General features: G+C 45.4%; 40 protein-coding genes, 1 tRNA gene and 1 pseudogene. 33 read left to right on the top strand and 9 right to left on the bottom strand.

Features of this window, described 5'->3' with window-relative positions; genetic code table 11:
* Nucleotides 1-57: 57 nt before the first annotated feature.
* Nucleotides 58-1,647, bottom strand: coding sequence for a M2 family metallopeptidase (locus HMPREF0083_RS16420; RefSeq protein WP_021622707.1), 1,590 nt, complete (start codon nt 1,645-1,647; stop codon nt 58-60).
* A 361-nt stretch (nt 1,648-2,008) separates the two neighbouring features.
* On the opposite strand from HMPREF0083_RS16420, the gene HMPREF0083_RS16415 reads away from it, so the two are divergent.
* Both HMPREF0083_RS16415 and HMPREF0083_RS16410 read left to right on the top strand, forming a co-directional pair.
* Nucleotides 2,009-2,692, top strand: a complete 684-nt coding sequence (locus tag HMPREF0083_RS16415) for a TerC family protein (RefSeq protein ID WP_040303170.1) — start codon at nt 2,009-2,011, stop codon at nt 2,690-2,692.
* A 153-nt stretch (nt 2,693-2,845) separates the two neighbouring features.
* Entirely contained in the window at nt 2,846-3,634 is a 789-nt protein-coding gene (locus HMPREF0083_RS16410) for a hypothetical protein (RefSeq protein WP_021622704.1), read from the top strand.
* A 105-nt stretch (nt 3,635-3,739) separates the two neighbouring features.
* On the opposite strand, the gene HMPREF0083_RS16405 is transcribed toward HMPREF0083_RS16410, so the two are convergent.
* Both HMPREF0083_RS16405 and HMPREF0083_RS16400 read right to left on the bottom strand, forming a co-directional pair.
* Nucleotides 3,740-4,255, bottom strand: coding sequence for a hypothetical protein (locus tag HMPREF0083_RS16405; RefSeq protein WP_021622703.1), 516 nt, complete (start codon nt 4,253-4,255; stop codon nt 3,740-3,742).
* A 118-nt stretch (nt 4,256-4,373) separates the two neighbouring features.
* Nucleotides 4,374-5,063: a class I SAM-dependent methyltransferase gene (locus HMPREF0083_RS16400; protein ID WP_040303167.1), complete on the bottom strand. Its 690-nt coding sequence runs from the start codon at nt 5,061-5,063 to the stop codon at nt 4,374-4,376.
* A 225-nt stretch (nt 5,064-5,288) separates the two neighbouring features.
* Here HMPREF0083_RS16400 and HMPREF0083_RS16395 point away from each other — a divergent pair, with 225 nt between their 5' ends.
* The 18 genes from HMPREF0083_RS16395 (at nt 5,289) to HMPREF0083_RS16310 (ending at nt 22,496) form a co-directional block, all read left to right on the top strand.
* Entirely contained in the window at nt 5,289-6,095 is an 807-nt protein-coding gene (locus HMPREF0083_RS16395) for an inositol monophosphatase family protein (RefSeq protein WP_021622701.1), read from the top strand.
* Nucleotides 6,096-6,297: 202 nt separating this feature from the next.
* On the top strand, nt 6,298-6,777 hold the full coding sequence (gene queD / locus HMPREF0083_RS16390) for a 6-carboxytetrahydropterin synthase QueD (RefSeq protein ID WP_021622700.1): 480 nt from the start codon (nt 6,298-6,300) through the stop codon (nt 6,775-6,777).
* On the top strand, nt 6,770-7,492 hold the full coding sequence (locus tag HMPREF0083_RS16385) for a 7-carboxy-7-deazaguanine synthase QueE (protein ID WP_021622699.1): 723 nt from the start codon (nt 6,770-6,772) through the stop codon (nt 7,490-7,492). Before queD ends, HMPREF0083_RS16385 begins: the two co-directional genes overlap by 8 nt.
* A 14-nt stretch (nt 7,493-7,506) precedes the next feature.
* A complete protein-coding gene (gene queC / locus HMPREF0083_RS16380) occupies nt 7,507-8,196 on the top strand; it encodes a 7-cyano-7-deazaguanine synthase QueC (RefSeq protein WP_021622698.1) in 690 nt (229 codons plus the stop codon).
* A 4-nt stretch (nt 8,197-8,200) separates the two neighbouring features.
* Nucleotides 8,201-8,632, top strand: coding sequence for a preQ(1) synthase (queF, locus tag HMPREF0083_RS16375; protein WP_021622697.1), 432 nt, complete (start codon nt 8,201-8,203; stop codon nt 8,630-8,632).
* Nucleotides 8,633-8,643: 11 nt separating this feature from the next.
* The gene (locus HMPREF0083_RS16370) at nt 8,644-8,850 is read left to right on the top strand and encodes a YqgQ family protein (RefSeq protein ID WP_021622696.1); all 207 of its coding nucleotides are present in this window, start codon (nt 8,644-8,646) and stop codon (nt 8,848-8,850) included.
* 160 nt (nt 8,851-9,010) lie between these two features.
* Nucleotides 9,011-11,500 carry a transglycosylase domain-containing protein gene (locus tag HMPREF0083_RS16365; RefSeq protein WP_021622695.1) on the top strand — a complete coding sequence of 830 codons (2,490 nt, stop codon included), beginning with the start codon at nt 9,011-9,013 and terminating at the stop codon, nt 11,498-11,500.
* A 74-nt stretch (nt 11,501-11,574) separates the two neighbouring features.
* Nucleotides 11,575-11,919 carry a hypothetical protein gene (locus HMPREF0083_RS16360; RefSeq protein WP_021622694.1) on the top strand — a complete coding sequence of 115 codons (345 nt, stop codon included), beginning with the start codon at nt 11,575-11,577 and terminating at the stop codon, nt 11,917-11,919.
* A gap of 87 nt (nt 11,920-12,006) precedes the next feature.
* Complete coding sequence (locus HMPREF0083_RS16355) at nt 12,007-13,413, top strand: RsmB/NOP family class I SAM-dependent RNA methyltransferase (protein WP_021622693.1); 1,407 nt, start codon at nt 12,007-12,009, stop codon at nt 13,411-13,413.
* A gap of 88 nt (nt 13,414-13,501) precedes the next feature.
* Nucleotides 13,502-14,230, top strand: coding sequence for a pseudouridine synthase (locus HMPREF0083_RS16350; RefSeq protein WP_021622692.1), 729 nt, complete (start codon nt 13,502-13,504; stop codon nt 14,228-14,230).
* Nucleotides 14,231-14,370: 140 nt separating this feature from the next.
* Nucleotides 14,371-15,846, top strand: a complete 1,476-nt coding sequence (locus HMPREF0083_RS16345; RefSeq protein ID WP_040303192.1) for an alkaline phosphatase family protein — start codon at nt 14,371-14,373, stop codon at nt 15,844-15,846.
* Nucleotides 15,847-15,980: 134 nt separating this feature from the next.
* On the top strand, nt 15,981-16,874 hold the full coding sequence (locus tag HMPREF0083_RS16340) for an NAD(P)-dependent oxidoreductase (protein WP_021622690.1): 894 nt from the start codon (nt 15,981-15,983) through the stop codon (nt 16,872-16,874).
* 185 nt (nt 16,875-17,059) lie between these two features.
* Nucleotides 17,060-17,287, top strand: coding sequence for a FeoA family protein (locus HMPREF0083_RS16335; RefSeq protein ID WP_021622689.1), 228 nt, complete (start codon nt 17,060-17,062; stop codon nt 17,285-17,287).
* On the top strand, nt 17,284-19,293 hold the full coding sequence (gene feoB, locus HMPREF0083_RS16330) for a ferrous iron transport protein B (protein ID WP_021622688.1): 2,010 nt from the start codon (nt 17,284-17,286) through the stop codon (nt 19,291-19,293). The genes HMPREF0083_RS16335 and feoB overlap by 4 nt, the downstream gene beginning before the upstream one ends.
* A gap of 62 nt (nt 19,294-19,355) precedes the next feature.
* Nucleotides 19,356-19,514 carry a FeoB-associated Cys-rich membrane protein gene (locus HMPREF0083_RS16325; protein WP_021622687.1) on the top strand — a complete coding sequence of 53 codons (159 nt, stop codon included), beginning with the start codon at nt 19,356-19,358 and terminating at the stop codon, nt 19,512-19,514.
* 392 nt (nt 19,515-19,906) lie between these two features.
* Nucleotides 19,907-20,719 (top strand): cell wall-active antibiotics response protein LiaF, encoded by an 813-nt coding sequence (liaF, locus tag HMPREF0083_RS16320; protein ID WP_040303184.1) that lies wholly within the window; start codon nt 19,907-19,909, stop codon nt 20,717-20,719.
* Between the two features lie 12 nt (nt 20,720-20,731).
* The gene (locus tag HMPREF0083_RS16315; RefSeq protein WP_021622685.1) at nt 20,732-21,826 is read left to right on the top strand and encodes a HAMP domain-containing sensor histidine kinase; all 1,095 of its coding nucleotides are present in this window, start codon (nt 20,732-20,734) and stop codon (nt 21,824-21,826) included.
* A 22-nt stretch (nt 21,827-21,848) separates the two neighbouring features.
* Nucleotides 21,849-22,496, top strand: a complete 648-nt coding sequence (locus HMPREF0083_RS16310; RefSeq protein WP_040303157.1) for a response regulator — start codon at nt 21,849-21,851, stop codon at nt 22,494-22,496.
* Between the two features lie 122 nt (nt 22,497-22,618).
* Here the strand turns inward: HMPREF0083_RS16310 and HMPREF0083_RS16305 are convergent, their stop codons facing one another.
* The gene (locus HMPREF0083_RS16305; protein WP_021622683.1) at nt 22,619-23,728 is read right to left on the bottom strand and encodes a L,D-transpeptidase; all 1,110 of its coding nucleotides are present in this window, start codon (nt 23,726-23,728) and stop codon (nt 22,619-22,621) included.
* Nucleotides 23,729-23,811: 83 nt separating this feature from the next.
* Nucleotides 23,812-25,488, bottom strand: coding sequence for a dihydroxy-acid dehydratase (gene ilvD / locus HMPREF0083_RS16300; protein WP_040303156.1), 1,677 nt, complete (start codon nt 25,486-25,488; stop codon nt 23,812-23,814).
* Between the two features lie 205 nt (nt 25,489-25,693).
* Between ilvD and HMPREF0083_RS16295 the strand changes: the two genes are divergently transcribed.
* On the top strand, nt 25,694-27,601 hold the full coding sequence (locus HMPREF0083_RS16295; protein WP_021622681.1) for an OPT family oligopeptide transporter: 1,908 nt from the start codon (nt 25,694-25,696) through the stop codon (nt 27,599-27,601).
* Nucleotides 27,602-27,789: 188 nt separating this feature from the next.
* The gene (locus HMPREF0083_RS16290) at nt 27,790-28,089 is read left to right on the top strand and encodes a late competence development ComFB family protein (RefSeq protein WP_021622680.1); all 300 of its coding nucleotides are present in this window, start codon (nt 27,790-27,792) and stop codon (nt 28,087-28,089) included.
* A gap of 80 nt (nt 28,090-28,169) precedes the next feature.
* Here HMPREF0083_RS16290 and HMPREF0083_RS16285 read toward each other — a convergent pair whose 3' ends face one another.
* Together HMPREF0083_RS16285 and HMPREF0083_RS16280 are read right to left on the bottom strand one after the other, a co-directional pair.
* Nucleotides 28,170-29,234 carry a sulfite oxidase gene (locus HMPREF0083_RS16285; protein ID WP_040303153.1) on the bottom strand — a complete coding sequence of 355 codons (1,065 nt, stop codon included), beginning with the start codon at nt 29,232-29,234 and terminating at the stop codon, nt 28,170-28,172.
* A 201-nt stretch (nt 29,235-29,435) separates the two neighbouring features.
* A complete protein-coding gene (locus tag HMPREF0083_RS16280) occupies nt 29,436-29,822 on the bottom strand; it encodes a hypothetical protein (RefSeq protein ID WP_021622678.1) in 387 nt (128 codons plus the stop codon).
* Between the two features lie 221 nt (nt 29,823-30,043).
* Here HMPREF0083_RS16280 and HMPREF0083_RS16275 point away from each other — a divergent pair.
* Nucleotides 30,044-30,135: transfer RNA gene (locus tag HMPREF0083_RS16275), tRNA-Ser, on the top strand.
* 207 nt (nt 30,136-30,342) lie between these two features.
* Here the strand turns inward: HMPREF0083_RS16275 and HMPREF0083_RS16270 are convergent.
* Nucleotides 30,343-30,738 carry a hypothetical protein gene (locus HMPREF0083_RS16270; protein WP_148315993.1) on the bottom strand — a complete coding sequence of 132 codons (396 nt, stop codon included), beginning with the start codon at nt 30,736-30,738 and terminating at the stop codon, nt 30,343-30,345.
* Nucleotides 30,739-31,014: 276 nt separating this feature from the next.
* Between HMPREF0083_RS16270 and HMPREF0083_RS28795 the strand changes: the two genes are divergently transcribed.
* The 3 genes and pseudogenes from HMPREF0083_RS28795 (at nt 31,015) to HMPREF0083_RS16260 (ending at nt 34,442) form a co-directional block, all read left to right on the top strand.
* Entirely contained in the window at nt 31,015-31,152 is a 138-nt protein-coding gene (locus HMPREF0083_RS28795) for a hypothetical protein (protein ID WP_167331576.1), read from the top strand.
* A gap of 1,081 nt (nt 31,153-32,233) precedes the next feature.
* Nucleotides 32,234-33,691 (top strand): annotated as a pseudogene (locus HMPREF0083_RS30170) (DNA translocase FtsK); the annotation flags it as partial.
* A 67-nt stretch (nt 33,692-33,758) separates the two neighbouring features.
* Nucleotides 33,759-34,442, top strand: a complete 684-nt coding sequence (locus HMPREF0083_RS16260; RefSeq protein ID WP_021622674.1) for a hypothetical protein — start codon at nt 33,759-33,761, stop codon at nt 34,440-34,442.
* Nucleotides 34,443-34,665: 223 nt separating this feature from the next.
* On the opposite strand, the gene HMPREF0083_RS16255 is transcribed toward HMPREF0083_RS16260, so the two are convergent.
* The gene (locus HMPREF0083_RS16255) at nt 34,666-35,685 is read right to left on the bottom strand and encodes a ThiF family adenylyltransferase (RefSeq protein ID WP_040303150.1); all 1,020 of its coding nucleotides are present in this window, start codon (nt 35,683-35,685) and stop codon (nt 34,666-34,668) included.
* A gap of 152 nt (nt 35,686-35,837) precedes the next feature.
* On the opposite strand from HMPREF0083_RS16255, the gene moaA reads away from it, so the two are divergent.
* From moaA to HMPREF0083_RS16220, 7 genes are all read left to right on the top strand, one after another.
* On the top strand, nt 35,838-36,839 hold the full coding sequence (gene moaA, locus HMPREF0083_RS16250) for a GTP 3',8-cyclase MoaA (RefSeq protein ID WP_040303148.1): 1,002 nt from the start codon (nt 35,838-35,840) through the stop codon (nt 36,837-36,839).
* A gap of 4 nt (nt 36,840-36,843) precedes the next feature.
* Entirely contained in the window at nt 36,844-37,344 is a 501-nt protein-coding gene (gene moaC / locus HMPREF0083_RS16245; protein ID WP_021622671.1) for a cyclic pyranopterin monophosphate synthase MoaC, read from the top strand.
* Nucleotides 37,345-37,504: 160 nt separating this feature from the next.
* Nucleotides 37,505-37,963: a pyridoxamine 5'-phosphate oxidase family protein gene (locus HMPREF0083_RS16240; RefSeq protein WP_040303172.1), complete on the top strand. Its 459-nt coding sequence runs from the start codon at nt 37,505-37,507 to the stop codon at nt 37,961-37,963.
* Between the two features lie 120 nt (nt 37,964-38,083).
* Nucleotides 38,084-38,959, top strand: coding sequence for an SDR family oxidoreductase (locus HMPREF0083_RS16235; RefSeq protein WP_051354689.1), 876 nt, complete (start codon nt 38,084-38,086; stop codon nt 38,957-38,959).
* A 158-nt stretch (nt 38,960-39,117) separates the two neighbouring features.
* The gene (locus HMPREF0083_RS16230; protein WP_245191352.1) at nt 39,118-39,471 is read left to right on the top strand and encodes a D-alanyl-D-alanine carboxypeptidase; all 354 of its coding nucleotides are present in this window, start codon (nt 39,118-39,120) and stop codon (nt 39,469-39,471) included.
* A 43-nt stretch (nt 39,472-39,514) separates the two neighbouring features.
* Nucleotides 39,515-39,820 carry a hypothetical protein gene (locus tag HMPREF0083_RS16225; protein ID WP_148315992.1) on the top strand — a complete coding sequence of 102 codons (306 nt, stop codon included), beginning with the start codon at nt 39,515-39,517 and terminating at the stop codon, nt 39,818-39,820.
* A gap of 129 nt (nt 39,821-39,949) precedes the next feature.
* Nucleotides 39,950-42,223 carry a YcdB/YcdC domain-containing protein gene (locus HMPREF0083_RS16220; protein WP_040303143.1) on the top strand — a complete coding sequence of 758 codons (2,274 nt, stop codon included), beginning with the start codon at nt 39,950-39,952 and terminating at the stop codon, nt 42,221-42,223.
* Nucleotides 42,224-42,516: the final 293 nt, after the last annotated feature.

Raw genomic sequence — 42,516 nt, 5'->3', positions numbered from 1 at the left:
CGACGCGTGCACCTTCTTTCTTCCATCTTATGGACAATCAACAGGCGTGATGTTGTATTACTTTATGAATTGTTGGATGAAATAATGTGGATTTAGTCCTTCGCCATTGGCGTTTTTTAGTAATTCATACCATGGTATTTGAGCACCCGGATGAAAAATACGGCGGATAAGATAGGCACCAGTGCTTTTCTTCTTCAAATAGGAATCGTTCCGCAACTCGTCTAATATCATAAAATGCAGCTGGGATGCCATTAGCTCGCCGAGAATGTAATTTTGATAATATACGGGTGCGGTACCGATATGGATTTTGGCGGCCCAGTCTGGTTCATTTCGTCCGTCCGGCTTTTTAATCAATTGAAAGCGTTCGACGAGTGACCACCATAGGGCATTCAAATCCTGATCAGGATTATGATACATCTCATGTTCAAAGTGCACCATAACAAGCCCCCAGCGCACGAAGATGAGCATGCTTAAGCTTAAGTATGCCTTTAGCTCCTGCCCTAGCCTTTCGGCTTCCTGTTGTGGAACGTCTGCATACAGTACAAGCCATTCCGGATTTTTGGTCAGACGTCCCATAAACATTGCAATGGCTTCTGTTGTAAGTGTATGGGCAGGGGTGCGCAGTAGGTACGGCAGCGTTCTGTCGATATATTTGTCATAGACCCCATGCCCAAGCTCATGCAGCAGCGTACTCATCCACCACTCATTGTTACGAATGTTGGCCAGTACACGGATATCTCCGCTGTGATCAATATCGATACAGTAGGCATGTTGATTTTTGTTCGGACGTTCGAAGAGATCACTGCGCTGTAGGATATCCTCAACGTCCAGTCCAATATCAGCAAAGAAGCGTTTTGTAATCTCGACAATATTCTTTTCTTTGAAATACGGGTCAAGCTGCACGTTTTCCAGTGGTGGAGCTTCCTGGAAAAAAGGATCCGCATAATGCCAGGGCATAATTTCGTCTACAGAGATGTTGAATGTGCGGGTTAACTGCTCATCGAGTTTTTGTTTCGCCTGACGGAACGGTTCGGTTGTTTCTTCTTCCAGCTTAGCAAGAATCGAGAACAAATCCTTTTCATCCAGTTCCTGAAGATGGAGAGACATCGCGTAATAATTCTTAAATCCAGCTTCTCGGGCAGCACGATTACGCAATTTAACAAGTTCAATAACGCGCTCTGCTACCTGAAATCCGATCTGTTTACTAGCTTCCCATGCCTTGCGTCGGATCGCCGAATCGGTTTCATTCTGTAAAATATCCTGAATCTCGTTGTCTGATATGGGACGCCCGTTGAAGGAGACCCGAAAACGGGTGAATTCACCCTCAATTTCGCTTTCTTTCCGCACGATATCAGAGAGGAGGGCTGCATCCGGTTGGTTAGGGATATACTCATGTTCAAGTAAAACAAGTTGCCGGTATAATAGTAAGTCCTGTTGAGATGTTTCGTGAGCCAGCCATTCTTTTAATGCTTCATAGTCTTCTTTACTAGAAAATAGACGAATCAGGTCCTGCCGGTATCCAATATATTGTTTTTCGTACTTTTCCTCCCCTGTGGTGGTTGCCTGCCAGTAGGCTTTTGAGGAAGCTGTAGCAAGGCTTTCCACTTGCCTGAGACGTGGGTTGAGGAATGAATTGATGGATGGCATAATCGAACCCTCTCTTTCGTGGAATGGTCATCTTCCTTTTATCGTATGACAAAAAAAATGTCTATTCAATCATTTTTAAAGCCGCGTGTTAGAGAGGTCAATTTATTTTATGGATTGACACATGGGTCTGATGGGTGTATTTTATAAATAACAAAATAGCCCATAGGGGAGTAGCTTTGAAAACGATAGTGTCGTCATTACGGGAACCTTGGCGGGGACCCCGGCTCTATCGGCAGCATATAATGTTGTAAGCAAGACCTGTGCCGTTTTTCGACCAGGTCTTTTTTGTGTTTTTTATAGGAATTTTTTTCCTTTTTCCGCTGTCTTCGTACGATTTAAATTTACAGAGGAGGAATGGTCAATGGAATTTTTGTCTGCGGAATTTTTTTCGATGCTTTTTTCCATTATTATTATTGATCTGGTCCTTGCTGGCGACAATGCGATTGTTATCGGGCTCGCATCTCGCAATCTGCCAAAGGAACAGCAGAAGAAAGCGATTATTTTGGGGACGGTAGGCGCGATTGCGATTCGTGCAGTGGCTACAATTTTTGTCGTTTGGCTGCTGAAAATTCCTGGGCTTCATCTTATCGGTGGCATCATTCTCGTTTGGATTGCGTATAAGCTGCTCATCGGTGAAGAAGAGGAAGGAAACATAAAGAGTAGCTCTTCATTGTTTGGCGCGATTCGCACTATTGTTATCGCAGATGTGATGATGGGGCTTGATAACGTACTGGCAGTAGCCGGTGCAGCACAGGGACATACTGGTATGGTAGTGCTCGGATTGTTCATCAGTATTCCACTCGTAGTCTGGGGCAGCCAGGTTATTATCAAGCTAATGGATCGTTTTCCTTTCCTTATTTATATCGGTGCAGGGGTACTTGCTTATACGTCGGCGAAGATGATGCTCTCAGAGAGCTTTATCCTTCCATTCTTTAACGAAAACCCGGTTGTAAAATGGATTGTTATTGCAGCAATAGTTGCAGGTGTTTTGATTAGTGGTAAAATAAGAAAAGACAGACAAGCGACAACGACGGCCTCTGCGTAATGTAGAGGCTTTCCTTTTGTTTGGACAAAGGTTTGAAAAATCGTACTTTCCGACCTTTACATGTCATCCTTAATTGTATTATGTAAGAAGAGACCGCCAAATCGTAAGAAAGATAGAGAAAGATGGTGATACAGCTTGGAGCCCCTTTCCCGCGTGGATAAATACCGTCAACGTAAAGAAAAGCGAAAAGGCGGACGCTCCCTTGTGTGGGCGGCGTTTGCGTTTTTGTACATAGTTATCATTTACATTCTTCTTTATTTTATTAAAGTTCCAGTCGATTATACGAAACGAATCGGCCTGGAGGCGGGGCTTTTTTTCTTAAGCGTCATTTTTCTCGATGCATATTTACAAGCGTTCACGACCATTTCCATCCGACCTGTTCAAAAGGTCGAAGCGCACATGACGCGTCCCAATCCCATTATCATCGCTTTCTGGGTCATTTCGCTATGCTATCATTTAAGCATAGGACTTTTAAGTTCGATGTATCTCCCAGATTGGATGTACTATATGGGCTTTGTGTTTACGCTGGCGTTGTTTATTGCAACTGTTATCCATTTCCTTGCATATTTCGCGTATAGCAAACGGGAGAGACAATGGGTTATGGAAGAACGGTATGCAAGTGATCAGCGCAGGGCATACGAGATAATACGCGATAGTCAGTCGCAATACTATTGGATTCGCGACGTGATGAAGAATAATGAAGAGGTACGGCAGATGATGCTCTGGAACAATTTTGACCGTAATTTAGAAGAGCGAATGTATGAGCTACAGCCATATTTTCAGCGCACGATTTTCACCAATAAAGATTTGGATAAAATTGCGGGCATTAGCGCCTGGTTGGATAATATGCGCCGCATTATCGAGGAGCATCCGAATTACAGTCCAGTCCAGGCATGTTCCGAAGAATTGCCGCTCAGAAGCAAAAGAAGACAGGATGAGTGAAAACAAACAGATCTTCGTAGCGATACGTTGACCAAACTGACGGAAAAGATGCAATTAGTAAAACACCGCTAAATAAAGAAGGCGCAAAATTTTGCGCCTTCTTTGCTATTTGTCGATTTCAAAGTATTCAATTTCGCCCTGGTTGTTCACTCGGACGGTAATGGTAACGGGATAGAGCTTGTCAGGAACAGAAGTAAAGACACTGCCTTCCAGGCGGTACATCGTTTTCCCGCCGTCCAGCTGGCTTTTTTCTTTCAATACAAGCGACGCCAGGGATGGCAAGTCTGTTGATTTCGGTTGCTGTTCTTTCTTCATTACGCTTGCAAGAAGTGCCGGTTTGTTGTTGCCGTTCTCTTCGATAAGAGAGGCGACATTCTTCGAGAGAATATTAACAGCAAGCTGTGCAATGGCTTGGTCAGCCGGAGCGGATTTAGGGCGGGAGGCTTCTTTCTCCCATTCGCTAATGGAATTTTGCTTGGTTTTCATTTGTTGTTTGACCCAGTTTTTTGCTTCGACGGTTTGTGCGGACGAAGCATTCTTGTCTATGGATGAACAGCCTGTCCCCACTGCCAGTAAGCTTCCCACGATGAAGAGGGAAGCTCCGATACGTTGCCACCTCATTGTGTGCATGTTCCTTTCTTAACGTGGATTTTTTATATCTGTTATAAAATTAGACGGTTAATAAGACGTTAAGTTGCTCCCATGCAAAAGAAATTCTCCTGAGGCCTCCGTACATTAGCTACGTTTCAAACGGGCGAGCATAAAACATCCACAGAAAGCTGAGTGCTTGACATAATTCCGGTGAAAGCGCCTTTGTCATTTCCGGTGTGACGCCACGCTTATAAACGCCTTCCTGATGAATGATTTCGTAGCCGTTTTCTTGAAGCAGGCGTCCGCATTCCCAGGGCATAATCGTATGAAGCACGACATCTTCCCCATACAGGCGTTTGTATCCGTGTTCACGAGGTGCGGCAGTCGGGCCGAGAATACCAAGCGCGAGCATGCCTCCGGGCCGCAAATGCTGCCGTAGGGTAAGTAACGTCTCGCGTGGATCGTTGGTCCATTCCACGACATTTATCGCCAGAATCGCCTGGAAGAAGCGTTCTTCAAACGGCAGCTTACGTAAGTCTGCCTTTACGAATGAGAGTGCGAGTTCTGGTTTTTTTCGTTCTTTTGCTTTGTTTATCATTTCTGCCGAGATATCAAGTCCTATTACTTCAAAACCTTGTTTTGCCAGCTTTGCGCTGCCATATCCGTCACCGCAGCCGGCGTCGAGTATCGGGCCGGATTCTGGGCGAATATATTGGGATAATATAGGTACAATTGTTTTGCGGCTGCCTGTCTCCCACATTTCCTCGCTGTTGGCCTGCCAATGGGCGGATATCTTGTTCCAGTGCGTTTCACATGCGGCGTGCCAGTTAAATGCCATGATACGTCCCCCTTTGCTTTGTTTATCACGTCTTAATGGACAGTGATTTTCCGCTGCGTGAAGCTTCACTTTATATCTGAAAAGTATCATAATTCAAACAGGAAAGCGAGAAAAACATCAGAAACACACTGCTTATATAGCTGAGAAAAATTTGCTTTATACCCGTTGAATAAATGGGGTAAAGTTATAAGAGGAAAGATGAAACGAAAGTGAGAGGCGAGAACCTTGCAGAATACGGAAATAAAAGAATGGGGATTGCTGGCAAAGCATTGTGCGCGAAGCGCGGAAAAGCTTATTGAAGACATGCTGTCCCGTCCATTGGAAGTCACATACAAATCTTCTGCGTCCGATCTGGTTACTTCCGTTGACCGGGCGGTAGAGCAAATGGTAATAGATGAAATTATAAAAAAGTACCCTGAACATGGAGTGCTTGGCGAAGAGGGTCTGGTAGCCTGTAAACCGTTTGATTTTGACACGGTCTGGATGGTGGACCCGATCGATGGAACGACAAATTTTGTTCATCAGCAACAGAATTACTGTATATCTATTGCTGCATATCATAAAGGTGTATGCCAGGTAGGTGCCGTCTATGATCCTACCCGTAAGGAATTATTCTATGCGGAACGCGGGGGCGGCGTGTTTCTTAATGATAGCCCTTTGCAAGTGGAACGAAATAAAGAGATGAAAGAAGCGCTATGGTCGACGAGTCTGTTCTGGAATCGGCGGGCGATGAAGAGCGGTCTTTCGGAGAAAGCGCAGCGTCTTGCCCATCGTTCGCGCGGGGTTCGTGTCTATGGCGTGGCTGCACTGGAGCTGGCCTATGTAGCAGCAGGAAGGTTGGACGCCTACATTAGCCTTGGGCTAAACCCGTGGGATTATGGTGCAGGTCTGCTGCTTGTTCAGGAGGCAGGCTGCCGGATTACAACGTTGGATGGCAACGAAGTTCCGTTTGGAGAACGCAGCAGTATTTTGGCGGCAAATCCGAATCTGTATGACTTTTTGCTTGAATTTTTAACAGAACATCCAGTATAATGAACGGGTGTAATTGAATACATCGTTGTTGTGTGGCGAAACCAACGTTAAAAATACCACCGGAGTATTGTCTATCCTATCCCCTGGTGAAGGGGATTTTTTATTGTAACAAAGACAAAAAAATGGGACCGCCATGTTAGGGGTCCCATTTTTATTTTCCGGAGGTGGGCCATAAGTTTAGAACAAGCAGGAGGGAATATACATGTCCGGATTCGAAATTCCGCGCAGTGTGCAGCTGCTATACGAAGACATTCAGCCGGAGCAGCTTCGTTACCACCAGCGCAGGGTGGCGCTTACGAAGGAATTTACGTTTGACTCTGCACATCATCTTCATCTATACGAAGGGAAATGTAAAAGTCTGCACGGTCATACGTATAAGCTGATAATTACGATGAGCGGATTTGTCGATGATATTGGTATTTGCGTGGACTTTGGCGATATCAAAAAAGTGTATGAACATACGATTAAGGCCCGGCTTGACCATAAATATCTGAATGAAGTACTCCCTCCCATGAATACGACGGCAGAGAACATGATTGTGTGGATATGGGAACAAATTGATGAGGAAATCGAGTACCGTGGCTGGAAAAAGCACGGTACACGCATTGAGGAATTAGTACTGTACGAGACGCCGACCAGCTACGCCACATTGAAACGGGAATGGATGGAAGACAATGATTGATATTGAGAAGCTTCGCAGAGACTTGAAGCTACCGATGGTCGAACTGTTCGAGACAGTAGAAGGCGAAGGTAGAATGGCGGGATATCCAACTACGTTCGTGCGTGTATTCAACTGCAATCTACGCTGTACATGGTGTGATACGCCCTATAGTTATGCGCCTGAGAAAGCCGCTTTCATCACAAGCATTGCAGAGATCGTAGAACGGACTGTATCGTATGGACACGGTGTTATTTGTCTGACAGGTGGGGAGCCGCTTATGCATGGAGTTAAGTCACAGTCACTCATCTATCACCTGTCGCAGCTGCCGACTGTATGGGATATTCATATTGAGACGAATGGAGCCATTGATCTGATGCCATTTAGCTCGCTGCGCGAACAGGATAGAAGCATGGGCAGCAAGGTTCGCTTTGTTATGGATTATAAGTTGCCGACGAGCGGTGAGACAGCGAAGATGCATCTTGAAAACTTTTTTATTCTTGGGCCGCAGGACGAAGTCAAATTTGTTGTCGGCGACGAAGCCGATTTTTTTCATGCACTGAATATTCTCGGGCAGCATCCGACCCAAGCTACTGCACTGTTTAGCCCGGTATGGGAGACGATGCCGCCTGCCGATCTGGCGGCACTTATTCTTCGTTATCGGCCACAGGAAGGAAGAGCCCGGTTGAATATGCAGATTCATAAAGTAATCTGGGACCCGGAAACACGAGGTGTGTAGGGAGGGGGAGCAATATGGAAAAAAAAGCGGTCGTCGTATTAAGCGGCGGTTTGGACAGTACAACATGTATGGGCATTGCCAAAGATGCGGGATATGAGCTATATCCACTCACGTTTTATTATGGGCAGCGGCATAATAGGGAAGTTGAACAAGCCAAGAAGATAGCAGATTTTTACGGTGTACCGGCCCATCGCCTTGTTAATCTGGATTTTCTGGGGCAAATTGGGGGGAGCGCGCTAACCGATACAAATATTGAGGTTCCGGTCGTACAGGCAAATGCGGCGGATGAGGAAGAAATACCAGCCACGTACGTTCCGGCACGCAACATGATTTTTCTTTCGCTTGCCGTAGCCTATGCGGAAGTAGTAGGGGCGGAGGTAATCTATATTGGAGTAAGTGCCGTCGATTACAGCGGTTACCCGGATTGTCGCCCGGAGTTTATCCGTTCGATGAATGAGACGGTACATTTGGCCACGAAGGCTGGTGCCAAGGGAACGGGTATTCGTATCGAAGCGCCGCTCGCGCATCTATCGAAAAAAGAAACGATTGAATGGGGGCTTGCGCTAGGCGTTCCGTATGAACTCAGCACGTCCTGCTATCAAGGTGGTGCCGAGGCTTGCGGCGAATGTGACAGTTGTCGCCTACGCTTGAAAGGATTTGCAGAAGCAGGAGTTAAGGACCCAATTTCTTATCAGAAAGGATGAATAAATGATGAGTCAAATACAGCACGATTATGATAAATACAATAAAATTCGCTTTGATACTCAGGACCGCTCTGCTATTATGGAGGAGATTCTGGAAACCATTCCATATGAATATGTGGGCAAGAAAACGGAAGTGACGATTCCGACGAATGAATTCACTTCTGTATGTCCATGGTCCGGCCTTCCAGATTTTGCGGATATTAAAATCATTTTTATTCCGAACGAAAAGCTTATCGAGATGAAATCGCTCAAATTTTACCTGACATCTTACAGGAATGTTGGCATTTACCAGGAGCATGTAACAAACAAAATTCTGGAAGATCTCGTAAAAGTAGCGGAGCCGCTGTATATGCGAGTGGAAGCGCTATGGAATGCTCGTGGTGGACTTGGGACGGAAGTTGTTGTAGAATACCGAAAGGAAGGATATGAAGGGTAGCGATCCGCTCAATGGATGGAATCAATAACATTCTGGATGTAAAGGCATTGCTTCGCCGGTTCGGCATTGTCATCTACATGGGAGACAGGCTAACCGACTATGAGATGTGGGAAGAAGAATTGCGCGAATTATACCAGGAGAGCATGATTGATATGGAAGAATTTCGTGCTGCGATGATGATCCTGCAAAAGGCGAAACGTAATGATGTAGACGTATAGAGAGAAAAAGAGCCTGCACCATGGCTCTTTTTTCGTTTCGGGGATCAGGAAGAAAATATCCGTTTTTTTGCAACTTTTTGCGGTTTTGTTCTGTATAAATATGTGTATTATTATGTATTGTTGTTATCCTTCTGTACATTATTAGGGGGTTAAACGAAACATGGAAAAACGACGTTCAAGAAAGCCAGCGAAAAAGCGAAAGTCATTCTGGAAAGGGCCTTGGGGCATCATCATTTTTATGACTGCGCTTTTCCTCGTCTTAAGTATCGGTGGATGTTCGGCGCTGTATGTGGCCGGAAGTCAGATGATTGACGAGAGCAAGCTGGAATTGAAGGAAACATCCAAAGTATACGCTTCGGACGGTAAAACAGAAATCGCCCGATTAGGAACGGAGGATAGGCAGCTTGTAACATTTGATAAAATACCGAAGCATGTTGTAGATGCATTTATCGCTACCGAAGACAATCGCTTTTATGAACATAACGGTATCGACCCAATCGGGATCGGACGTGCGATTGTCAAAGATATTATCAGCGGAAGCAAAGCGGAAGGGGCAAGTACAATTACCCAGCAGCTAGCCCGGAATATCTTCCTCTCCCATGACAAAACATTCATGCGGAAAACGAAAGAAATCATGATTGCAATGAATCTGGAGCGCCAATATTCTAAACCACAAATCATGGAAATGTATTTAAACGCCTTCTATGCAGGAAAAGGAAGGGTCGGTATTCAAGCCGCATCGAAATATTATTTCGGAAAATCGGTTGAGCAGCTCTCCCTAGAAGAGGGGGCAACATTGGCCGCGCTGCCAAAGGCGCCAAATACGTATAATCCGATCGACCATCCAGATAATGCTTTGAAGCGCCGTAACCTTGTTCTCTCGCTAATGGAGAAGAACGGCTTTATTACAGAACAGCAGAAAGAGCAAGCCCAGAAGAAACCGGTGAAAGTACAGGATAATCCGCCTAATAGCTCCAGGATTAGTGAAGAGTATCGAGCATATATTGACTATATGACCGACGAGGCGGAGAGTCAGCTAGGCATTACGGAAGATCAATTGTATTATGGTGGCTACAAAATCATTACGTACATGGACAGCAAGGCACAGAAGGCGATGTTTGAGGAATATAAGAAAGACAGTAATTTCCCGGGTGGTACCGATCCGAAGGTTCAGTCAGCCATGGTTATTATGGAGACGAAGACCGGGGGTATCACTGCTATGATGGGCGGACGCGACTATGTAAGAAAAGGATTGAACCGGGCAGAAATGAAAGTGCAGCCAGGCTCGACCCTTAAGCCGCTTATTGACTATGCGCCGGCGCTTGAAAAAGGCTGGACACCATATACGATAGTAAAAGATGAGAAAAAGACATACCGCAAATATCAAAACTGGACACCGAGAAACTACGGAAATGAAGGGTATGCCGGTAGCATTACGATGAACAAGGCGGTCGTAGATTCTCGAAACGCGGCGGCGGTGTGGACATTGAATGAGGTTGGATTGTCTACCGGAGTGAGCTATCTGAAGAAATTCGGCATTACACCGGAGCCGGAAGAAGAGAATTACTTGTCACTTGCGCTTGGCGGCATGCAGAAAGGGGCAACGCCGATTCAAATGGCTCAGGCGTATTCCACCTTTGCCAACAATGGTAAGATGAATAAGGCACACGTTATCAAAGAGATTCAATTCCGCGATGGCGGCTCTATATCAGAGCAGAAGAATGAAACACAAGTAGTAAGCCCGCAAACTGCCTACTATATGACAGAAATGTTGCAAAATGCGGTAAGGGAAGGAACCGGAAGAAAGGCGCGGTTCGGTCATCCGCTGGCGGGAAAAACCGGAACCCAGCAATATGACAGCAAAAAGGTGTCAAGAGGCACCCGCTACGCATGGTTTGTAGGCTATACGCCGGATTATGTCGGCTCGATTTATATGGGGTACGATGTGACGAACGACAAATATCATCTGCGGACGACGGGAGGCGCAGAGCCTGCCGCCCTGTTCAGTAAAGTCATGGCGAAGGCGATGGAAGATAAAGAGCGTAAGGATTTCGAACGTCCTGAAGGCGTGAAGCCTGCGGAACCGCCAGTATCACTTCCGTCAATTGGAGATTTGAGTGCCACCGTTGATGAAACCGGTCAGAATGTAAACATCAGCTGGGGCGGTACAAGAGATAACCGGGTGAAATATCGTCTGTATCGTTTCCTTGGTTCGCCATCTGAAAAAGAAATGATTGCCGAAACCGGATCGTCAGGCTATACGGATACGTTTGATGCGAGCAAAATGTACACATATGTGGTCGTACCGTACAACGCAGAGACAGGTGAAGAAGGAAACATGTCCAATATGGCGACTATAACGGTGCCGGAGCCACAGCAAGATCAATCGACTGATCCGAATCAGCAGACCGATCCGAATAACCCGAATACAACCGATCCGAATAATCCGGATCAGCAGACCGATCCGAACAACCCGAATACAACCGATCCGAATCAGCAAAATCCCGGCCAGGTGAATCCTGGTGACTCGAATCAACAGGGAACCGGCACAGGAATAGTTCCGCCCGGCCAAAATAATGAAAGAACGGGCAGAGGGAACGGGAAAGGCAACGGACGTAACGCGGCTTCAGGTGAGGGGAACAATCCGTAACTGTAAAGAAATGTCCGCAAATGGATAAGGATTTGTTATAATGGAGAACAAGGAGAAGATAAGGAGGGGTTGTTATGAATACAAGTCGGGATATTGCCCGTTTTTTTGAAGAGCAACTTTCCAATGCCAAGACACATTTCGAACGTGCGCTGGATTGTAAGCATACAGAGTTCGACGATCTGTATCCGTATATGAATGAACATCCCCAGTTTTTTTGGTACAAACGATATGTGGCCTGGCAGGAACTCCTGACAGTCGTTCGCCTCGCTAGAGATCTTGAGGTGGAATGGAAACACTTGTTCACTGAGCAACAGGCGAATTACATTGAATGTAAAGTGCTGGAAGCCCGGGTGCTTGACCATTGGTACGAAGGCGGCCTGCAAGAATTACAGGAAGAAGAGATTGGCGCTGACGAATAGAAATAACAGGTAGATACGCGAATAAATAGATGGAGGGAGCGTGGCTCCCTCCTTTTTCTGTGAAAAATTAAAGGAGGAAGAGGATGGATGAACATCCCTGAAGCTTTTGCAGCGAGAATGAAGAGCTTGCTCAGTGAAGAAGAGCATAGGGCATTTATTGCCTCGTATATGGAACCCCGTAGACAGGGATTGCGGGTGAATCGGTTGAAGCTTTCTCCGGACACTCTTCTTGCGCGGGTAGATTGGCCGCTATCTCCAGTCCCTTGGACAGAAGACGGCTTCTACTATCCAGAGAATTTGCGACCAGCCAAACATCCGTATTACCATGCCGGTTTGTATTATATCCAGGAACCGAGTGCGATGTCTCCGGCCTCTGTACTGGATGTTCATCCAGGGGAGAGAGTCCTTGATTTATGTGCAGCTCCTGGCGGCAAGACCACACAATTAGCTGCATCCCTGCAAGGAGAAGGTATCCTTGTAACGAATGATAATAATCCAAACCGGGTGAAGGCACTGGTGAAAAACGTCGAACTATATGGAATCCGTAATGCGGTTGTGACCAATGAAACTCCCGATAAATTAGCTGTAGTCTTCCCCGAATATTTTGATAAAATATTGGTCGATGCACCGTGTTCCGGTGAAGGAATGTTCCGTAAAGAACCGGATATGATGAAAAACTGGAGCGAGACGGCCATTGAGGCGTGCTGTGGAATGCAGCGTTCGATTCTTATGGATGCTGCCCGGATGCTACGTCCAGGTGGTCGCCTGCTTTATTCTACATGTACGTTTGCGCCTGAAGAGAATGAACAGATGATTGCGGAGTTTTTGGATAGGCATCCGGACTTCTCCGTCGTTCCGGTGTATATGCATGAAGGTTGGGAGAAGGGACGGCCTGAATGGACGAGAAGTGCCGTTTCTTATGCGCAGATAAGTGGAACTGCGCGTCTTTGGCCGCACCGTATAAAAGGCGAGGGGCATTATGTGGCTCTACTACAGAAAGCCGGTGAAATGACGGACCCTGCTCCAGCTTATTCAATGACAAAAGGAAAGAAGTCACTGGAAAAGGAATTGCCCGATTTCTATACTTTCGTGAAAGAAACGCTTCCCAATTGGAAAGGATTTGAAGATAGCCTTTTTACGCTAACGATGCATGACGACCGCGTATTTTTATCTCCAATGGGGCTTCCGGATTTGAAGCATCTACGGCTTGCCCGCCAGGGATGGCTGTTGGGTACGATAAAGAAAAAAAGATTCGAGCCTTCCCAGGCATTTGCTATGGGACTTCAGGCAACGGATGCGGCACACACGGTTTATTTCACGGCGAATGATCCTGACGTTATCCGGTATGTAAAGGGAGAAACGCTGATGATCCAGGCTGAAAAGGGTTGGAATCTGGTCTGTGTAGATGGGTATCCGCTTGGCTGGGCCAAAGGGACAGGCACATCGCTGAAAAATATGTATCCCGCCGGATGGCGCTGGATAGACGGTGCATAAAATGAAAATTCACCCAGTGGAGGATTATTGCCTGTTAAGGCGGGATACATGCAAAAGGACGACAGAGAAACAAAGGATGTGAAATACGATGAGGCTGGACAAGCTGCTTTCTAATATGGGATATGGTTCCCGTAAAGAGATTAAGAAGCTGTGCAAAAGTGGAGCGGTAAAAGTGGACGGCAAACCGATCAAAGACAGCAGTGCACACGTTGAACCAAATACGCAGGAAGTGGAGATTTTCGGAGAAATTGTTCGTTATCGAGAATTTGTATATGTAATGATGAATAAGCCGCAGGGCGTTATCTCGGCTACAGAGGATATGATGGAAGAGACTGTGGTCGATTTGCTAGACCCGGAATTTTTTGCGTTCGAAGTATTTCCGGTTGGCCGCCTTGACAAGGATACAGAAGGGTTATTGTTGCTTACAAATGACGGTAAGCTGGCACATGAGCTTCTTTCGCCTAGAAAGCACGTGCCAAAACGGTATTTTGCCCGGATTGAAGGCCGGGTGACAGAAGAAGATGGAAGAGCGTTTCGCAAAGGCGTAACGCTCGACGACGGGTATAAAACGCTGCCAGCTGAGTTAACGATTCTTGTTCAGGGAAGCATTTCCGAGATTGAGCTGGTTATTTATGAAGGAAAGTATCATCAAGTAAAACGCATGTTTGAAGCGGTAGGGAAAAAGGTTACGTATTTAAAGCGAATTGCCATGGGAAAATTAGAACTGGATGAAAATTTGGAGCCAGGGGAATATAGGGAACTGGCAGAAGAAGAACTGGATTTGTTACGCATGTCCGAGAAGATGACGGAAAAGTAAATAGATGATATAGGAAATAAACGCCCGGAAAGCTTATATGCTATCCAGGCGTTTATTTAAAATATGATACATCAGGGAGGGAAATGTAAATAGAAAGCATAGGGAATGAACATAATGAGAGGGAAGGCGGTGAAATGGAAATGGGTAAAAAACTTATTTTTATTTTAGTCGATTCGTTCATGCCGCATGTTCTGCAGGAAGCCAGGAATCGAGGCAGTGTTCCGGCACTTTCGTTCTTAGTGGAGCAAGGTGCGTATTGGGATCGCTGTGTGACTGTATTTCCTACCATGTCCGCAAGCGTGGATGCTTCTCTTAGCACGGGTGCTTATCCCGAAATGCATGGCATTCCCGGCCTTATCTGGTATTCGCGAAAGGAGAGGCGGGTGGTAAATTATATTAACGGTAGCAAATCAGTTTGGCGTATGGGGATGCAGAGGTGTGCGCACGATATATTGATCGGGTTAAATGAAACGCATATGCACAGAACTGTGTTTACTTTGTTCGAGGAGCTAGCACATCATGGTAAAACCTCTGCTTCCTTAAATTTTGCCGCACATCGTGGACCCCGCAAGTATCGCCTTCGCAAGCCCGGTTTGTCTAAAATTTTTCTTGCAGGCCTTCCGTCGGCACAGGTCAGTGGTCCTGATATTTGTACGGTTGGCCGATTTATTGAATCAGGCTTCATGCGTTCGCTAGGATGGAATTTTCATCATACAATGTTTCAGAGATACGGTTTGAACGATCGGTTTGCAATAGATGCTGTCTGTCGGCTTATCCGCAAGAGAAAACTTCCTGATTTGACGATGATTTATATGCCGGATATGGATTATGCCTATCATCGTAAGCCAGACAACGGACCACAAATTCTTGCCCGTGTAGATCGCCACATTGGCCGGCTGCTCAATAGTTTCGGAAGCCCTGAAAAAGCGATTGCGCAATGCAAATTTATTATCGTAGGAGATCATGGACAGACCAGAATCGGTGTTGAAACCGAGGCTACCATTAATGTAGCACAGCACTTCCAGGGGATGAAGATTGCACAAGCCGAATGCGTGCAGCCGCAAGAGGATGATATTGTCGTTTGTAACAATGAGCGTATGTGCTACTTTTATCCTTTGCAGGAAGGTGTCCAGAAAGAGGTTATAAAGCGACTATCTATGGATACACGTATAGATATTCTGGCCTGGAAGGAACGCAGGGGTGTTCGGATTGGATACGGAAAAAAGACGCTCTTTTTTGCCCCTGGCAAGGATATGAGGGATGAGTACGGCAGGGAGTGGAAGGTAGAAGGAGACTTAGCCATTGCAGATGCTGTACCAAGGGAGAATCCGGAAGATAGCGTCCCTATTCTTTTTTTTCGCAGCTATCCAGATATCTTTTCCCGTTTGTACGGTGCGTTATATGCTCAGGAAGGAGAAGTAGTTGTAGCGACTGCCAGACCGGGATACGAATTTTTTACACCAAACGATCCTATCCATAGAGGAGGGGCGTGTCACGGCTCATTGCACGAAACCGATTCGACGGTCTCGCTTATTATTACAGACGAAACGGCAGAACGGTTTGAACGTCCGCGCATTATTGACTTGAAATCATATATACTGCATAAATTTTGTTGAAATCGGCCGTGTCTTGCGAAGGGACAGGGCTATTCGTATTGATACTGCCTCCCTGATACATTTACGTTATAATAGGAACAGTATGCATTCATAAAGAAAACGATAGTTTTGTCGTATTAAAGGAGAGTAGAATAATGAGTAAACGGATCGGCTTTATCGGCCTGGGAAATATGGGAGTGCCGATGGCTTTGAATCTGCATAAAGCTGGATTTTATGTAACTGTATATAATCGTACGTATGAAAAAGCTCTTCCCCTGCAAGAGCATGGATTGGAAGTAGCAGAGTCGCTGGTTGATGCTGTGTGCGAAAAAGACGTTGTGATTACGATGCTGGCCGATAACAAAGCGGTCGAGGAGATTATCGCAGGCGATAACGGTATTCTCGATTACATAGAAGCGCCGACGTTGCTGGTAGATATGAGCACAGTTTCACCTGATATCTCATGCATGCTGGCAGATATGGCAAAAGAGATGGGAATTACTATGCTGGATGCTCCTGTATCCGGTAGCGTAAATGCGGCGGAAACTGCAAACCTTGTTATTTTAGCAGGTGGTCCAAAAGATGCGTTTGACACATTACAGGATGTATTCCAGGCAATGGGAAAGGAAAGCCTTTATTTTGGAGAGAATGGCAGTGGAGAAAAAGCAAAGCTTGTTATTAATCTATTGCTTGGGATGACCATGCAAGGAATTAGTGAGTCGCTTGTTCTGGCGGAGAAATTTGGTTTGGAACGCAGTACAGTGCTCGATATGATGCAACAGACAGCAGTTGCGACCCCATTCCTTGGGTTTAAAAGAGAACTTTTGGCGAAAGAGGAGTATCCGGCGGCTTTTGCGCTTAAACACATGCTAAAAGATTTCGGACTTGTGCTTGAACAGGCACACAAAAATGGTAGCGTGCTTCCGGCTACGTCCGCAGCATATCAATCATATGCTGCGGCGGCAAATCACGGCTTTAAAGATATGGACATGGCGGCTGTGTTCGCGGAGCTGCTTCATGCATCCGGCATAAAAAATAAAGGAAAATAAATGGAAATTATAGAAGGGAGCAGCGGTCTTGCGCGTTCCCTTTTTTCTATTTGGTAATTATTTTTTGCGAATAATAGTTTACGTACGCTTATTTACTGCATATAATCAAAATAAAAATGATAATTACTATCAACGAAAACGGCAAAAGAAAAAGATAGAGAGATGCTTGGATCGGGGGAAAGGATATGTGTTTAACCGATATCAAACCGGGAGAGAAAGTGAAAATTACCGGTACGACAAATATGGCGGAAAATGTACGCCGCCGCCTGCTTGACCTGGGGATTATGGAAGGAACCGTAGTTTGTATAAAACGCATTCTGCCATTCGGTGGACCGATGACGCTTGAGGCAGGCGGACAATGGATTGGCATCCGCCGCCGGGAAGCAAGTGCTATCCGGGTGGAGGCTGTATGATGAATATAGCATTAGCCGGGAATCCGAATACCGGAAAAACTTCTTTGTTTAACATTCTTACAGGTTCTTACGAATACGTAGGAAACTGGACAGGTGTTACGGTTGAAAAAAAAGTAGGCGTACTAAAAAGCAAACGGGGACAATTAATTGATTTGCCCGGAATTTATTCACTTAATCCACTTTCACAAGATGAAGGTGTGGCAACACAGTTTCTGCTTTCTGAAGAATTCTCCTCCATTTTAAATATTGTTGATGCCTCACAATTAGAGCGTAATCTGTATTTGACTGTACAGCTTCTCGAATATGGCAAACCGATTATTATGGGATTGAACATGACGGATGTAGCCAGGGGACGGGGCTATATCGTTGATGAACAGCAGCTGGCCTCGTTGCTTGGAATTCCCGTGTTGCCGATTGTTGCCAGGAGCGGGAAGGGCTGCGATGAATTGGAAGCATTTCTTGCCAAAGGATCGGATGTAAAATCAGAGCCACTACATATTGATTATGGAGCGACACTGGAAAAAGCGATCCATGAACTGGGCTCTCTTCTGCCAGAGTCTTTCGAGTTGCCGAAACGCTGGATGGCCCTGCAATTTTTTGAAGGAAATACGGTTGTATGTAAACGTTTGGAAAAGCATGTTGATTATGAGCGATTGACGGCGCTTGCTCAGGAAACGGAGAGAGCTGTATGCCAGGAAGCAGGAGCTTCTTCGTTACCGCATCACATTCGGCATGTGCGCAGTCGATTCATCTTAGGCATTTGTGAACAGGTAATTACGCGTACTAAACATATAGATTACACATTATCGGAACGTATTGATCGGATTACGACCCATAGCTGGTTTGGAATACCAATATTTTTGCTTCTGATGTTTTTTACGTTTAAGCTAACGTTTGATTGGCTGGGAACACCACTGTCCGATTGGCTGGATGGATTTATTACAGGACCTGTGAGAGATACTTTGTCGAATGCGCTGTATGCTGTTGGCGCTTCTGCGTTTATTAGGGCGGCTGTGCTTGATGGTATTGTAACCGGAGTTGGTGGCGTGCTTGTATTCATTCCACAGATCTTTATCTTGTTTTTTCTGATTTCATTTATTGAAGACTCCGGTTATATGGCCCGTGTGGCTATGGTAATGGATCGGTTGATGCAGGCAATTGGCTTGAATGGAAAAGCCTTCATTCCGATGATTATCGGTTTTGGTTGTAATGTGCCGGGCGTTATGGCAGCACGGACAATCGAACAGCCAAAAGAGAGGCTCCTGACGATTCTGCTAACGCCACTTATGTCCTGCTCAGCCCGTCTTCCGGTGTACAGCTTGTTTGTAGGTATTTTCTTTGTGAAAAACGAGGCGCTTGTCGTCTTATCGATGTATGTACTTGGCGTCGTAGTGGCACTTCTGTTGGCCAAGCTGTTTTCCGGTACGATTCTGAAACAAGAAGGGTCCATGTTCTTGATAGAACTGCCTCCCTATCGTTTTCCGCAGGGACGTACACTGCTCCGCAGTACGTGGGAGAAAGGAAAGGGCTTTGTTCGTAAAGCGGGAACGCTTATTTTTGGCGGCTCCGTTGTCATTTGGTTTTTGAGTTATGCGGGACCCGGTGGGCTTGGCGTAGATATGCAAGAGAGCTTCCTAGCAATGATTGGCGGTGTACTGGCTCCGTTGCTCATCCCGCTTGGTTTCGGAACGTGGGAAGCAGGAGCTGCACTGTTGACAGGTTTTTTGGCGAAAGAGGTCGTGGTGGCGTCCATGAACATTATTTATGCCGCACCGGATACAACGACGCTGCAAGGACTGCTTGCCGGACATTTTACGGCGCTTCAGGCATACAGCTTTATGGCGTTTATCCTGCTTTATGTACCGTGTATTGCCACGGTGGGAGTTATTCGTAAAGAATCCGGTTCCCCACGCTGGATGTGGTTTTCTATCGGCTATGCTCTTGCAATTGCCTATTTGATTTCAGTGATTATCTATCAGGGGGGTAAACTGCTCGGATTTCAATAAAGTAAAACTTCTATCAGCGGGGGGACTGCTGCCCGTTGGACCGGAATAAAGGGGATGTTTATATGTTGGCTAATATTATTATCGGTGCTGGAATTTTTGGATATGCCGGCTGGTCGCTATTCCGCTTCGTGAAAAAAAGTAAGCAGGGGCAATGTGCTGGGTGTGCATCGCGTAAGAGCTGTCAAACGGCTTGCGATGACAGGAGTATGGAAGTAAAATAAGGAGAGAAACGGATAAAAGTTTAAGCGTTTCGATTAGGAAACGCTTAAACTTTTTTGTTGTGAAGAGGAATGTCTCCGCCTCAAGACGGAGATAAAACCAATCTATAGCCAGTTTTACTTGAAAGGGAAGCGGGCTAAGATAAGAAAAGAAGAATCAGACCGTGCATGTCGGCCATAGTCCGGAGTTTCGGCTATGGCTATTTTTATCTTTCATATTTTATCCCGGTTTGACGGGCAGTAAAATCCTACTTCATGTGTGCTGTGTGGGAGAGAATTGTCCTTAAGACCCCGATAAGCGTAACCGACCATCAGCAAGGAATGAAGAAAACCTTCACTGATGGGGGTTTTGCTTTATGAAAGTGGTGTATGTATTATGCTTGGGAGGTGGGGAAATGGCGGGAGGATCGCGACTGTTCTCATATTTGTTTGGAATTGCGATTATTTTTGCCGGCGTCGGCATTTTATTTGACATGCTGGGGTTTAGAGATTTTAACCCCGCGGGCCTCTTTCCGTTTCTTTTTCTATATCTTGGACTTAAATCGTTGCAGCGAGGCAGGCGGATTGGCGGCGGATTTTTGATGTTTATCGGCGTAACCAGTTTTCTGGCATATTGGCTGGGCATCGATCCGGGACGTGTCATCGGTTTTACGCTTTCTCTTCTGTTCATTTATTTTGGTTACCGTTTAATTAAAAGAAAAAATAAAGAAATTGAGGTTGAAGTACCGTCAAAGCCAGTAAGGGAAAAACCTCCTTCTTCTTCCACCAAGCCGGAGCATCGCTCGGAGGATGCGAAAGAATACGACGAAGCGTTCAGGAGAATGTATTCACTCCATTCCCCGCAGCATAAGCACTCGCTTATCGGAAATTTATTTTTGACTGGAAGTCGCTGGGAATTGCAAGATATGAATGTATGGCACGGTATTGGCGACGTAAAAATCGATTTGTCGCGCGCCTATATTCGAGATGGTGAAACAATTATTATTATTAACGGCTGGATCGGGGATGTAGATATTTACGTACCATATGACTTGGATATTTCGCTGACAGCAAACGTTAATTTCGGTGATATTGACGTGTTTGGAAACAAACAGGGAGGAATCAACCGCAGCATGACACTTTCAACTTCGGGTTATCATGATTCAGGCAAACGGGTAAGGCTTGTTGTGAGTTTGCTCATCGGTGATATTGACGTCATTCAGCTATAGGGGAGGAGTACAGTGTCAGAGCGTAAGCTGGCCAACATTCAATGGCAATTTATGCGACAGTCCCTTTGGGGCAGCGTAGGTGCTGCGAGTGTAGGGAGTGTTGTCTTTTTCTTTATCTGGTATGAGATGACGGCCGTACCGACACTACGACAGTGGGTGCTCGCTAAGATGGACTGGAGCCTCCCTGTATTTCCCGGGCTATTGTTCGCTTTCCTCATGCTTTTATTTCTGTGTCTTGTCGCCGGTTTAATCGGTGTAAGTGTCGGATATATTTATGGAAATTTGATGAAAAAAAGAGTGGAAATACTGCTTCAATCCGCCATGATGATTGAAAGGGGAAACTTGTCGACTCGTGTTCCGTATTTAGGAGAGGACGAAATTGGCATGTTGGGTGAGAGATTAAATGAAATGACCATTCGCTTTCAACAGCAGGTTATCTCCCTGCAACGGCTTTCCGCTCACAATGCTGAGCTTACAGAGCAGGTGAAGCAGTCGGCGGTAACAGAAGAACGTCAGCGTCTGGCACGAGAGTTGCACGATGCGGTGAGTCAGCAATTGTTTGCTATCTCCATGACGATGGCTGCAGTAAAACGGACGTTAAGCCAAAATCCGGAGAAAGCAAGCCGACAGGTAGAACTGGTAGAAGAGATGGCCGCTGCCGCTCAATCTGAGATGCGCGCGCTGCTCTTGCATCTTAGACCTACACAATTGGAAGGAAAGTCGCTTAGGGAAGGAATCGAGGGCCTGCTTATCGAATTGGAAGCAAAGCATTCTCTTGCTTTCTCCTGGCAAATTGATGAGGTTCCGGCTCTTTCAAAAGGAATGGAAGACCATCTATTCCGTATTCTTCAGGAAGCCATATCCAATGCACTTCGTCATGCCCGGGCGACAAAGGTAGAAGTGAAACTGGTACAAATGCACAATCAAATGAGGCTTAGAATAACGGATGATGGCGTCGGTTTCGCCGAGGGAGAAGAGAAGAAGTCATCGTCCTATGGTATGAAGTTGATGGAAGAACGTGTTGCAGAGATTGGCGGCGTGTTGGTTGTATCCTCGGCCCCAGGTCGGGGCACGATGATAGAAGTAACCGTTCCGTTTGTCGGATAGGATGAGAAGCGGAGGAGATAGCATGAGTGAAGCCATTAAAGTGTTGTTAATTGATGATCATGAAATGGTCCGAATGGGACTGGTAGCTTTTTTGTCAACGGAAGAAGATATTGAGATCGTTGGCGAAGCAGGCAGTGGGGCAGAAGGGCTAAAAATCGCCGAACAGACGAAACCTGACATCATTTTGATGGACCTGGTAATGGACGGGATGGACGGAATTGAAACAACTCGGCGGATGAAGCTGCTTCACCCGGAAGGCAAGGTCATCGTCTTGACTAGCTTTATCGATGATGAGAAAGTATATCCAGTAATTGAAGCAGGAGCGTTTAGCTATTTATTGAAAACGGCGCGTGCTCCGGAGATTGCTCAGGCGATTCGTCAGGCACACCGCGGACAGCCGGTGTTGGAAGCGCAGGTGGCCGGCAAAATTATGTCGCGTTTTCGCCAGCGAAACGCTGATGAAGCGCCGCTGCATGAGCAATGTACCAACCGGGAACTTGAAGTGTTGCGCCTGCTTGGTGAAGGAAAGTCAAATCAGGAAATTGCCGAGGAACTTTACATAGGCATTAAAACAGTGAAGACGCATGTTAGCAATATTTTAAGCAAGCTTGGTGTGGAGGATCGTACACAGGCAGCGATTTATGCGCATCGACATGGAATATGCAAATAATCCGAAATCAAACGATTAAACATATAGAAAATAAAAGGGCTGATACTTGTTCGCTTATCTTCTTTAGGAAGAAACGAGCTGTATCGGCCCTCTTTGCTTTCTCCTGGATTTGTTTCCGTTATTTAGTGCTTCCAATGATACACTATGCCTGGAGTTTCCTCGTCCTTGCGCGCCTTTAGATAGAACGGTGGAGCATTTGGATGACGATAATTAGGAGGTGCATCATTCGTAATGGTGACTTTTGTGCCTGGTGACACCATGCTGAACAATTCTTCCACCTGATTATTGTGCAGTCTGATACACCCTTTGGATACGGCCCTGCCGATAGAGCTTGGCATGTTCGTGCCATGGATGGCATAGTCTGTAATGCTAAGAACAAGGCCGCGTGTTCCGTATACGCCGCTCTGAGAAATGGGTTGGTTAATTTTTCGCTTGATAGAATAAATCCCTGTCGGTGTGCGTTGCTCCGCCCCAAGGCCAACCTCATACGAGCGTACCGGGTATGCTCCGCTTGTTACGAGCATGAGGAATGACGATTCATAAACGGTAATCTCAAGCGGTTCGATTGCCATGCTCGGTTCCGCCATACCACCGATACGGAGCACCTCGCTCATCGATTTCCACACTTGCGCTGACTGCAAGCGTTTCGGTTGATAGATTATTCCCGTGTTTTCCAGGGCAAGGGATGTTCCGCCATGTATTGGTACGGAAAAAGGAATTTGCGACAGGTAGTTGGATGGATAGGGGCCTGTTAGTCCATCCAGCGTTTCCGGCAGTTTTTTGTGCTCTAAATAGTAGTGATATAAAGCACTGCGTACAATAAGTAGTTTTTCCATACCGGCACGTTGCAAGGCGATTTGGTTCTTGATACGGTTTACTTCTACATTATCGTCGCATGCACAGTTCGGATCGAAAAACGTGATGTCTCCGTTTCTGTAAGCAATGAAGGAAAGAGAGTCTGGTTGATAGAAAGGGAGTGGGATATAAGTGGGAATATAAGGAACCTGTGGTACACCGATGATAATAGGCTCCTTGCCTTCCGGGTAAGCCCTCCATTTAATATAGCGGCGTAGTTGTTCACGCCATTGTTCTTGTGTATGGTTTACAGGCACACCAATCACTTCATAGAAAGGCTCCTGCTGGCCGGGAGGCGCTTCTACCTTTTGTTGCGGGAAAAGCTGAAAATAAAAAAATACCATAAGGATGCTAAGGATTCGAATTATATATCTCATTCTTTATCCCCTCTAGTAAGGAAATAAAAAAGATACATAGTGCCAGACTTGGCAAGCTATGTATCTATAGTATCGGCAGAAAGTTAAATTTTCATAATACCGCCTGTGCTGGCTGAAGTTACCAATTTGGAATAACGGGCAAGATAGCCTGTTTTAACTTTTGGTTCAAAGCCTTTCCAGTTCGCTTTACGCTGTGCCCATTCTTCTTCCGATACTTGTGCATCCATGCGACGGGCTTCAATATCAATTACAATATGATCGCCATCCTGTACGAATGCAAGCGGTCCGCCTTCTGCGGCTTCTGGAGAAGCATGACCGATGGACAAGCCACGTGATGCGCCTGAGAAGCGGCCATCCGTTACTAGCGCTACTTTTGGACCTAATCCCATGCCAACAATTTGTGAGGTTGGAGCCAGCATTTCAGGCATGCCCGGACCCCCTTTTGGACCTTCATAACGAATGATGACAACATGGCCTTCCTTTACCTTACCACTGGCAATTCCTTCAAGTGCCTCGTCCTGAGAGTCGAAGACGATGGCTGGTCCTTCATGACGTGTAATGCCGCCCTGAACGCCCCCTGTCTTAATAATCGCGCCATCCGGAGCTAGATTACCGAATAGTACAGCCAGACCACCGGTTACGGAGTATGGTTTGTCGATCGGATAAATAACATTTTTGTCTTTAATATCGTGTCCAGCAATATTTTCACCAAGTGTTTTACCAGTTACCGTCTTGACATCAAGATGCAATGCGCCTTCTTTTTTAGATAATTCATTCAGTACCGCAGAGACGCCGCCCGCTGCATGCAGGTCTTCAATATGCCAGTCGGATGCCGGAGCCAGCTTGGACAGATGCGGAACACGTGCAGCAACTTCGTTAATGCGCTGAATTGGATAGTCTATCTCTGCCTCGTTGGCTAACGCCAATGTATGCAGCACTGTATTAGTGGAACCACCGAGCGCCATATCAAGCGCAAAAGCATTGTCGATTGCTTTTTCTGTAACGATATCACGCGGCTTTAAATCGATTTTAATAAGTTCCATTAATTGTTTTGCAGCATTTTTAGCCAATTCTTTACGTGCAGGGTCTGTAGCTAGAATCGTGCCGTTGCCGGGGAGTGCAAGGCCCAGCGCTTCTGCCAGACAGTTCATGGAATTGGCAGTGAACATACCGGAACAGGAACCGCAAGTTGGACAGCCATACTGTTCAAGCTCCCGGAGCTGGTTATCGTCGATCTTTCCGGCCTGATGCGCGCCGACACCTTCGAATACGGAAGACAGGGAAATTTTACGTCCGTCGCTTGTTTTACCTGCTGCCATTGGTCCGCCACTAACGAAGATAGTTGGAATGTTCAGACGCATTGCGGCCATCATCATTCCTGGTGTAATTTTATCGCAATTTGGAATGCACACCATCCCGTCAAACCAGTGCGCAGCTACGACTGTTTCTACGGAATCGGCAATGATTTCACGGCTTGGCAAGGAGTAGCGCATACCAATATGTCCCATTGCGATCCCATCATCTACCCCGATCGTATTAAATTCGAACGGTACCCCTCCTGCTTCACGAATAGCTTCCTTTACCAGCTTTCCGAATTCCTGTAGGTGCACATGGCCAGGAACAATATCGATATAAGAGTTGCAAACCGCGATAAACGGTTTATCGAAATCTTCATCTTTAACGCCTGCAGCACGGAGTAAGCTCCGGTGCGGCGCCCGGTCAAACCCCTTTTTGATCATATTGCTTCGTAACTCTGCCACAATAACCCCTCCACTTGTCTTGTTTTCATAATTTAAATTTTTATCATTGTATCACTATTTGGACAGAATGTATATTTTTCAAAATTTATGTTTTTACAAATATAAATTTATCCATAACGTTTTTTTCTTTATTAGTTTATAGTAGGAATGGGTAAAAATAATGTTGGACATCATCGTCTAATTTTTCAGAAAGAGGTAGGATAATATGAAAGATAAACCGGATTCCGGACAAGGACAGAGTACGAGCGATTTTGTCCCGTATATTCCGCCACATGAACATCGGCCAGAAATGACTTGGACAGCGATTATTTTAGGTGGTATTCTCGCGGTTCTATTCGGAGCTGCAAACGCATATTTGGGGTTAATTGTTGGTATGACGGTTAGCGCTTCCATCCCGGCAGCTGTTATTTCGATGGCGATTCTGCGCGGGGTATTGCGCCGTAGCTCGATTTTAGAAAATAATACAGTACAGACGATTACATCAGTAGGGGAATCTCTTGCTGCGGGGGTTATTTTCACCGTGCCAGCGCTATTTATCTGGAAGCTCCAGCCGAGCTTGACGACAATAGCATTCATCGCGTTAGGCGGCGGGATTCTTGGTATTATTATGATGATTCCGTTGCGCAAAGCATTAATAGTTAAAGAGCATGGGGTTCTTCCGTATCCGGAAGGCACAGCTTGTGCGGAAGTTCTCATCGCTGGAGAGAAAGGCGGCGGACTCGCCAAACTTGTTTTCAGCGGACTTGGCCTCGGCGCATTGTTTAAATTTATTGCGGACGGCATCAAGGCATTTCCATCTGAAATTGAGACCGGTATTCGCGGCTTCAAGAACGCGGCGGTCGGCATGGATACACTTCCAGCGCTGCTCGGCGTAGGATTCATTATTGGTCCACGCATTGCTGGCTATATGTTAGCCGGTGCAGTGCTTGGCTGGCTGGGATTAATTCCACTAATCAGCTACTTTGGCTCGTTTGCGTCAACTCCGATTTTTCCGGCAACAACTCCAATTAGTGAACTCGGCTTCTGGGATATCTGGAGCGATTACCTTCGCTATATCGGAGCCGGTGCAGTTGCTTTCGGTGGGATTGTCAGCCTGGGCAAGGCACTCCCGACTATCGCTTCTTCTTTTGCAATTGCAATGAAAGGATTTAGCATTACACGTGGGAGTGGCAGCAATCAGTCAGGTGTTATCCGCACAGAACAGGATATGCCGATGCCTTATATTATTGCCCTTATTGTGATTTTGATTTCTGTGCTCGCGTTTTTCCCAAGCATTAATATTGGTATTCCAGGTGCTCTGCTTGTCATACTGTTTGGTTTTCTTTTTGTGACGGTTTCGTCTCGTATTGTAGGAATTGTTGGAAGCTCTTCCAATCCTGTGTCCGGAATGACGATTGCGGCCCTTATTCTGATTACTGTTATTTTAAAGCTGATGAATTTCAGCGGCCAAACAGGAATGGTAGCAGCCATTACAATCGGTGCAGTTATTTGTATCGCTGCGGCAATGGCAGGGGATACATCGCAGGATTTGAAAACAGCATTTCTTGTGGGAGCGACGCCAAAGTACCAGCAGTACGCTTTAATGTACGGTGTGTTCATTACAAGTTTAACAATTGGTTTGGTGTTAACGCTGCTTGATCAGGCGTACGGATTCGGTTCGAAGAATCTGCCCGCACCACAGGCGACGCTAATGATGATGGTTGTAGAGGGAATTATGAATGGCAATTTGCCGTGGACGCTTGTATTTATCGGTATGGCTACAGCAGCTCTCGTAGAATTGATGGGAATCGGTTCGCTGCCGTTTGCCGTCGGTCTATATTTGCCGATTCACCTGAGTACACCGATTATGCTCGGCGGTATCATTCGTGGCATTGTTGAACGCCGTGAAAAGAATGAGGCAGTGAGGAAGCAGAAGTTGGAACGTGGTATCTTATTGTCCTCGGGTTTTATTGCCGGTGAGGCACTTATGGGGATTCTTATTGCCATTGTAGTGTCAATGGGAGTCACTATGCCGGAGAATCCGTACTTTGGCCCACTCGTTTCATTGATTGCTTTCCTGCTTGTCGCAGCCATTTTGTTCGTGACTGCGAACGCTAAAGGCAAAAAAGCATAAAGTGAAACTAACAAAAGAACCCCGTGATTAAATCAAGTTACGGGGTTTTTAACATTTTATTGAAGGATATGCTTTTCTTGCAGGGAATAAGTAGGAAAGCAGAAAATAAATAATGCAAAAGAATGATATATTATATAGGTAACAAGTAACTCTTTTTAATAGTGGAGCAGTAAAGAGGGGGGAGCAAAATGAAGATGGTGAATGTTTTGGAGGAAATTGCGTGGGAGGTTTTGAATGAGCATTGGGACCATCTGGATCTTTTATGTAAATGCGAACAGTGCAAAGGCGACGTGTATGCACTCATGATGAACGCGTTGCCACCCCGTTATGTAACAACGGATGCCGGACGGGTATTTATCAAGGTGGAATTTATGAATGAGCAGTCTCTGACAAACGTATTGTGCCAACTGGCAAAAGCGGCGGAAATTGTCGCTGTTAAGCCTTCCCATCCTTTGCCGAACCCTGATTTGCCCACTGTAGTGGAATAAAATAGAGGTTGAAAGCCTGAGCACTTTTCACATGGTATGAATTTGCCCGGTGTTTTTGCTTTGTAGTAAGCGCAGGATGGTTATTCAATTTTGACTTTAGTCATACAAAGCGCATTGTATCCATATCCTTTCCGGTTCCAAACGGCTATGGGAGGCTGCACCCGGCCTAATGAATCTGTAGCTCTTGATAATAGAGTATATTCTCCCTTTTTTTCCGCATGCCATCGAAAAGACCAGCGCACCCATGAGTATGGTTCTGCCGAATTCTGCTGTAGGGAAGCCGGAAGCCATGTGTGTCCGTTATCTATACTGATATCCACAGCGGTAGTTGTGCCTTCTCCCGTCCAGGCTATGCCTTTGATAAGGTGAGCCCCCTGACTTAGGGTAGATAAATGCAGCGGTTGCTGAATGGTTGAGTTGCTATTCATAGTGGTTACAGGGTGCTTTCCGACATCATTATTTTTATGCGGATAATACACATAGTCTGTTGTTTGAAAAGGTCCTTGAAAAGTATCATCAATGACAGTAATCTTCTTTATCCATTTTACTGACGCCATCGCGTACCACTGAGGAACGAGTAGCCGCAAGGGATAGCCGTGTTTATACGGAATAGGTCGACCGTTTAGTTCGTAGGCGATTATGGTATCAGGGTGGAGAGCTTTGTGTAGAGGAAGGCTTCTAACATAGCGGAAGGTCCCTTCCATATCTGTTCTTGGCCCGGTGTCATACCCTTCTACAACGACTTCTCTGGCCGAGTGATGAACACCTGTATATTGCAATAGAGTTGTTAATGACACTCCTTTCCAATAGGCTTGACCTATTGCACCTTCTTTCCATTGTTCGCCGTATGTGTTTGGATGAAACAATGCCCGTTTGTTCCCTGCACATTCTAATACGATTTTTATCGTTTTGGAAGGTAGTGCAAGTAACTCCTGATAAGTAAAAATCCTTGGAACGTATACGCTTCCTTCGATCGGAAAGCAAAAGAAATGTGTTGTCAAATTCGGATAAGAAAAATGATTGCGGCGATAAAAATAAGAGGTTGGCGTAATGTCGTTGGCAAGAAAATGAATAGGTGTTTCTTGATTTTCGGGGCATATGCTTCTTGTAAGAAGATGAGGTCTTACTTTCGTACTTTTTCCCAAGTTTTTCCCCTCCAAATTTCTTATTTCTTACTTCGAATAACGAGAGGATATCAATTCATCAAGCCAGAGGTAGGCGGGATACGGGTATAGTCATACGTATGCGAAGGATATTTTTGAAATTACAACGAGTTTCTTTGTTGCAAAGTATAAAATTGAAAAACCATGCCGTTGTATATTGTTCGGCATGGTTCTTAGTGTTGCTTATTGCACTACGGTCAATTGGCTGTAACGTGCGAAGTAGTGGAGAAAAAGTTCGCTTAATGGCACAATGAAGTCTGTTTCGCCCTTTTCGTGAATGCCTGAGCGGCTATGGATACGAACACGCCCTGTACGTATTTTATAGTAAGACGAAGCAAAGCTTGTGCTTACTCTCTCATGTGCATTTCCAGGAGTTGGAAATGTGATGTGCCGTGTTTTTAGGGTATGTGGTACCATGCTGATAATGTTCTCGAACAAAATTTGGTACGTGCAGTGCGGGCGTTGAAGAATAATCTCTTTTGTTGTGACATTGCAGCTTAGTTTGCCTTTTGTATGTGAAAGTAACAGTGTTCCTTCCGTATCTTTAATTTTAATAAAATCTTTATTCATATTAACACCTCACCTATTTTTTTAAGCGACAAGTGACGGTTTCCTTTAATCATAGGGGGGATGGAACGTCATGTAAAGCATGTATAAGCGTCATTTTGCTGGATAATGTGGAAAAGATACTGTAAGAGCAGGTTTTAGGCTTGTCAGAAAAAAAGCTTGCGAAGCTCATTGAAGTATGATAAATTTCTAAATATCACCGTCCTGACAGCGGATACATAGAAGGAGAAGTACCCAAGAGGCTGTAAGGGGCTCCCCTGCTAAGGGAGTAGACGGGTTAAACCGTGCGAGGGTTCGAATCCCTCCTTCTCCGCCACTTGAACACAATAAAACAGACGCTACCGCATTCGCGATAGCGTCTTTTGCTTGATGGATAAGAAAGTAGATGTCGCTGCAAAGGAAAGCAACATCTACTTTCTTCCGATCATACCACTTGAAAAACGCGCGAAATATAACACAAAGTGGCCGATTGGTTTCCTTGTAGACAAAGGATGGGCGAAGGCGCCCGCGAGTTTTTCTTATATTAGTCAGTTTCCCAGGTGATGAGGTGTTTTCCGGCTTTAACATGCTCAAAGGTGAATTTCATTTCATATTCGCCTTTCTGATCCAGGTGGATAGCATAGCCGTCCTGATATGTACCTGGCTCAAAAGCTTGTTCGAAAGCTTGTTTACCCTTCGGATCAGTTACAGTAATAATAACCTTGCCTTCTTTAAACTGAAGTTCTTGAACTTGGATAGCTAGGATGCTGTCTGGAATGGACGGAATTTTTTTTGTTACTGTTTTGTTGTACGACTCATACGTGGCTTTGAATTCATTGTCGGTAATTGACTCAACCGCCTTGGTTCCATATTCTGTGCACCCTGCAAGTACACTGAAGCACAGCAGAAAAAGCAGCAGATAAGCAAAACTTTTTCTCATCGGATTCTCCCCTTTCTGTCTTATGATTGATTTTTGAGTATCCGGTACAGCCATGACTCGCACTCTTCTCTCGTATTCCAATATAATACGATTTGAGTAAGTTCGGCAAGGAACCACTGTGTATCATCTGGCCTTCGATACCGAAAATCATGGATAAATATATAAACTACCCTTATACATTATCATTCGAATATTGAAAATAGCGAGGCTTCTTTTGCTTGCTCTTCCGCCCTAGAAAAAATAAGAAATCGTGCTACAATACAAGAAGCGATAAGGATGATAAGCCGCTTCCAGTATAATAAACAAGCGGTTCGGCGTTTTGTTAGAGAAGAAGCGAAAGAAGCGGAGAAGGAAAGGAAGAGACGCTTTGAAAGAATGGGTGGAACGATTCAAAAAATGGCTGTTGGTAGATAGAGATGTAAAGAAGAAAAAAGAAAAGTATACAAATGTATACGATGAGACATACGAGGAAGAGTACGAGGAATTCGAGCCGCAGGTCGCTCCGATTCCGGTAGCCAATAAGCATTTGACGATACGTACAACCAATATTTATCCGAAACAGGCAGTCGAGCAGGCGATCGAGCGACGTAAAGCCTCTGAGCGCAGGAGGAATGAACGGGTGTTGCACCAGGAGACATCCCACGCTTCTTCAGCACCGAGGAAACAGAGAGTAAAGCGGGATAACAACGGGTTTCAATTTCCTTTGATTCCGGATGAGCTGCCGACCGTTGATTCTATACAGGAAAGAGAAGGGGAGAGACAGCGGACGCGTAAGGTTGAAGACCGGCCCCAGCCAAAGGTCCAGCATGTCTCTGAACAACGGTCTACCTCAAGAACAGTTCGCCCTGCGGAAGGAAAAAAACCGTTCCGTCCTACGGAAGTAATTTCGCCGATATATGGTCGTAAACGTCCAGAGCAGCGCGAGGAAGAAGAAAAGGGCGAACAAATATTGAATACGCTGGTACATCCAATGTTACTTAAAAAGGCTGAGGATCCTGCATATAAGGATATACGTGAGAAAGAAGATGTAATGGTTTCTAACAGTGAGCAACAACCGTCTGTTTTGGAAGAGATTCATATGATACCTGAATATTCTATTTCCATGAAGGAAGAGATCGTTTTCGAGAAAGAGGAGAACGAGACAGAAGATCAAGAGAAAGAAGCTTCTTTTATTGTCTCTCCATCTTTAACAACAGAACGTTTCATGCCTGACGAAGAATTGGTTGAGTGGCAGGAGGCAAATGAAAAAGAGGCCGTGATCGTAGAGGAAGAGCCGACGCCTGCATCTTCTAATGAGATGGGGCAGGAGGAATCTGTGCATCCGATTCAGCGGGAGAGTACGCCTGTCCCTTTAGCAGTCGACTTTCGTCAAGAACAAAGAACGGTTCCTCCATTTTCTCGTCCAGGTATAGAAGAACATACGGAGGCGTATGAAGCCCGTATAGAACGTGAAAAGCCTCCGAAATGGAATGGCCCGTCTACGACTGTGCCTACATCTGCTGTGCAGGTGGGGGGAATGTATAAAAAGCCGGGGTTTTCTTTGTTGACTACTCCGCCAAGCGTACAGACAGAAGACGCGGAATATGTTGATCAACAGCAGCAGGTATTGGCAAGCACGCTTCATAACTTTAACGTAAATGCGGAAGTTATTGGTGCCGTGCGTGGTCCGACGGTAACGCGTTATGAAATACAACCAGCCCCAGGCGTAAAAGTAAATAAAATCACCAATCTTGTCGATGATATTAAGTTAAGTCTTGCCGCGCGTGATATTCGGATTGAAGCGCCGATTCCGGGCCGTTCTGCGGTCGGTATCGAAGTGCCAAACGAGCAGAGTACACCTGTGTTCCTGCGTTCGATTCTGGAATCGAATGTATTTAAAGAGGCATCTTCACCGCTTACCGTGGCGCTTGGTATGGATATTGGCGGTGAGCCTATTGTGGCTGACCTAGCAAAAATGCCTCATGGCCTTATTGCCGGAGCAACAGGATCGGGAAAAAGCGTGTGTATCAACTCAATTATTTTGAGTTTGCTATATAAAGCAACGCCTGATCAAGTACGTTTGCTGCTCGTTGATCCAAAGATGGTAGAGCTTGCACCATACAATCGTTTGCCGCATCTTGTGGCACCGGTTGTAACCGATCCGAAGCAGGCGACTGCCGCTCTCAAATGGGCAGTACAAGAAATGGACAGCCGATATGAGAAATTTGCCGAGGCGGGTGCGCGTGATATAACCAGATATAATGATTTGATGCGTCGTGCATTCCCGGATGAAAAAGCATATCTTATGCCGAGTATTGTCATCATTATTGACGAATTGGCTGATTTAATGATGGTAGCACCGCAGGATGTAGAAGAAGCTATTTGCCGAATTGCACAAAAGGCACGGGCTTGCGGTATTCATCTACTGGTAGCGACCCAGCGTCCGTCAGTGGATGTTATTACCGGTCTTATTAAAGCCAACATTCCGACGAGGGTTGCTTTCTCCGTATCGTCACAAACCGACTCACGCACAATTCTTGATATGAATGGAGCGGAGCGTTTGCTCGGTCGAGGGGATATGCTGTATTTGTCAAGCGGCAGTTCCAAGCCGGTTCGTTTGCAGGGACCTTACGTGTCTGATGATGAAATTGAAACAGTTACCGAATATGTCCGGGCTCAGGCGGAACCGAACTATTTATTCGAGAAAGAAGATTTGACCCAGGCAATGACATCGGAGAATACGGATGAGTTATTTGCGGAAGTAGTTCTCTTTTGCGTCGAGCATGGTCAAGCCTCGGCATCACTTCTGCAACGGAACTTCCAAATTGGATATAACCGGGCGGCACGTCTGATTGATATGATGGAGGAGAAAGGCTTTATTTCTGGACAGACGGGTAATTCCAAGCCGCGAGATGTATTCTTGACCCGCACTGAATATGACAATTTGTTTGGAGGGGATTCAAGACGAGAATAGTACTGGAATCCTCCCTTTTCATGGTATAATGAAAGGAAATGCTCGCAAGGTAAGGAGTTGAATCGTTTTGCAAAGTGAACATGAATCCGAGGTTCTTGTCGATTTCTTTACTGAACGAGAGGCGAAACAGCAGGTTTTTAATGAGATACATGAGAATCTGATGGAGAAGCTTCGCGAGTATGCGTGCAATGCGCTGAATCTACGGGAGAAGGTACGAGCTAAGCATATATTCCGTAGCAAGGTCAATCTCCCTTCTGAAGCATTACTGACGCCATTCTGGGAAGCGCAATATGGCATCTGGCTTCTGCTTGAATATCAGAATATTAAGGGCGAGCGGATTATCGAGAAGTATTTGTTGGACCCGGATACTGATTTGTCTGAACAGGAACTGCATCTTGCTGCGCATTGGATGGCCGCTTACCCGTCCGTTTATCGTGTAGTCGAAGCATGGGAGGAAGGATATCGTCTAGCCGATTTATGGGGTGAGGATATGATTGATGTGGCACTCGGTGATCGGGAGCAGGTGCGCAGCGAATTCATGATTGGTCAGTATTTGTTTGCTCGTCTTGTCAAGGTAGGTTTTACCCATCGAATTATCGGGCCATATGCGCTGATTAACAAGGAGCGCATTTATGAAATAAAACCGAACTTGGAAGCGAGTTTTGAACGAAGTAAGGAAGAGAACAGCCAGTGGTCATGGCGTTTATTTATGCAGCACCATGGAATTGAAGTGTTGCGCATGTACGAGTGACAATAAAGAGGACGAAGATGGGGTGGCCGATGTGCATCTATCCTTTTCTTGTCTGGCATTTTTGTATAAAAAAGCACATGCTTGTTACTAAGCATGTGCTTTTTTATACATAAGTGAAGTAGTGCTTGGAAAATACACTGCCTGAGGTGAAACCAGGCGGCCGTTTAGTTTCTTCGTAGAAAAAGGATGAGCGACAATGCCTATACATTTTTCCTACGATGCTTTAAGACCCGATGTACTTGGCGTATAAAGTACGGGCGACAGTCGTATCATCGGTTCCCTGAATAACGACGCGTCCATTCGGAAATACGATTAATGTATACTCGCCGGTACGGAAACGAAGCAGGAATTTGTTTCGTTCGACTTCGCCTAATGGCATGAAGCGCTGCTCAAGTTTCTCAAGATTTAGTCTTTGTTCTGTAGCGGGGCTAATCTGCACACTGTCGCGTCCGCACAAGGAGGTTACGGTATCCTCTTTATCTGAAAATTCCAGGAATTGAAATATACCTTTATTGCAGGTCGGACATTCTGGATTGCGTTTATTACTCATGTTCATCCGTGTATGCATATTGCGCCAAATCTCCATATGTTCAAGGTTAGGATTTACGTTCTTTTCATCCCCGATCAATAACTTGAGTGCTTCCGTAGCCTGATAAGAAGCGACTATATGAATGATTGGTCCAATAACACCAGCTGTATCGCACGTTTCCCCACCGGTTGGCGGTTCAGGAATAAAGCAACGTAAGCATGGCGTGATATGCGGCCGAATGGCCGTAAACATCCCTTTTGCGCTAACAGCTCCGCCATATACCCATGGAATGCCGTGTTTTATTGCGACATCATTAATTAAAAATCGAGTGGCGAAGTTATCAGTACCATCAAGAATTACATCGAAACCTTTCAGCAATTCCTCAGCATTTGCTGCCGTTATGTCAGCGATGATAGGCTCGACCGTTATGCTGCTATTTATTCGTTTTAGCTTTTCTGCCGCCGCGATTACCTTCGGCAGATGGTTGGCTGCATCTTCTTCATCGTATAGCATTTGACGCTGCAGGTTGCTTGGCTCAACAAAATCGCGGTCAATGATCCGGACGTGTCCTACACCGGCTCGCACCATGTGGTTGGCGAGTACTGCACCGAGCGCACCTGCGCCCACGATGACCACCCGGCTCGTATCGAGTTTCTCCTGTCCGCTTGCACCTATCGGGGCAAATAACAATTGTCTTGAATAACGTGTATCCATCATGAGATGCTCCTATTAATATTTTTGTATGTGGCTTATGATATTGGGAACATTGTAGCATGGTTAAAGGGGTAAGCCTACAATTCCAATACAAACAATATTATAGTATACTAATGTGACTCGGAAAAATGGTTGAAGGAGATGCGAGCTTCATGAATAAGTTAATTGATAGATTTGGCCGCGTCCACGATTATTTACGGATTTCGGTGACCGACCGCTGCAACCTGCGCTGTGTATACTGCATGCCAGCGGAAGGAATGGAATTTGAGCCGAGCGAGAATATTCTTCGTTACGAAGAGATTGCCGAAGTAGTAGCGGCGGTAGCCAAGCTGGGCGTGCGCAAGCTGCGCCTTACCGGGGGTGAGCCGCTGGTGCGCAAGGAGATTGAAACGTTGATTGCTATGCTGTCTGACATACCGGGCATTGAAGATATTGCACTAACAACGAATGCGATTTTTCTCGCGCAGAAAGCCGAGGCGCTCAAAGAAGCGGGCGTGACTCGTGTGAACATTAGCTTAGACTCCCTGAAATCGGAACGGTTTGCCTATATTACGCGCGGTGGCAGCCTGAAGCGGGTGATGGATGGCTTGGATGCTGCACTGCGGGTCGGATTTGCGCCAGTGAAGTTGAATGTGGTGCTGATGCAAGGGCAAAACGACGATGAAATTGAAGATTTTATCCGGTTGTCGCTTGACAAACCGCTGCAAATTCGGTTTATCGAATATATGCCGATCGGCCATAATGACGAAGGATGGCGCGCGAAATATCTCTCACTGGATACAGTATTTGAGAAGGTAAAACAGATGGGGTATACGTATGAGCCGGCCGGAGATATCTACGGGAACGGTCCGGCAGACAATTATCGCATTCCGGGCGCGATGGGTACGTTTGGCTTGATTCATCCGGTGAGCGATCATTTCTGTGGTAACTGTAACCGCCTGCGTCTGACTGCCGACGGTAACATTAAGCCGTGTCTGTATTGGGAAGATGAATGGAATGTACGTCCACGTATTGGCGACGAGAAAGCGATACAGGACATGTTCCTGCGTGCGATTGATGCAAAGCCGGAAAACCATGAGATGGCGCAGGCATTGGCCAGTGAGCAGCAATCCCATATACCGACCTCACGCCGTATGTCACAAATAGGGGGATAAAACGATGAGCGAGTCATTAACTCATTTTAATGAACAGCAACGTGCCCGTATGGTGGATATTACAGAGAAAAAAGTAACAGAGCGAACCGCCGTTGTCCAAAGTCGAATCGTTATGAAGCCAGAGACGCTGCTACGGATTAAAGAAGGTCGTATTGGAAAAGGTGATGTACTAGCTGTAGCCCAGGTGGCAGGTATTATGGCGGCGAAGAAAACATCGGATATGATTCCAATGTGCCACCCGCTAGCCTTGACCGGTGTAGACATCGCATTCTCGGATAATGCCGAGGATACGTTATATATTGAAGTGACCGTAAAAACGAAAGGACTAACCGGAGTAGAGATGGAAGCTCTTACTGCCGCGACCGTGACCGGATTAACAGTATATGATATGTGTAAGGCTATGGACAAAGAAATGGTAGTCGGTCCTACATATCTGGCTGCGAAAACCGGGGGCAAAAGTGGGGACTTTGCCAACGATATAAAAATTCACCTCGCGCTTGAATAAAGTGCGAGGTTTTCTTATGTTTAATACTTAATCGGACATTGAATGGAGTATACTGTGGATTTTGATCGTAGCTATTTATGTTTTTCAAGCAGGAAATATTGTTTTTGAAGGAGAAGATAGTCCGACAGAAATGCAATGCGAGATAAAAGGAGTAGATACTATGGCAAAAAAAACAGAAATACCTACAACATTAACAGGGGAACAACAAGAATTGTTGAACGCGGAAACACTGGTTTTGCTTAGCACAGTAGATGCAGAGACGAAAATTCCGACGGTTAATGCCATCTCATGGGTAAAAGCACCCTCTGAGAGTAAAATCCGTTTCTCTGTAAGTGCTTCATCCAGGATCGTGGCAAATGTAAAAGATAATCCTGGCGTCACTTTATGTGTTATCGGACTTGAGACGGTATATTCTATTGTGGGCAAAGGTACCATTCTTACAGAGAAGCTAGAAGGGGTAGCTATGCCGTTGGCGAACATCGAGGTTGATATTTCTGCCATCCATGAGAGCATGTTCTGGGGTGCCAAAATCGTTCAAGAGCCTACCTTCGAAAAAACATACGACTTGGAAAAAGCAAAAGCGTTGGATGAGCAGGTCTACGCCGCCATGCTAAAATAGGCGTGGTGTTTATAAGGAAAAGCGAAGCCATATGGCTTCGCTTTTTTGATTCAGATAACGGATGAGAGGGAACAACATATAGTGTGGTTATTTAAAAAAATCCAGGAAGGGTGGCTGATCATGGCGCAAAAAAACGGTAAAGACAAACTGACTTCAATGGCCCCACAGCATGGATATCTTCAGCCGGACATCGAATCGCAAATGACTCCGCGACCTAATGCCGAGAATTACGGATATAAGGCGAGTGGCAAGCTGAAAGGGAAAGTTGCGATTATTACAGGCGGGGACAGCGGCATTGGACGTGCGGTTGCCATTGCTTACGCCAAAGAAGGTGCAGACGTTTGCATTATGTATCTGGAAGCACATAGCGACGCTCAGGAAACTAAACGCCAGATCGAACAAGAAGGACGTCGTTGCTTGACAATTGCGGGCGATATCGGAGACGAAACGTTTTGCCAGGATTCAGTTCAGAAGGTCATCAATGAATTCGCTCGCCTTGATATTCTTGTTAACAATGCTGGAGAACAGCATGTGCAAAAAAACTTCGAGGATATCACATCCGAGCAGCTTCATCGTACATTCCAGACGAATATTTTTTCCATGTTCTATATGACCAGGGCTGCGCTTACACATTTGAAGCCGGGAAGCGCAATTATTAATACGGCTTCCATTACAGCTTATAAAGGGCATCCGTTGCTTATCGATTACTCTTCAACTAAAGGGGCGATTGTATCGTTCACCCGCTCCTTGTCCATGTCGTTGATTGAAAAAGGGATTCGGGTGAATGGTGTGGCGCCAGGACCTGTCTGGACGCCGCTTATCCCATCTACATTTGCACCGGATCAAGTAGAACAATTCGGTAAAGATACGCCCATGAAGCGTCCGGGGCAGCCCGAAGAATTGGCTCCAAGCTATGTGTTTCTGGCAAGCGATGATTCATCGTATATTAGCGGTCAGATGCTCCATGTGAACGGCGGAATTGTTCTTAATGGTTAAAGCGGTTAAATTCCTTAGAGTGAAAAGAGGAGCGTTGAGCAATAACGCTTCTCTTTTTCCTAGCCGTGGAGAAATAGTTAGCATGTAGGATAATGATTTTTTATAACTTTTTTCACTTTTCATGTTTTTTTCTTAACATTTATACTATTTTTATGGAAATGATGAAACGAATTTATTTATATATAGCAAGAAGCGTATTCCTATTCCTTTTTATGTGGCAATTTTGTTTTCCAACGGGACAAGCATTAGCCGAAGCTACGATTGAAACAGAGAAACTTTCCGTCAACAGTCAATCGGCGATTCTCATCGATTCCCGTTCAGGAGATGTGCTATATGAAAAGAATTCAGATGAAGAGATGGCTCCAGCCAGCATTACTAAAATTGTTACTGGAATTATTGCGCTGGAGGTTAATCGGGAGAATGAACAGGTCACCGTGTCGCGCAATGCACGGCAAACAGACGGAACCCGTATATTTCTGGCGGAAGGGGAGCAGAAATCTCTCAAATTTTAAAACGGTGCCTGTACTGAAGGCCGGAACGAAAATTTCTGGAGAGATGGGCGATTACTATGCGAAAGAGAATGTATATGCTGCTATTCCAAAGGATGACAGCTTTAAAGTTCGGGTTGTCCCAAGAAATGGTCTCGCCGTTGAGACTTCTTCCGGCTTTACACGGCAATATCCATCAGTACTTAATAAAGAACAGCGTATTACAGCAGACGCTTCGAACAAACAAATGGTTGTCCCAAAAATGGAGCGCTCGTATAGTCTTCCTGAGTTTTTCATGCTATTTTTCTGGTGGCTGATGATTTCTTTCATGAGCTGGATAATGGTATTGCTACTAAAGAAAAAACGGGTCTAAACTTGTCCCTTGCCTCTATATATGTACAGAGGCAATTTTTTTTTGTTTTAGAAAGAAAAATATGGAACTATTTTGCCGTTTTGTTCGTCAATGTTAGTGAAAGTTAGGCATGTTAAAGGGGGAAAAGGAATGCGTAAACAAACGAAAAAGAAGTGGGCAGGATCTATGCTGGCTGCGGCAATTGCAGCAGGGGGAATCCTGCCTTACAATGTATTTGCCGATGAAGCGAAAGCGACACCGCAAGCTTCTGTTCAAGCAGTAAAAACGACGAAAATTGACCGTGAAGAAGCGCTTCGGATCGCTCAGGAATTTATGCCGATTCCGGCAGGATACACGAACAATCAGGTAGAGATGGAAGATAATAAATATATAGGGCGTACATTGTGGAGACTCACATGGGGCATGCAGCAATCGGGAGACGACTATGGACAACTAAGCATTTCGATAGATGCGAAGGACGGGACAATTCTAAATGTAAACCATTGGTCGCGTGAATCTGAACGAAGCAACCTGTTGCCAGGGAAGCTGGATACGACCAGCCTGGTGAACCAAGCCAACGCTTTAATAAATAAACATTATGCAAAATATGCGTCACAGTTGAAATTTAGCGAAGAGTCGCTTGAAAGCTTCAAACGTGGCAGCGCATCGTATATGGATAATTCCCTATATTTTATCCGGCTTCAGAATGGAATCCCTGTAACAGACCAAGGGCTTCGTATTTCGTATGACAGGAATGGGAAAATTCGTAGTGTGGATTTTAGCTGGGACGAAGTACAGTTTGACAGCATTTCGAACGTAAAAAATAAAGAGGAAATTTTTCATCAGGTAGAGCGTGAACTGGAGATGGAATTGGCATATTTGTCAAATACGTCACAGCCTGGTGGGAAAATCGAATTAGCATACGCGCCAAAACTTAAAACGTCAAGCGATTTATACAACGTAGTACCCGGATTTCTTATTGACGCAAAAACTGGAAAACAAATCTCGGGTATAGATGGCAAAGAGGTAAATATATCTGTTGACATCAATCGGCCTCTTTCTACCGCAAAAACGACACCTCCCCCTAATGTGAATATGGATGAAGCGCATGCGATAGCAAAAATCAAAGAATTTGGTATTTTAAAAAACTCCATGCGAATAGAACAAAAGGGGTATCGCGAGGAGAACTATCCTGTTAAGCGCAAGGTGTGGGAAGTATATGCGGTTGAGACGGAAGGGGAAAGAAAACAGGTGCGTGCTTCCCTGGATGCTCAAACTGGAGAATTGGTGAACTATAGCCAGTATGGCATGTCTTATAACGAAAAAATGGAGAACCCGGATAAGATAAAGATGAATATTAGCGGACAGCAGGCCGAAAAAACAGCGGAAGCATTCATAAGAAAAGTGTTGCCTGAACGTTTGAATAAGCTTTATGCGGTGGAGGCTACACCGAATTATTATAATGGGGACACAGAAAAAATACTAAATTATAATGTGGCATTTATTAGAAAAGAAAATGAAACTCGCGTAGTAGGTGAAGGAGCAACAGTTAATGTAGATGCAGACACTGGAGAAATCACCGATTACAATATGACATGGTCCAGTCAAGCTTTGCCCGCCATTGCTAACGTAATCAAACCAGAAGAAGCAAAGAAGAAGGCAATGGCGCTCATGGAGGCGGAGTTACGTTATAATCTAATCCCGCCTTATGGGCCAGGGGAAACAGGGAAAGGACGTAAAGCCAAACCTGTGTATGTGTTGGCTGTTAAAGCGAATGGACGGCCATACGATTATGGTACAAGCTATCTGGATGCGAGAACGGGTGAATGGAAAACGTACGGCAACTTGCCAGTGAATAATTCAGGTCAGCCGGTAAGCGATATTGCGGGTCATCCGTTACAAAAGGAATTACAGGCCATGGTAGATGCTAATTTGCTGGAAGTAAAAGGCGGACAGCTTAATCCAGATCAAAAGCTGACGCGTGGAGAAGCGATTAAGATATTCTATACTGTGGCACGACAGCCGTATGAGTATTATGGACCGGGGCAAGAATCGTTTTTTACAGATGTAGACGATAATAATGAAATTAAGCAGGCGGCTGAATGGGCACTCCAGAACCGTTTGCTGCCGCGAAATGTGAAACAATTGCGTCCGAATGAACCAGCTACTCGTGAATTTTTAGCAGAACTTATCGTGCGGGGATTAGGATATGATAAGTTGGCTGCCAAGGAAGGTATATTCGAAACAAAGTTCCAGGATGAGGCAATTATTAAAAAGAAAGGGGAGGCAGCATTGGTGACCCGTTTGCAAGTTATGACGCCAAACAGCAAAAATGAGTTTGAGCCGGCGCGCCAAGTAACAAAGGCGGAAACAGCCGTAGCAGTATACAGATATTTACACATAAAAGAATCGTTCATGGAATAAAAAGGATAGAGTAGCAGAAACGCACGGGTTGTATATTCTGGGCGTTTCTGCTTTATATTATTTTTATGAAAAATTAAGGTGTAGAAAACATACAGAAAGTCTTGCCTATATAAAGAAAGCATGATATATTATTTCTTGTCGATTTCAAAAAATGGTTTTTGTATCCGATTGCATTTCTCTTCAAATTAATTTTAAAAAAAGCTTGTAATTGTTTTTGAAATGTAATAAGATATAAAAGTCGCCGCTGAAAAACGGCACGACACAAAAAACAAGTTCCTTGAAAACTGAACAGT

The sequence above is a fragment of the Aneurinibacillus aneurinilyticus ATCC 12856 genome (assembly GCF_000466385.1).
Lineage (GTDB): Bacteria > Bacillota > Bacilli > Aneurinibacillales > Aneurinibacillaceae > Aneurinibacillus > Aneurinibacillus aneurinilyticus.
The sequence above is the reverse complement of the archived record's forward strand: the minus strand, read 5'-3'. Positions and strand labels throughout refer to the sequence as shown.

Excerpts from the sequence above, each read along its gene's own strand:
- HMPREF0083_RS16400 (WP_040303167.1), bottom strand. The coding sequence starts at position 5,063 with ATGGCATTTAACTGGCACGCCGCATGTGAAACGCACTGGAACAAGATA.
- HMPREF0083_RS16255 (WP_040303150.1), bottom strand. The coding sequence starts at position 35,685 with ATGGATACACGTTATTCAAGACAATTGTTATTTGCCCCGATAGGTGCA.
- HMPREF0083_RS16420 (WP_021622707.1), bottom strand. The coding sequence starts at position 1,647 with ATGCCATCCATCAATTCATTCCTCAACCCACGTCTCAGGCAAGTGGAA.
- queC (WP_021622698.1), top strand. The coding sequence starts at position 7,507 with ATGGAAAAAAAAGCGGTCGTCGTATTAAGCGGCGGTTTGGACAGTACA.
- HMPREF0083_RS16335 (WP_021622689.1), top strand. The coding sequence starts at position 17,060 with ATGTGTTTAACCGATATCAAACCGGGAGAGAAAGTGAAAATTACCGGT.
- HMPREF0083_RS16385 (WP_021622699.1), top strand. The coding sequence starts at position 6,770 with ATGATTGATATTGAGAAGCTTCGCAGAGACTTGAAGCTACCGATGGTC.
- HMPREF0083_RS16350 (WP_021622692.1), top strand. The coding sequence starts at position 13,502 with ATGAGGCTGGACAAGCTGCTTTCTAATATGGGATATGGTTCCCGTAAA.
- moaA (WP_040303148.1), top strand. The coding sequence starts at position 35,838 with ATGAATAAGTTAATTGATAGATTTGGCCGCGTCCACGATTATTTACGG.
- HMPREF0083_RS16220 (WP_040303143.1), top strand. The coding sequence starts at position 39,950 with ATGCGTAAACAAACGAAAAAGAAGTGGGCAGGATCTATGCTGGCTGCG.
- HMPREF0083_RS16325 (WP_021622687.1), top strand. The coding sequence starts at position 19,356 with ATGTTGGCTAATATTATTATCGGTGCTGGAATTTTTGGATATGCCGGC.
- feoB (WP_021622688.1), top strand. The coding sequence starts at position 17,284 with ATGATGAATATAGCATTAGCCGGGAATCCGAATACCGGAAAAACTTCT.
- queF (WP_021622697.1), top strand. The coding sequence starts at position 8,201 with ATGATGAGTCAAATACAGCACGATTATGATAAATACAATAAAATTCGC.
- HMPREF0083_RS16235 (WP_051354689.1), top strand. The coding sequence starts at position 38,084 with ATGGCGCAAAAAAACGGTAAAGACAAACTGACTTCAATGGCCCCACAG.
- HMPREF0083_RS16355 (WP_021622693.1), top strand. The coding sequence starts at position 12,007 with ATGAACATCCCTGAAGCTTTTGCAGCGAGAATGAAGAGCTTGCTCAGT.
- HMPREF0083_RS16345 (WP_040303192.1), top strand. The coding sequence starts at position 14,371 with ATGGGTAAAAAACTTATTTTTATTTTAGTCGATTCGTTCATGCCGCAT.
- HMPREF0083_RS16415 (WP_040303170.1), top strand. The coding sequence starts at position 2,009 with ATGGAATTTTTGTCTGCGGAATTTTTTTCGATGCTTTTTTCCATTATT.
- HMPREF0083_RS16295 (WP_021622681.1), top strand. The coding sequence starts at position 25,694 with ATGAAAGATAAACCGGATTCCGGACAAGGACAGAGTACGAGCGATTTT.
- HMPREF0083_RS16360 (WP_021622694.1), top strand. The coding sequence starts at position 11,575 with ATGAATACAAGTCGGGATATTGCCCGTTTTTTTGAAGAGCAACTTTCC.
- HMPREF0083_RS16270 (WP_148315993.1), bottom strand. The coding sequence starts at position 30,738 with ATGAGAAAAAGTTTTGCTTATCTGCTGCTTTTTCTGCTGTGCTTCAGT.
- HMPREF0083_RS16305 (WP_021622683.1), bottom strand. The coding sequence starts at position 23,728 with ATGAGATATATAATTCGAATCCTTAGCATCCTTATGGTATTTTTTTAT.
- HMPREF0083_RS16405 (WP_021622703.1), bottom strand. The coding sequence starts at position 4,255 with ATGAGGTGGCAACGTATCGGAGCTTCCCTCTTCATCGTGGGAAGCTTA.
- HMPREF0083_RS16240 (WP_040303172.1), top strand. The coding sequence starts at position 37,505 with ATGGCAAAAAAAACAGAAATACCTACAACATTAACAGGGGAACAACAA.
- HMPREF0083_RS16225 (WP_148315992.1), top strand. The coding sequence starts at position 39,515 with ATGGGCGATTACTATGCGAAAGAGAATGTATATGCTGCTATTCCAAAG.
- HMPREF0083_RS16280 (WP_021622678.1), bottom strand. The coding sequence starts at position 29,822 with ATGAATAAAGATTTTATTAAAATTAAAGATACGGAAGGAACACTGTTA.
- moaC (WP_021622671.1), top strand. The coding sequence starts at position 36,844 with ATGAGCGAGTCATTAACTCATTTTAATGAACAGCAACGTGCCCGTATG.
- HMPREF0083_RS16290 (WP_021622680.1), top strand. The coding sequence starts at position 27,790 with ATGAAGATGGTGAATGTTTTGGAGGAAATTGCGTGGGAGGTTTTGAAT.
- HMPREF0083_RS16370 (WP_021622696.1), top strand. The coding sequence starts at position 8,644 with ATGGATGGAATCAATAACATTCTGGATGTAAAGGCATTGCTTCGCCGG.
- HMPREF0083_RS28795 (WP_167331576.1), top strand. The coding sequence starts at position 31,015 with ATGATAAGCCGCTTCCAGTATAATAAACAAGCGGTTCGGCGTTTTGTT.
- liaF (WP_040303184.1), top strand. The coding sequence starts at position 19,907 with ATGGCGGGAGGATCGCGACTGTTCTCATATTTGTTTGGAATTGCGATT.
- queD (WP_021622700.1), top strand. The coding sequence starts at position 6,298 with ATGTCCGGATTCGAAATTCCGCGCAGTGTGCAGCTGCTATACGAAGAC.
- HMPREF0083_RS16340 (WP_021622690.1), top strand. The coding sequence starts at position 15,981 with ATGAGTAAACGGATCGGCTTTATCGGCCTGGGAAATATGGGAGTGCCG.
- HMPREF0083_RS16230 (WP_245191352.1), top strand. The coding sequence starts at position 39,118 with ATGATGAAACGAATTTATTTATATATAGCAAGAAGCGTATTCCTATTC.
- HMPREF0083_RS16365 (WP_021622695.1), top strand. The coding sequence starts at position 9,011 with ATGGAAAAACGACGTTCAAGAAAGCCAGCGAAAAAGCGAAAGTCATTC.
- HMPREF0083_RS16310 (WP_040303157.1), top strand. The coding sequence starts at position 21,849 with ATGAGTGAAGCCATTAAAGTGTTGTTAATTGATGATCATGAAATGGTC.